53 protein-coding genes and 1 pseudogene (1 of these 54 only partly in view) are annotated in these 55,824 nt (G+C 62.4%); 33 read left to right on the top strand and 21 right to left on the bottom strand.

Annotation, left to right across the window (positions count from 1 at the left end; all coding sequences use genetic code 11):
* Positions 1–298, top strand: a 298-nt coding sequence (locus AC2FMM_RS14035; protein ID WP_496796889.1) for a hypothetical protein, incomplete at its 5' end; no start/stop codon positions are given.
* Here AC2FMM_RS14035 and AC2FMM_RS14040 read toward each other — a convergent pair.
* Positions 295–1,008 (bottom strand): uroporphyrinogen-III synthase, encoded by a 714-nt coding sequence (locus AC2FMM_RS14040; protein ID WP_496796890.1) that lies wholly within the window; start codon positions 1,006–1,008, stop codon positions 295–297. The genes AC2FMM_RS14035 and AC2FMM_RS14040 overlap by 4 nt on opposite strands.
* Positions 1,009–1,105: 97 nt before the next feature.
* Here AC2FMM_RS14040 and tsaD point away from each other — a divergent pair, with 97 nt between their 5' ends.
* From tsaD to AC2FMM_RS14060, 4 genes are read left to right on the top strand one after another with little or no spacing between them, the layout of a single operon-like run.
* Entirely contained in the window at positions 1,106–2,203 is a 1,098-nt protein-coding gene (gene tsaD / locus AC2FMM_RS14045; RefSeq protein ID WP_496796947.1) for a tRNA (adenosine(37)-N6)-threonylcarbamoyltransferase complex transferase subunit TsaD, read from the top strand.
* Positions 2,200–3,162, top strand: coding sequence for an NAD(P)H-dependent glycerol-3-phosphate dehydrogenase (locus AC2FMM_RS14050; RefSeq protein WP_496796891.1), 963 nt, complete (start codon positions 2,200–2,202; stop codon positions 3,160–3,162). Before tsaD ends, AC2FMM_RS14050 begins: the two co-directional genes overlap by 4 nt.
* Position 3,163: 1 nt before the next feature.
* The gene (locus tag AC2FMM_RS14055; protein WP_005979743.1) at positions 3,164–3,433 is read left to right on the top strand and encodes a YciI family protein; all 270 of its coding nucleotides are present in this window, start codon (positions 3,164–3,166) and stop codon (positions 3,431–3,433) included.
* Positions 3,433–3,855: an EVE domain-containing protein gene (locus AC2FMM_RS14060; protein WP_496796892.1), complete on the top strand. Its 423-nt coding sequence runs from the start codon at positions 3,433–3,435 to the stop codon at positions 3,853–3,855. The genes AC2FMM_RS14055 and AC2FMM_RS14060 overlap by 1 nt, the downstream gene beginning before the upstream one ends.
* 217 nt (positions 3,856–4,072) lie before the next feature.
* On the opposite strand, the gene AC2FMM_RS14065 is transcribed toward AC2FMM_RS14060, so the two are convergent.
* Positions 4,073–4,414: a DUF2853 family protein gene (locus AC2FMM_RS14065; RefSeq protein WP_149774134.1), complete on the bottom strand. Its 342-nt coding sequence runs from the start codon at positions 4,412–4,414 to the stop codon at positions 4,073–4,075.
* Between the two features lie 187 nt (positions 4,415–4,601).
* Between AC2FMM_RS14065 and AC2FMM_RS14070 the strand changes: the two genes are divergently transcribed.
* Complete coding sequence (locus AC2FMM_RS14070) at positions 4,602–5,249, top strand: DUF899 family protein (protein WP_496796893.1); 648 nt, start codon at positions 4,602–4,604, stop codon at positions 5,247–5,249.
* 55 nt (positions 5,250–5,304) lie between these two features.
* On the opposite strand, the gene ahcY is transcribed toward AC2FMM_RS14070, so the two are convergent.
* Positions 5,305–6,693: an adenosylhomocysteinase gene (gene ahcY, locus AC2FMM_RS14075; RefSeq protein WP_496796894.1), complete on the bottom strand. Its 1,389-nt coding sequence runs from the start codon at positions 6,691–6,693 to the stop codon at positions 5,305–5,307.
* 96 nt (positions 6,694–6,789) lie between these two features.
* Complete coding sequence (locus AC2FMM_RS14080; RefSeq protein ID WP_496684099.1) at positions 6,790–7,104, bottom strand: hypothetical protein; 315 nt, start codon at positions 7,102–7,104, stop codon at positions 6,790–6,792.
* Positions 7,105–7,310: 206 nt separating this feature from the next.
* Between AC2FMM_RS14080 and AC2FMM_RS14085 the strand changes: the two genes are divergently transcribed.
* Positions 7,311–7,904, top strand: a complete 594-nt coding sequence (locus tag AC2FMM_RS14085) for an HD domain-containing protein (protein WP_496711042.1) — start codon at positions 7,311–7,313, stop codon at positions 7,902–7,904.
* 388 nt (positions 7,905–8,292) lie between these two features.
* Here the strand turns inward: AC2FMM_RS14085 and AC2FMM_RS14090 are convergent, their stop codons facing one another.
* Positions 8,293–10,392 (bottom strand): alkyl/aryl-sulfatase, encoded by a 2,100-nt coding sequence (locus AC2FMM_RS14090; protein WP_496796895.1) that lies wholly within the window; start codon positions 10,390–10,392, stop codon positions 8,293–8,295.
* A 92-nt stretch (positions 10,393–10,484) separates the two neighbouring features.
* Positions 10,485–11,516, bottom strand: a complete 1,032-nt coding sequence (locus tag AC2FMM_RS14095; RefSeq protein WP_496796896.1) for an AraC family transcriptional regulator — start codon at positions 11,514–11,516, stop codon at positions 10,485–10,487.
* 370 nt (positions 11,517–11,886) lie between these two features.
* On the opposite strand from AC2FMM_RS14095, the pseudogene AC2FMM_RS14100 reads away from it, so the two are divergent.
* Both AC2FMM_RS14100 and AC2FMM_RS14105 read left to right on the top strand, forming a co-directional pair.
* Positions 11,887–12,519: pseudogene (locus AC2FMM_RS14100) on the top strand (tyrosine-type recombinase/integrase).
* A 186-nt stretch (positions 12,520–12,705) separates the two neighbouring features.
* Positions 12,706–14,610 (top strand): DUF3604 domain-containing protein, encoded by a 1,905-nt coding sequence (locus tag AC2FMM_RS14105; protein WP_496796897.1) that lies wholly within the window; start codon positions 12,706–12,708, stop codon positions 14,608–14,610.
* Between the two features lie 101 nt (positions 14,611–14,711).
* On the opposite strand, the gene AC2FMM_RS14110 is transcribed toward AC2FMM_RS14105, so the two are convergent.
* A complete protein-coding gene (locus AC2FMM_RS14110; RefSeq protein ID WP_496683628.1) occupies positions 14,712–15,266 on the bottom strand; it encodes an ActR/PrrA/RegA family redox response regulator transcription factor in 555 nt (184 codons plus the stop codon).
* A 79-nt stretch (positions 15,267–15,345) separates the two neighbouring features.
* Positions 15,346–15,969: an SCO family protein gene (locus AC2FMM_RS14115; protein WP_496796898.1), complete on the bottom strand. Its 624-nt coding sequence runs from the start codon at positions 15,967–15,969 to the stop codon at positions 15,346–15,348.
* A 90-nt stretch (positions 15,970–16,059) separates the two neighbouring features.
* Between AC2FMM_RS14115 and regB the strand changes: the two genes are divergently transcribed.
* From regB to trxA, 8 genes are all read left to right on the top strand, one after another.
* Positions 16,060–17,457 (top strand): sensor histidine kinase RegB, encoded by a 1,398-nt coding sequence (gene regB / locus AC2FMM_RS14120; protein ID WP_496687904.1) that lies wholly within the window; start codon positions 16,060–16,062, stop codon positions 17,455–17,457.
* A gap of 66 nt (positions 17,458–17,523) precedes the next feature.
* The gene (locus tag AC2FMM_RS14125) at positions 17,524–19,032 is read left to right on the top strand and encodes a PAS-domain containing protein (RefSeq protein WP_496796899.1); all 1,509 of its coding nucleotides are present in this window, start codon (positions 17,524–17,526) and stop codon (positions 19,030–19,032) included.
* A 41-nt stretch (positions 19,033–19,073) separates the two neighbouring features.
* Positions 19,074–19,544, top strand: coding sequence for a tRNA (adenosine(37)-N6)-threonylcarbamoyltransferase complex ATPase subunit type 1 TsaE (tsaE, locus tag AC2FMM_RS14130; protein WP_496683638.1), 471 nt, complete (start codon positions 19,074–19,076; stop codon positions 19,542–19,544).
* On the top strand, positions 19,541–20,545 hold the full coding sequence (locus AC2FMM_RS14135) for an aminoglycoside phosphotransferase family protein (RefSeq protein WP_496796900.1): 1,005 nt from the start codon (positions 19,541–19,543) through the stop codon (positions 20,543–20,545). The genes tsaE and AC2FMM_RS14135 overlap by 4 nt, the downstream gene beginning before the upstream one ends.
* Positions 20,542–21,228 (top strand): nucleotidyltransferase family protein, encoded by a 687-nt coding sequence (locus AC2FMM_RS14140; protein WP_496796901.1) that lies wholly within the window; start codon positions 20,542–20,544, stop codon positions 21,226–21,228. The genes AC2FMM_RS14135 and AC2FMM_RS14140 overlap by 4 nt, the downstream gene beginning before the upstream one ends.
* Complete coding sequence (gene addB, locus AC2FMM_RS14145) at positions 21,221–24,148, top strand: double-strand break repair protein AddB (RefSeq protein WP_496796902.1); 2,928 nt, start codon at positions 21,221–21,223, stop codon at positions 24,146–24,148. The genes AC2FMM_RS14140 and addB overlap by 8 nt, the downstream gene beginning before the upstream one ends.
* Positions 24,145–27,504: a double-strand break repair helicase AddA gene (gene addA / locus AC2FMM_RS14150; RefSeq protein ID WP_496796903.1), complete on the top strand. Its 3,360-nt coding sequence runs from the start codon at positions 24,145–24,147 to the stop codon at positions 27,502–27,504. Before addB ends, addA begins: the two co-directional genes overlap by 4 nt.
* A 60-nt stretch (positions 27,505–27,564) precedes the next feature.
* Positions 27,565–27,885, top strand: coding sequence for a thioredoxin (gene trxA / locus AC2FMM_RS14155; protein WP_490361043.1), 321 nt, complete (start codon positions 27,565–27,567; stop codon positions 27,883–27,885).
* Between the two features lie 127 nt (positions 27,886–28,012).
* On the opposite strand, the gene AC2FMM_RS14160 is transcribed toward trxA, so the two are convergent.
* On the bottom strand, positions 28,013–28,207 hold the full coding sequence (locus AC2FMM_RS14160; protein ID WP_496687885.1) for a DUF1127 domain-containing protein: 195 nt from the start codon (positions 28,205–28,207) through the stop codon (positions 28,013–28,015).
* 197 nt (positions 28,208–28,404) lie between these two features.
* Here AC2FMM_RS14160 and hslV point away from each other — a divergent pair, with 197 nt between their 5' ends.
* The 4 genes from hslV to AC2FMM_RS14180 all read left to right on the top strand — a co-directional run bounded on the left by hslV (position 28,405) and on the right by AC2FMM_RS14180 (position 33,042).
* A complete protein-coding gene (gene hslV, locus AC2FMM_RS14165) occupies positions 28,405–28,962 on the top strand; it encodes an ATP-dependent protease subunit HslV (protein WP_496796904.1) in 558 nt (185 codons plus the stop codon).
* Between the two features lie 355 nt (positions 28,963–29,317).
* Positions 29,318–30,625, top strand: a complete 1,308-nt coding sequence (gene hslU / locus AC2FMM_RS14170; RefSeq protein ID WP_496796905.1) for an ATP-dependent protease ATPase subunit HslU — start codon at positions 29,318–29,320, stop codon at positions 30,623–30,625.
* A 102-nt stretch (positions 30,626–30,727) separates the two neighbouring features.
* Positions 30,728–31,825: an alpha/beta hydrolase gene (locus AC2FMM_RS14175; protein ID WP_496796906.1), complete on the top strand. Its 1,098-nt coding sequence runs from the start codon at positions 30,728–30,730 to the stop codon at positions 31,823–31,825.
* Positions 31,822–33,042, top strand: a complete 1,221-nt coding sequence (locus tag AC2FMM_RS14180; RefSeq protein WP_496796907.1) for an MFS transporter — start codon at positions 31,822–31,824, stop codon at positions 33,040–33,042. Before AC2FMM_RS14175 ends, AC2FMM_RS14180 begins: the two co-directional genes overlap by 4 nt.
* On the opposite strand, the gene AC2FMM_RS14185 is transcribed toward AC2FMM_RS14180, so the two are convergent.
* From AC2FMM_RS14185 to AC2FMM_RS14195, 3 genes are read right to left on the bottom strand one after another with little or no spacing between them, the layout of a single operon-like run.
* A complete protein-coding gene (locus AC2FMM_RS14185; RefSeq protein ID WP_496796908.1) occupies positions 33,039–33,626 on the bottom strand; it encodes a Smr/MutS family protein in 588 nt (195 codons plus the stop codon). The genes AC2FMM_RS14180 and AC2FMM_RS14185 overlap by 4 nt on opposite strands.
* Positions 33,626–34,666, bottom strand: coding sequence for a murein transglycosylase A (mltA, locus tag AC2FMM_RS14190; RefSeq protein ID WP_496711028.1), 1,041 nt, complete (start codon positions 34,664–34,666; stop codon positions 33,626–33,628). Before mltA ends, AC2FMM_RS14185 begins: the two co-directional genes overlap by 1 nt.
* Positions 34,663–35,322: a Tim44/TimA family putative adaptor protein gene (locus AC2FMM_RS14195; RefSeq protein ID WP_496687874.1), complete on the bottom strand. Its 660-nt coding sequence runs from the start codon at positions 35,320–35,322 to the stop codon at positions 34,663–34,665. The genes mltA and AC2FMM_RS14195 overlap by 4 nt, the downstream gene beginning before the upstream one ends.
* A 108-nt stretch (positions 35,323–35,430) precedes the next feature.
* Here AC2FMM_RS14195 and AC2FMM_RS14200 point away from each other — a divergent pair, with 108 nt between their 5' ends.
* Complete coding sequence (locus AC2FMM_RS14200; protein ID WP_496796909.1) at positions 35,431–35,922, top strand: FxsA family protein; 492 nt, start codon at positions 35,431–35,433, stop codon at positions 35,920–35,922.
* A 54-nt stretch (positions 35,923–35,976) separates the two neighbouring features.
* Complete coding sequence (gene secB, locus AC2FMM_RS14205) at positions 35,977–36,477, top strand: protein-export chaperone SecB (protein WP_496681644.1); 501 nt, start codon at positions 35,977–35,979, stop codon at positions 36,475–36,477.
* A gap of 23 nt (positions 36,478–36,500) precedes the next feature.
* Here secB and dnaQ read toward each other — a convergent pair whose 3' ends face one another.
* From dnaQ to AC2FMM_RS14225, 4 genes are read right to left on the bottom strand one after another with little or no spacing between them, the layout of a single operon-like run.
* A complete protein-coding gene (gene dnaQ, locus AC2FMM_RS14210; RefSeq protein ID WP_496681643.1) occupies positions 36,501–37,223 on the bottom strand; it encodes a DNA polymerase III subunit epsilon in 723 nt (240 codons plus the stop codon).
* Positions 37,216–37,809, bottom strand: coding sequence for a dephospho-CoA kinase (coaE, locus tag AC2FMM_RS14215; RefSeq protein ID WP_496796910.1), 594 nt, complete (start codon positions 37,807–37,809; stop codon positions 37,216–37,218). Before coaE ends, dnaQ begins: the two co-directional genes overlap by 8 nt.
* Positions 37,806–38,639, bottom strand: a complete 834-nt coding sequence (locus AC2FMM_RS14220) for a shikimate dehydrogenase (RefSeq protein ID WP_496681639.1) — start codon at positions 38,637–38,639, stop codon at positions 37,806–37,808. The genes coaE and AC2FMM_RS14220 overlap by 4 nt, the downstream gene beginning before the upstream one ends.
* A complete protein-coding gene (locus tag AC2FMM_RS14225) occupies positions 38,636–39,235 on the bottom strand; it encodes a Maf family protein (RefSeq protein ID WP_496796911.1) in 600 nt (199 codons plus the stop codon). The genes AC2FMM_RS14220 and AC2FMM_RS14225 overlap by 4 nt, the downstream gene beginning before the upstream one ends.
* Before the next feature lie 403 nt (positions 39,236–39,638).
* On the opposite strand from AC2FMM_RS14225, the gene AC2FMM_RS14230 reads away from it, so the two are divergent.
* From AC2FMM_RS14230 to AC2FMM_RS14260, 7 genes are all read left to right on the top strand, one after another.
* On the top strand, positions 39,639–40,088 hold the full coding sequence (locus tag AC2FMM_RS14230) for a CopD family protein (protein WP_170340679.1): 450 nt from the start codon (positions 39,639–39,641) through the stop codon (positions 40,086–40,088).
* A 135-nt stretch (positions 40,089–40,223) separates the two neighbouring features.
* Positions 40,224–41,495, top strand: a complete 1,272-nt coding sequence (gene rho / locus AC2FMM_RS14235) for a transcription termination factor Rho (RefSeq protein ID WP_496681633.1) — start codon at positions 40,224–40,226, stop codon at positions 41,493–41,495.
* Between the two features lie 31 nt (positions 41,496–41,526).
* Complete coding sequence (mnmE, locus tag AC2FMM_RS14240; protein WP_496796912.1) at positions 41,527–42,813, top strand: tRNA uridine-5-carboxymethylaminomethyl(34) synthesis GTPase MnmE; 1,287 nt, start codon at positions 41,527–41,529, stop codon at positions 42,811–42,813.
* A gap of 12 nt (positions 42,814–42,825) precedes the next feature.
* A complete protein-coding gene (mnmG, locus tag AC2FMM_RS14245; protein ID WP_496796913.1) occupies positions 42,826–44,694 on the top strand; it encodes a tRNA uridine-5-carboxymethylaminomethyl(34) synthesis enzyme MnmG in 1,869 nt (622 codons plus the stop codon).
* Entirely contained in the window at positions 44,691–45,314 is a 624-nt protein-coding gene (gene rsmG, locus AC2FMM_RS14250; RefSeq protein ID WP_496796914.1) for a 16S rRNA (guanine(527)-N(7))-methyltransferase RsmG, read from the top strand. The genes mnmG and rsmG overlap by 4 nt, the downstream gene beginning before the upstream one ends.
* Complete coding sequence (locus tag AC2FMM_RS14255) at positions 45,307–46,110, top strand: ParA family protein (protein ID WP_490360036.1); 804 nt, start codon at positions 45,307–45,309, stop codon at positions 46,108–46,110. The genes rsmG and AC2FMM_RS14255 overlap by 8 nt, the downstream gene beginning before the upstream one ends.
* A gap of 20 nt (positions 46,111–46,130) precedes the next feature.
* Positions 46,131–47,027, top strand: coding sequence for a ParB/RepB/Spo0J family partition protein (locus AC2FMM_RS14260; RefSeq protein WP_496681624.1), 897 nt, complete (start codon positions 46,131–46,133; stop codon positions 47,025–47,027).
* Here AC2FMM_RS14260 and AC2FMM_RS14265 read toward each other — a convergent pair.
* The 4 genes from AC2FMM_RS14265 to rph are packed head-to-tail and all read right to left on the bottom strand — an operon-like array spanning position 47,017 to position 49,841.
* Complete coding sequence (locus tag AC2FMM_RS14265; RefSeq protein ID WP_496681622.1) at positions 47,017–47,370, bottom strand: YbaN family protein; 354 nt, start codon at positions 47,368–47,370, stop codon at positions 47,017–47,019. The two genes, AC2FMM_RS14260 and AC2FMM_RS14265, sit on opposite strands and share 11 nt — an antisense overlap.
* Positions 47,371–47,372: 2 nt before the next feature.
* Entirely contained in the window at positions 47,373–48,527 is a 1,155-nt protein-coding gene (gene hemW, locus AC2FMM_RS14270) for a radical SAM family heme chaperone HemW (RefSeq protein WP_496796915.1), read from the bottom strand.
* A complete protein-coding gene (gene rdgB / locus AC2FMM_RS14275) occupies positions 48,517–49,131 on the bottom strand; it encodes an RdgB/HAM1 family non-canonical purine NTP pyrophosphatase (RefSeq protein WP_496681617.1) in 615 nt (204 codons plus the stop codon). The genes hemW and rdgB overlap by 11 nt, the downstream gene beginning before the upstream one ends.
* Entirely contained in the window at positions 49,128–49,841 is a 714-nt protein-coding gene (rph, locus tag AC2FMM_RS14280; RefSeq protein ID WP_496681615.1) for a ribonuclease PH, read from the bottom strand. The genes rdgB and rph overlap by 4 nt, the downstream gene beginning before the upstream one ends.
* Before the next feature lie 113 nt (positions 49,842–49,954).
* Between rph and hrcA the strand changes: the two genes are divergently transcribed.
* The gene (hrcA, locus tag AC2FMM_RS14285; protein ID WP_496681612.1) at positions 49,955–51,019 is read left to right on the top strand and encodes a heat-inducible transcriptional repressor HrcA; all 1,065 of its coding nucleotides are present in this window, start codon (positions 49,955–49,957) and stop codon (positions 51,017–51,019) included.
* Positions 51,020–51,029: 10 nt separating this feature from the next.
* The gene (locus AC2FMM_RS14290; protein WP_496681609.1) at positions 51,030–51,593 is read left to right on the top strand and encodes a nucleotide exchange factor GrpE; all 564 of its coding nucleotides are present in this window, start codon (positions 51,030–51,032) and stop codon (positions 51,591–51,593) included.
* A 58-nt stretch (positions 51,594–51,651) separates the two neighbouring features.
* Here the strand turns inward: AC2FMM_RS14290 and mutS are convergent, their stop codons facing one another.
* Positions 51,652–54,267: a DNA mismatch repair protein MutS gene (mutS, locus tag AC2FMM_RS14295; RefSeq protein WP_496796948.1), complete on the bottom strand. Its 2,616-nt coding sequence runs from the start codon at positions 54,265–54,267 to the stop codon at positions 51,652–51,654.
* A gap of 161 nt (positions 54,268–54,428) precedes the next feature.
* Here mutS and AC2FMM_RS14300 point away from each other — a divergent pair, with 161 nt between their 5' ends.
* Positions 54,429–55,824, top strand: partial view of an NADP-dependent malic enzyme gene (locus AC2FMM_RS14300; protein ID WP_496681606.1) — the 5' portion only. It continues 860 nt past the right edge of the window; 1,396 of the gene's 2,256 nt are visible here — the first part of the coding sequence; the start codon lies at positions 54,429–54,431; its stop codon lies beyond the right edge, outside the window.

The raw sequence follows: 55,824 nt of genomic DNA on the forward strand, positions 1-55,824 counted from the left end.
CGGCTTCGGCTTCGGCTTCGGCTTCGGCTTCGGCTTCGGCTTCGGCTTCGGCTTCGGCTTCGGCTTCGGCTTCGGCTTCGGCTTCGGCTTCGGCTTCGGCTTCGGCTTCGGAAGGAGCCTGCTCAACCCGATCCTCTGGGTCAAGGGCTTCGGCATCGACGTTTTTGTCGACCGCTTCGGTCACCGCGTCGGCCTTGGGGTCGTCCACCGGTTTCTGGTCCGTGTCTTTCTTGGCAGCCACCGTCACTTCCCCCTGTCGATTCCCATAAAACCTAACGCGCAGACGCGTCCAAGTTAATCCGCGCCCATCGCACCCTCAAGCCGGATCGCGTATTTCACGAGTTTTTTCACGGCTTTCCGCATTTTCTTGGGCGTCGGGCGTTTGGCAATCCGCAAACGGGCAATAGCCAAGTTTTCAAGGGGCTCAGCTGTCGGTCCGCTCATCGCAGCGACCAAAAGCGGCGCCGGTCCAGGCCAAAGGTCGGCAAATTGTCGCGCGGTCCGCGGCGAGAACAAGGGCGCAATCACCGGGGCAGATCCAGACGCCGCGTCTTGGGCCTCGGGCGTCAGGGGCAGCAAATACTGGCGATAGACCGCCTGTTCCCGCACGGTCAGGCCCAGTTCGGTCAGCCGGGTCGCGATGTTGCCCCGGCTGTGTTCGCCGCGCAGATGCAGCAGTGGGCTGTCCGGGCGCTCTTTCAGCAGTTTGGCCACCAGTTCCTCGGCGGTTTCGCCGGCCATCCGGGCCCCCCACCCGACTTGGCGGGCCGTTTCGGTGGTGACCGGCCCCACGCAATAGGCGGGCAGATCCCGGCGCACATTCTGCGCCGCGGCGGCCGCCACGCCATTGGCCGAGGTGAAGATCAGGCCCCGGATTCCGGTCGTGTCCACCGCCTGCTCCATCGGTCGGATATCCAGCAGCGGGGAATAAATCACCTGGACCCGCGACCGTATCCGTTCGGGAAGCTGCGCCACGAACCTTTCCGAGGCGGCGCGGGGGCGGGTCATCAACAGGTACACGGGCGAGCGTTCGGGCCTTGAGGATTGTTTGCTGCAGCGTGGGGTGATACCCCGCGACGAGATCATGATGCAATGGTTCAGGCCGATGGTGCAAACACTTACCGTTCTGGGATTGGAAAGCAGCTGCGATGACACGGCGGCGGCCGTGGTGCGGCAGACCGAGGGCGAACTGGCGCAGGTTCTGTCTTCGGTCGTGCATGGCCAGACGGACCTGCACAGTGCCTTCGGCGGCGTGGTGCCCGAGATTGCGGCGCGCGCGCATGCCGAAAAGCTGGATGTCTGCGTGCAGCAGGCGTTGGAGCAGGCGGGCCTGACTTTGCAGGATATGAACGCCGTGGCCGTGACCGCCGGGCCAGGACTGATCGGCGGGGTCATGTCGGGTGTGATGTGCGCCAAGGGGATCAGCGCGGCCACCGGCCTGCCGCTGATCGGCGTCAACCACCTGGCCGGCCACGCGCTGACCCCACGCCTGACGGACGGGATCGCCTTTCCCTACCTGATGCTGCTGGTGTCCGGCGGGCACTGCCAATACCTGATCGCCCACGGCCCCGAGCAGTTCACGCGGCTGGGCGGCACCATCGACGACGCCCCCGGCGAGGCATTCGACAAGACTGCGCGCCTGCTTGGCCTGCCCCAGCCCGGCGGCCCCTCGGTCGAGGCCGAGGGGCGCAATGGCGACCCCAAACGCTTTCGCTTCCCGCGACCGCTTCTGGACCGGCCCGGATGCGATCTGTCCTTTTCCGGGCTCAAGACCGCCTTGATGCGGATGCGCGATCAGATCGTGGCCGAAAAGGGCGGGCTGACGCGTCAGGACCGCGCCGATCTGTGCGCCGGGTTCCAGCAGGCGGTCGTGGATACGCTGGCCGAAAAGACCCGCCGCGCCGTCGCCCTGTATCTTGAAACCAACCCTGCCGAGCCGGTGATCGCCGTGGCCGGGGGCGTTGCCGCCAACACCGCAATTCGGACTGCGTTAGAGTCTGTTTCGGCGGATGCCGGCGCGCGGTTTACCGCCCCGCCGCTACACCTGTGCACCGACAATGCGGCAATGATCGCCTATGCAGGGTTGGAACGGTTCCGGCTGGGCGCGCGCGACGGGCTGGACCTGACCGCCCGACCCCGCTGGCCGCTGGATCAAACCAGCCCGGCCATGCTGGGCGGTGGGCGCAAGGGGGCCAAGGCATGAGTGTCTCGGTCCTTGGGTCGGGCGCCTTCGGCACCGCGCTGGCGATCTCGCTGGCGGGCAAGGGTCCGGTCACCTTGTGGGCCCGGTCGGGCGAACAGGCGCAGACGATGCAGGCGACCCGCCGCAATGACACCCGCCTGCCGGGGGTCGCCCTGCCCGACGCCATCACCGTGACCGCCGAAATCACCCTGGCCTGTCAGAGCGACGTGTTGCTGCTGGCGGTGCCCATGCAAAAGCTGCGCGATGTTCTTTCGGTGCATGGGGCGGACCTGAAGGGTCGTATCCTGGTGGCCTGTTGCAAGGGCATCGAGCTATCCACTGGCTTCGGTCCGATCGCCGTGATCGAACAGGTGCTGCCCAACGCCCGCACTGCCTTGCTGACCGGACCCAGCTTTGCCGATGACATCGCCCGCGGGTTGCCCACGGCGCTGACCCTGGCCTGTGCCGACGCAGACCTGGGCACCCGGTTGCAACAGGCGCTGACCACTGCCAACCTGCGGCTCTACCGGACCACCGACGTGACCGGGGCCGAGCTGGGCGGAGCCTTGAAGAACGTGATGGCCATCGCCTGCGGAGCCTGCATCGGCGCGGGTCTGGGGGACAGCGCCCGCGCGGCCCTGATGACCCGCGGCTTTGCCGAGATGCAGCGCTTTGCCACGATGCGCGGCGCCCGGCCCGAGACCCTGATGGGCCTGTCGGGTTTGGGCGATCTGGTTCTGACCTGCTCGTCCGAACTGTCGCGCAACTTCCGGTTCGGGCTGTCGCTGGGCCGCAACGAGTCCTTTGACGCCGCGACAACCGTCGAAGGCGTGGCCACGGCAAATGCCATGGCCGCCATCGCCGCGACCGAGGGGCTGGACATGCCCATCTGCCAGACGGTGGCGCAACTCAGCCGCGGCGCCTACAGTGTCGCCGAGGCCTTGCAATCCCTGCTCAATCGCCCACTCAAGGAGGAATGATATGCTTATCGCCCTGATCGCGCGCGACAAGGACGGCGCCCTGCAGACCCGGCTGGACAACCGCGCCGCGCACCTGGCCTATATCGAAGAAACAGGCGTAGTCGCACAGGCCGGGCCGCTGCTGGACGGCGATGCCATGATCGGGTCGCTGGTCATCCTGGATGTCGAGGATCTGTCCGCCGCACAGGCCTGGGCCGACAACGACCCCTATGCCAAGGCCGGTCTGTTCAAGTCGGTCGAACTGATCCCGTGGAAGAAGGTCATCGGCTGATGGCGTATTGGCTGTTCAAATCCGAACCCTCGACGTGGAGCTGGGACCAGCAGGTCGCCAAGGGCGACGCGGGCGAGGAATGGGACGGGGTGCGCAATTACCAGGCCCGCAATTTCATGCGGCAGATGAAGCTGGGCGACCGGGGGTTTTTCTATCATTCGCAGAAGGACAAGGCGATCGTCGGCATCGTCGAGGTCTGCGCCGAGGCCCACCCCGACAGCACCACCGACGACGACCGGTGGGAATGCGTGGACATCAAGGCGGTGCGCCCCTTTTTCAAACCGGTCACGCTGGACCAGATCAAGGCCGATCCGCGGCTGACCGACATGGTGCTGGTCAAGAACTCGCGCCTGTCGGTGCAGCCCGTCTCCGAGGCCGAATGGGCGGTGATCTGCGAACTGGGCCAGACCGCGGCGGATTGAGAAAAAGGGAAGGCCCTGACGATGCAGAACCTTCCCTACCCCGCGTGCTCCCTACTCACCACACGCAAAGAAATCTCTGGTTCTGACCGTCCTGGTCACGGGTTGAATATAGCCGAGGGCGCGTCTGTTTTTCAAACGTTGAATCAATAGATTATGATTCAAATGCAAAACGCCCGCCGGTCCGACCGGGCGGGCGTTTCCAAATGTCGCGGCGAACTCAGCCGTAGACGGACTCTTTGCCGAAATGCTTGGTCAGCATGTAATAGACCACCGCGCGGTATTTGTTGCGCTCGGACTTGCCGTAGGTTTCGATGACCTTGTTGATCGCTTCCATCAGCTCGGGGCCATCCGACAGGCCCAGCTTCTTGATCAGAAAGTTGTTCTTGACCGTCTCCAGCTCACCTTCCTGGCTGGCGGCCACGGTTGCGGCATCCGCGTCATAGATCGACGGCCCGCAACCGATCGTCACTTTGGTCAGCAGGTCCATGTCGGGGTCCATCCCGCATTTGTTTTTCAGATCATCCGCATATTTTGCGATCAACTCGTCACGTTTTCCCATTGTCCTCTCCTGTATGGGTTAGGGTACGGCCTTTTTGGCGCTGGCTGAACGGTAGCGGCTGGCAGGAAAAGCACAAAGGGAAAAAACGGGCATGTTCCCCGTAGACCACGCCGTGCAGCCCGCGCCTTGATCTGTTCGGGTTCTTTATTTAACATAAAAGTTAATTAATGATCCAAGGAGACTCGTCATGCCCGTCGCCCTTCCCAACGAAAGCGCCGCGTACCGAACCGCCCGAAATGCCCTGCTGGCCGCCGAAGTCGATCTGCGTGCGCGGGTCGAGGAAGTGGCCGCGCTGCGCCGGACTTTGCCCAAAGGCGGCCAAATCCCACGGGATTACGTCTTTCGGAACCTCAGCGGCAATATTGCCCCGATTTCAAGCCTTTTCGGTGATCATGACACTCTGGTCGTGTATTCGCTGATGTTTGGTCCCAATGCAGAGGACCCCTGCCCCATGTGCTCGGCCTTTCTGGACGGTCTGACCGGGCAGGTCGCGCATCTGACCCGAAAAGCCGCCATTGCGGTCGTGGCGCAGAATACGCCGGATGCCCTGGCCGCGCTGCGCCGGCGCATGGGCTGGCAGGATCTGCCGCTGTATTCCGCGTTGGATACGACGTACCAGCAAGACTATCTGGCCGAGACCGAGGACGGAAACCAGTTGCCGATCCTGAACGTGTTTCAACGCGATGCGCAGGGAATCTATCATTTCTGGAGCTCCGAGCTGTACTTTGAGCCCAGCGACTGGCATCCGCGCCATGTCGATGCGGCCTGGCCCCTGTGGAACATTCTGGACCTGACACCGCAGGGCCGCGGAGATTTCGTGCCGTCGCTCCGCTGACCGCAACAAAAAAAGGCGGCCCAGATGGCCGCCTTTTCCTCGAATTTCTGACAGATCAATACCGGTAATGCTCGGGCTTGAACGGGCCTTCGGGCGTGACACCGATGTAATCGGCCTGGTCCTTGTTCAGCTTGGTCAGCTTGACGCCGATCCGGTCCAAATGCAGGCGCGCGACCTTCTCGTCCAGATGCTTGGGCAGGATATAGACCTTGTTCTCGTACTGGTCGCCGCGGGTCCACAGTTCGATCTGGGCCAGAACCTGGTTGGTGAACGAGGCCGACATCACGAAGGACGGATGCCCGGTGGCATTGCCCAGGTTCAGCAGACGGCCTTCGGACAGCAGGATGATGCGGTTGCCCGAGGGCATCTCGATCATGTCCACCTGGTCCTTGATGTTGGTCCATTTGTGGTTGCGCAGGCTGGCCACCTGAATTTCGTTGTCGAAATGGCCGATATTGCCGACGATGGCCATGTCCTTCATCTCGCGCATGTGCTCGATGCGGATCACGTCCTTGTTTCCGGTGGTGGTGATGAAGATGTCGGCGGTCGAAACCACATCTTCCAGCAGAACCACCTCATACCCGTCCATCGCGGCCTGCAGGGCACAGATCGGGTCGACCTCGGTCACCTTCACGCGGGCGCCGGCGCCACGCAGGGACGCGGCCGAGCCCTTGCCCACGTCGCCATAACCGCAGACCACGGCGACCTTGCCGGCCATCATCGTGTCGGTGGCGCGACGGATGCCGTCGACCAGCGATTCCTTGCAGCCGTACTTGTTGTCGAATTTAGACTTGGTGACGCTGTCGTTCACGTTGATCGCCGGGAACGGCAGATGGCCGTCCTTGACCAACTGATACAGGCGGTTGACGCCGGTGGTGGTTTCCTCGGACACGCCCTTGATCTGATCGCGCACCTTGGTGAACCAGCCCGGGCTTGCGGCCATCCGCTTCTTGATCTGCGCCTTGATGACCTCTTCCTCTTCCGAAGCCGGGACGGGGATGATGTCCTCACCCGCTTCGGCGCGCGCGCCCAGCAGGATGTACAGCGTGGCGTCGCCGCCATCATCCAGGATCATGTTGGGGCCGTCTTCGAACTGAAACGACTTGTCGAGATAGTCCCAATGCTCTTCCAGCGTCTGGCCCTTGATGGCAAAGACCGGAATGCCCGCCTTAGCGATGGCTGCCGCCGCGTGGTCCTGAGTCGAGAAGATGTTGCACGACGCCCAGCGCACGTCCGCGCCCAGCGCGACCAGCGTTTCGATCAGAACGGCGGTCTGGATCGTCATGTGCAACGACCCGACGATGCGCGCCCCTTTCAGCGGCTTGCTGTCGCCGTATTCCGCGCGCAGAGCCATCAGGCCCGGCATTTCGGTTTCCGCGATATCCAGTTCCTTGCGGCCGAACCCGGCCAGTGAAATGTCTTTGACGATGTAGTCGCCGGCCATCAGATGCTCCATTCCGATCAACAACGGTTTGGGCAGGCCCTAACACCGTTGAGGAAAAGTCGCAATGTGGATGGCGATTGGGGCGCGGGCGTTAATTCAACTGGGCGCCCCTTCGGCAGCGGCCCTAGGCGTCACTTCGAAGAAATCGGTGCCAGCGGCGACAATGCAACTGATGCCGTTGGCGTGGGTCATCAACACGGTATAGGTGCCGGTGGCGCGTGAGGCCCATACCTCCATGACCGTCTGACCGCTCCGCGTGTTCTGCAATCCGCCAAAGGCCAGCTCTTCGGAATAGATCTGCTGCAGCTTGGCGATGACATCACCGCGCAGGGCGCAGTTCTGGGCCGATGCGGGCGGCGCGGCCGCAGCCATGCCAAAGACAAGGGCCATTCCCAACAAACGCTTGAACATGACAAGCTCCTTTCGGTTCGGGTTTCGATCCGAGAGGGGCACGCCGGGAGGAACGCGCGCCCCCCTCAGCCTTGATGTCGTGATCCCCACGTGCCGGTTCAAAGCACGATTGCTCAAGAAACTGTTGGCAGCCGGTGATCAGGATGGCTTAAGCATAGCACGAAACCGCGTTTCAGGCACATTCGCTGCAAAGGGGGCATGGCAGAATGGCAACACAACCCAGGGCATGGCAACGGATGCTGTCGGGCCGCAGGCTGGACCTGCTGGACCCGACCCCGGTGGATATCGAGATCGAGGATATCGCCCATGGGCTGGCATTCGTGGCCCGCTGGAACGGCCAGACGGCGGGTGATTTCGCCTATTCCGTGGCCGAGCATTCTCTGCTGGTCGAAGAGCTGTTCGGCCGGATCGCCCCCAAGGCGCAGGTGAAATGGCGGCTGGCGGCGCTTCTGCACGATGCGCCAGAATATGTGATCGGCGACATGATCTCGCCGGTGAAGGCCGCGGTCGGCCCGGGCTATGGCGCGCTGGACGACCGGCTGGCGGCGGCAATCCACATCCGCTTCGGCCTGCCCGCCGCGGTGCCGAAAACGGTAAAACGTCAGATCAAGAAAGCCGACCGGATCAGCGCCTGGATGGAGGCCACCCAGATCGCGGGGTTTTCCGAGGCCGAGGCAACCAAGTTCTTTGGCCGACCGGACGCGGCGGTGATGGAGGGGTTGCAGATCACTCTACGGCCACCGGTTGAGGCTCGGCAGGCGTATACGGCGCGGCATGCGGAGCTGTTGGCGTTATTGTAGCACATGACTTAGGCCGAGATCTGCTTTAGAGCCCTCTGCAAAAGTGAAGAATTTACGCTGTGAGCGCTCGCGGCAAGACTACCCGCTGCATGACAGAAGGAAATGCGGACGTTCAGGCAGAACGCAGCGAGATTGCGATCCGCAATGACCGGGTCGCGGGCCTCAGGGCGAATAGCTCTTTGGAGTGTGACCGACCCTTTCCTGCCGTTCGGCCAATCGGTCCGATGCTGCACAGCAGTTTGTCGAAGCCAAAATTCGCGGGCTTGCGGAACGACGCTGTCCTTGGAGGCCTTCCGCGCGGACGAAGTGGTTACTCAAATCGCACTATTTTAATGAGGGGTGGGTATTGGGGCAAGGTGCCGGTCAGAACCTTGCCCCGCGGTTTCTGTCACTCTGCGATAGTGGCACCCGGAACTGCTTCGTAGGCATTGGATTGCGCAACCTCGTGCTGAATGGCAGTGCCGGGCAGGATCTCGAACAGCGGGTCGAAATCGACCATGGTCGAGGCGAGTTGCGCAAGAACGGTGGGATCACCTTCAATCTTGGCGGTGCCATCGGCGATCTGCTGCTCTAGTTCAATCGCGCCCATCATAGTCATTTCCAGATCCGAACGGTTTATGACCAATGTCAGGTCCGGGTTGTCCGCCTGATATCCCTCGATATTGGTCAGGGTCGCGTTCTCCATTTCGATGATGAACTTCTCGCCATTGTCCGGCGTTACCAGATTGATGGTGAACCGCATGCCTTCGGCTTTGCGGCTGTCCATCTTGATACCGAGGAAGTTCAGGAACAATTCCGTGGACATCGCCCGGATCACATCAGAACTGGTTGAGCTCACCGTTGGAGCGTCGGAAATACCAGAACGCAGTTCGTAGGCACCCGACAAGTAACTATTTCGCAGTCCCGGGTTTTCCTGCTGGTAACCAAGCTGCTCATAACAGTCCGCAAGCAGATCACGTGCTGGCTGGTTGTCGTTCTCAGCGAGAAAGAGTTTGTTTAGGATTTCGACGGCCATCTTATACTCACCAGCCGAGAAAAGCTCTTGTCCTTTGGCCATGATCTTGTCCGACCCGCCCATCATCTCGACGTAGAGGGGCGCCGATGCTTCGGGTGATGGCGGGATCAGGGTTGCTGGATTGGCATCCCAAAAACCAAGGTATCGCTGGATCACTCCTCGACTGTTGTGCTCGGGTGAACCGTGATAGCCCCGGCAGTGCCATTCATTTTGCAGGCTCTTGGGCATTTCATAGACGTTCTGGATCTGGTTGATCGTCACGCCTTGATTGGCGAAGTGCAGAACCTGGTTATTAAAATGCGCATACATGTCACGCTGCGCCCGCATCACCTCTTGAATACGGTCATTGCCCCAGCGCGGCCAGTGGTGCGACTGGAACATCACTTCTGCTTCCTCACCAAAGAGATGCAGCGCCCGCGAGATGTATTTAGACCAGCGCAGAGGATCGCGCACCGGAGCTCCGCGCAGGGTGTAAATATTATGTAATGTGCCGGTAATGTTCTCGGCCATCCACAATGCCTTCATTCCCGGAATGTAAGTGTTCATGTTGGACGGCGCTTCAGTGCCTGGCGTGTTCTGAAACACCATACGCACGCCATCCACATCGAGATATTCGATGTCTTCTTCGATGATCCGGGTGGGGGCAATAAGGCCAACGGAACCAAGAGACACCCGGTGACCCAGCCCCTGCCCAGCAAAACCGTACGGGTTGATCGGAAGCTGTTGGCCATACTGGTAAGACAATCGACGGTTCATGGCGTTGCCAGCATAGACATTCTCGGAAATCGTGAACTCCATGAAATCACGCGGTGCAATGATTTCCACTTTGCCTGAACGCACATCAGCTTCGTCGATTATGCCGCGTACACCACCCCAATGGTCACCATGGGAATGCGAATAGATCACTGCGGTTGCCGGCAGCCCATCACCGACGTGCTCTTGAAATAGCTTCCATGCTGCGCGCGCTGTTTCCGCACTGATCAGTGGATCGATTACGATCCAACCATTTTCGCCGCGCACAAAGGAAACGTCGGACAGATCGAAGCCCCGCACTTGGTAAATTCCGGGAATGACTTCATACAGTCCGTAGTTCTGGTTCAGCCGCGAGACCCTCTGCAAAGACGGATGAATACTTGGCCAGTCCTTGTCTTCGTCGAAGAAGCGGAAACTTGCCATGTCCCAGGCGATGTTGCCTGCATCCGCCATGATCGTATCTTCGGGCATCGGCGCGATAAACCCGCGAGCTTGTTCATCAAAATCACGCGTATCTGAGAACGGCAGCGTTTCCCGCGCTTCGGCAAGAATTTTCAATGTGTGTTCCGAAGGCGCCTTGCCCTTTGGGTGGAAATGCCCTTCGGCTGGCGTTGCACTCTGCGCATACGCCGCCCCCTCCTCTGAAATGAATGTTGGCGCCACTGCGAATGCCGCTCCGAGCGCCGGGGCCGACTTGATGAAATTACGACGTGTGGTCATTTCAATTCCCTCCTGAAAATGACATTACGGAGGGCCGAAAAGTCCGGCTATGGCAGACCCGCGAGTTTGCCGCTCCGTTTCCACTCAAAAGTTTACCGTTGGCAAAATTCCGATCTACTCACGCGACCTGTCATTTCGCGACAATCGCCTAGGTACACAGGATCCTTTTTCTGACTTCGCTGGGCCTTCGCCCGGAATTCAGACGGAGAGACCCCCTGCCACGCGCGGAAAGCGCGTGTGAAATTTTCCGGTGCGTCATAGCACAACTCGGCAGCTATGTTTTTCACAGGCAGATCGGTTTCTAAAAGGAACGCCATCGCACGCCTGCTGCGTGCAATTTCAAGGAGATGTTTGTAGGTGTACCCGAGCTTGCTCAGCTTCCGTTGGACAGTTCTCGGACCCAGATCCGCAGCCCTTGCAAATCCATCGAGGTCGACAGTGCGATCCATCAATCGAAGGTCAATGAGTTTCAGGATATCATCAAGGAACGCGGTTTGCCGCCCGTCGGGTGGTGCTACCAAATCAAGTGACGTAATGGGTCGATCGAACGGAAGCGGCCCAGAGAGCCTCGTACTCAGGTCCGCTTTCCTGACCGCCACACCGTAATTTGGACGGCCGAAACGGATTTCATTTTGAACAAGGGCACTTAATTTTTCCGTTCTCGCCGGCTTTTCGTAGTCGACTTCCACCCAATCGGGTCGCCACCCCTCGCCCAGGAACCCGCGAAAGAAAACGAACATCGTTTCAAAGAGGTGGTCCGAGAAATGACGTGTGTTTTCATAGCCTGCCAGACCTGATTTGTAGCACCAGACAACGTGATGTTCGCGCAAGGACAAGTACATCTCTGTGCCGCTTTCGTGCGCCCACAGTGTCCTGCAAACACGCTGGAGGGCTTGGCCAAGCGTTGGAGCACAATAAGCATATCCGGCCCAATTTCCGTAATCGAGCGCAGTGGTTTTGCTGCCAAGGCTTACACCGAATTCCGCGTCACCGATCGTACGCGCAGCCGCCTCCATTACGCGGATCATCTTGGCCAAAGGGACCCGATGCTCTGGCGCATCGAGAACGCTTAGGGGAAGATCGTGGCGTTTCAGGATGCGGTTAAGCGCGCGATCTCCGGCCATGTCACGAACAAGTTCGGGAAAGGGGCCCCATCCCCGGATTCTTGTCATCGCTAAGGCTTTCAACGCAAACCCCCTCATTTCCCATACAAACGATATCACATTCTTTCCATGACGTTGAGCCTGGAGTGCCACTCGCCTTCAATGGCTTGAAGGCGCCGGAAGACCTGTTCAGAATGACCGGTTTCAGCCCACAGCGACGACTGCTGCGCCTCGGATCAAGGTCGTTAAAGGGCTCGAAACCGCCTTGTGGCGGCGCGGCATCGGTCGCTAGCAACCCGTCATCGAGACCAGTCGTTGACGCTTGGTCTTACAATCAATGGTCAACGCGGTGTTGATGTGTGGGCCGGGAGGGACGGATGGAGGCTAAATTATGCCCAGAATCCAACTTCCCGCCGCAAAACCGAAACGCAAGACCCGGAACAAGGGCTGCCTGATCGGTCAGAAACGCCCGCTGCTCCCGACGCAGGTATGGGCCATTCGTGCCCAGCTCGAACTCGCGGGCAATCTTCGTGATCTTGCGCTCTTCAACCTCGCCATAGACAGCAAGTTGCGCGGCTGTGACCTCGTCGGACTCCAGATTAGCGATCTCGTCGTCGAAGACCGAATCCGTGAGCGCGTCACGATTGTTCGGAGCAAGACCAATCGGCCGATCCAGTTCGAAGTATCTGAGAATACGCGCGAAACGATCGCTGCCTAGCTCGACCAACCCGAGATGCTGGGATGCAGACATCTGTTTCCGAGCCACTTCCACGCGTCACCGCACATCTCGACCGGGCAGTACGCGAGGCTTGTTCGAGACTGGGTATCGGCCATCGGCCTGGAACCGAGCGGCTACGGCACACATTCTTTGCGCCGGACCAAGGCCTCGGAGATCTATCGAAAGACCGGCAATCTCCGGGCTGTACAACTTTTGCTGGGTCACACCAAGGTCTACAGCACGGTACGATACCCGGGCGTCGAGCTTGAAGATGCAGTGAGAATCGCCGAAAGAATCGACATCTGAATCAAAACGGCGAGCGGCACGCGCCGTCCAAGACCTGTTCTTCGCTGATACAAAGGTCAGCGGCGCGAAAGAGCCCACAGCGGCTATTCATTCTGCAGTCAATGATGAGCGGCTGATCCAAATCAAGTCAGCCTTTCGAGCATGCGCTATAATAATTTTGCGTTGTTGACTGATGGGAGGACGGCAATGAAGAAGATATTCATGAGCGTGAGCTTGAGTGCATTGTTCACCGGCGCGGCATTTGCCCAAGGATACTCTGGCGACCTTGCGATAAACCCCGAAGATGTCCGACTTGGTCAGCGCGGCTATTCTCCATTTGTCGATCAGTCTTTTCCAAACAGAGTGTTCTGGGGCGATACCCACCTGCACACCTCCTACTCGACCGACGCCGGGATGGTCGGCAATGTGCTCGGTCCTGACGAAGCTTTCCGTTTCGCGCGTGGCGAGAAGGTGCGGGCCTCCCTCGGTGAGTTCGCGCAGCTTGTGCGTCCGCTCGATTTTCTGGTGGTTGCCGACCACGCCGAGAACCTTGGCCTCGCGCCGATGATCGCGGAATCGAACCCGCAGCTTCTGGCCAATAGCTGGGGTCGCAAGATCCACGATCTTGTGCGCGGTGGCGACCCGCTCGGCGCATTCGTAATGTGGGGCGAGGCGATGGGCGCGGTAACGGACCCGATTGACGACGACGATCTGACCCGTACATTTTGGAGGCGCATCGTCGATGCAGCTGAGCGGTACAATGAACCTGGCGTGTTCACATCTCTGCACGGCTTTGAATGGACTTCAATCAAGGACCTGAACAACCTGCATCGGATCGTCATGTTTCGAGATGGCGCAGACGAAGTCGCGGACCTCGTGCCATTTTCCAACTACGACAGTTCCGATCCGGAGGATCTTTGGGACTGGATGGAAGCGTATGAAACCCGAACAGGCGGTCAGGTCATGGCGTTTGCCCACAACGGCAACCTGTCGAATGGCACGATGTTCGACGATGTCCGCCAGAATGGCGAACCGATAGATCAGGCCTACGCCGAACGCCGGATGCGGTGGGAACCGCTATACGAAGTCACGCAGATTAAAGGCGACGGGGAAACCCACCCGATGCTCTCACCGAATGACGAGTTCGCGGACTATTATCGCTGGGATCGCGGAAATTTCGGCAGTGCACTTAAGACACCGGACATGCTGCCACGCGAATACGCTCGCGAGGCACTGGCGCGCGGTCTGAAATACGAAGAAGACATAGGCACGAACCCCTACAAATTCGGGATGATCGGCGCGACCGACAGCCACACGTCACTGGCAACCGCCCGCGAGGACAACTTCTTTGGCAAGGCTTCCCTGGCAGAACCCGGCGGCGGCGATCACCGCTACGATGAGTTCATCATCCAGCCTGATTATCTGGGTGAAGACGTCGCGATCCGCACGTATGAAACCCTCGCGTCCGGTCTTGCCGCTGCATGGGCGCGGGAGAACACGCGAGAGGCGATCTGGGACGCATTCAAGCGCAAGGAGGTTTATGCCACCACCGGCCCGCGCATGACTGTCCGCGTGTTTGCGGGGTGGGACTTTGAACCCGACGAGGTCCACCGTCCCGATTTCGCCGTCGAGGGTTATGCCCGGGGCGTGCCCATGGGCGCGGACCTCTTCGCCGGGCCAGAGGGAGCAGCCCCCACCTTCATGGTGCGTGCGCTGCGCGACCCGGACGGCGCGAACCTAGATCGCATCCAGATTGTCAAAGGATGGGTCAATGCGAACGGCGAACCCAAGACCAAGGTCTTCGATGCGGCATGGGCCGGGGATCGGGAGCCGGATGCGAATGGAAAGTTGCCCCCGGTCGGCAGCACCGTTAAGGGCGCAGATTATACCAACACGATTGGGTTGGCAGGGCTTGGCGCGCACTGGGTGGACCCAGAGTTCGACCCGGCGCAGCGTGCATACTATTATGTCCGGGTGCTTGAAATCCCGACGCCGACCTGGCTGGCCTATGACGAGGCTTTTTACGGCAACCTCGACCTGCCAGAGGATGCCGTAATGATCCATCAGGAGCGCGCCTACACTTCGCCCATCTGGTACACGCCAGAAAACTAACTTGAAAGCCAGCAGCAATGTCGCGTTTGTCCCGCATTGCGGCCATTCCAGCTCGCTTTAAAATGTATTTGAACTTCGAACAGGCGTAGCGCGACCCGGTATTACCGCGGGCTGCGCTTCGCCAGAATCCGCTGCAAGGTCCGGCGGTGCATGTTCAGCCGTCGCGCGGTTTCCGAGACGTTTCGGTCGCACAGTTCATAGACCCGCTGGATATGCTCCCACCGTACGCGGTCGGCGCTCATGGGGTTTTCGGGGGGCGGGGGCAGTTCGTCGCCCTTGGCCAGAAGCGCGTTGGTGATGTCGGTGGCGTCGGCGGGTTTCGACAGATAGTCTGTGGCGCCGATTTTCACGGCCGCCACGGCAGTCGCGATCGCGCCATAGCCAGTCAGAACCACCACCCGGCTGTCGGGGCGCTTTTCCCGCAACACCTCGACCACGTCCAGCCCGTTGCCATCCTCAAGCCGCAGATCCACGACGGCAAAGGCAGGTGGGCGAGCGGTGGCGATGGCGCGGCCGGCGGCGACCGATCCGGCGGTTTCCACCTCGAACCCGCGCTTTTCCATCGCCTTGGCCAGACGCCTCAGAAACGGCTCGTCATCATCCACCAGAAGCAGGGATTTGTCGGGGCCGATTTCAAGCTGCGCACTGTCTGCCATGTGGGTTCTTTCTGCTATGTCCTGCCGATAGGCTTGGTGTTGAGTAATAGCAGCGCCACACCAAAGGTCAAACCACCCTCTATTTCCCTGCCTGGTCCACGAAACAGGCGACCCGGTCGGCAATCTGATCGGCCGTGTCGTCCCGCTTGAAGAACTCCAGGAATCCGTCCTGCGGCGTGACGAAATAGGTAAAGGTGGAATGATCGACCAAGTAATACTCGTCGCTCTTGTCCTGGGCCTTGTAATAAGTCTTGTAGGCTTGGCTCGCAGCTTTGACCTGTTCGGGCGTTCCGGTCAGCCCGATCATCTTTTCATGCAGGTTGTAGGCAAAATCGCCGACCGCCTCGGGGGTGTCGCGATCGGGGTCGATCGAGATGAAGATCGGCGTCACCGAATAACCGCGCTCGGTCAGGATATCGACGGCCTCGGCATTGCGGGTGGTGTCCAGCGGGCAGACATCGGGGCAGAAGGTATAGCCGAAATAGATCAGCGACGGCTCGGTGATCACATCCTTGTCGGTCACGGTTTCACCCTTGGAGTTGATCAGCTCGAACGGGCCGCCGATGGCCGCGGAACCGCCGGCGATCTGGCTGGTCCGGCATTGGGCGAACTTGTCCTCGGGCCCGCCACGCGTCATCAGCCACATGGCGCCCAGGCCAAGGGCCAGAACGACGGTTGCGAGAATGGCATAAAGACGGGTCATGGCGTATTTCCTGACGCAAGGGGCTGTTGATCGGATCGGCCGCAACACCTATCAAGTTGACCAGCCGCCGCAACAGGACATAATCGCGCGATGACGGATTCCAACACCAGCCTCTGGCGCGGACAGGAACGCAGCAGTTGGATCCGGCTGCGCACGCTGATCCTGCTGCGATGGGTGGCCATCATCGGCCAGCTGACCGCCATCACCGTGGCGCAGCAGGTCTATCACGTTCAGCTGGAACTGGGCCTGTGCTATCTGGCCATCGGCGTGTCGGTGATGGGCAACCTGACGGCTATGCTGCTGTTCCCACAGAACAAGCGCCTGACCGAATTCGAGAACTTCCTGATGGTGCTGTTCGACCTGCTGCAGCTGGCCATTCTGCTGTACCTCACCGGCGGGCTGAACAATCCCTTTTCACTTCTGCTGCTGGGGCCGGTGACCATCGCCGCCAACGTCATGAGCACCCGCTCGACCCTGATCATCGGCGGGGCGGCGATCATCGTGGCGACGCTGCTGGCCCGGTTCCACCTGCCGCTGCGCACCAATCTGGGGCTGGTGCTGGACATCCCCGAGATCCTGCTGTTCGGAAACTGGGCCGCCATCGTGATCGCGATCGTGTTCATCGGCGCCTACTCGCACCGCATCAGCGCCGAGGTCCAGTCGATGTCCGAGGCGCTGGCCGCTACCCAGATGGCACTTGCCCGCGAACAGAAACTGACCGACCTGGGCGGGGTCGTGGCCGCCGCCGCGCATGAGCTGGGCACGCCTCTGGCCACCATCAAGCTGACCAGCGCCGAGCTGATCGAGGAATTGGACGACCGCCCGGACCTGAAGGAAGACGCCGCCCTGATCCGCGAGCAGGCCGACCGCTGCCGCGACATCCTGCGCGACATGGGCCGGGCCGGAAAGGACGACCTGCACCTGCGGCAGGCGCCACTGTCCACCGTGATCCACGAAGCCGCCGAGCCGCATATCCACCGCGGCAAACAGGTGCATTTCGCCGAAGGGCCGGGGCCGGATGGCGACGTTCAGCAGCCCTCGATCCTGCGCAAACCCGAGATCATCCACGGGCTGCGCAACCTGATCCAGAACGCGGTCGATTTCGCCCGCGCGCAGGTCTGGGTCGAGGCCGAATGGACCCCCGACCGCATCACCGTCAGCATCATGGATGACGGACGCGGATATCCGGCCCAGATCATCGGGCGCATCGGCGATCCGTTCATGCGCCGCAAACGCGCCGAAACCGACCTGCGCACGCGGCCCGAATACGAGGGCATGGGCCTGGGTCTGTTCATCGCCAAGACGCTGCTCGAGCGCAGCGGTGCGGAACTCTCCTTCGCCAACGGATCCGATCCGTATCAGGACCTCACTGACGACCCCGAGCGCCGGGGCGCCATCGTTCTGGTGTCCTGGCCGCGGAAACTGATCGACGCCCAGAGCGGTGAGTCGCCGGTTCCCTCGGGTGCCAACAAGCCGTTCCGGGTCTGAGTTAAGACACCGTTAACCATTGGCGCCGATAGTTGGGTCTGGTTTGGGTTTTCGGGTGCACGGAATATGGCAGACTGGATCATTCTGGCCGCGATCAGCCTGGTCTCGTCAAGCCTGGCGCTGCAGTGGCTGTTGCCGCGGCGCCGGCCCCGCGATGACAGCTTTGGCCTGTCGGCGCCCGAATCCCTTTTGGATGCGGTGTTTCTGTTCGATGGCGATCGCCTGATCAGCCATTCCGACATCGCCCTGTCCGGATTCGAGTCGGTGAATGACTGGAACGATCTCAGTCGCCTGTTGCAGAGGGACTTTCCCGCCTTTCCCGAGTCTCCTGAACTGGTGCGCGAGCAGGGCAGCATGGTGGTGTCTGCCATCGACTGCACGGTCGAGCGAGAAGTTCTGTGCGAATGGATCGACGGGATTGTACGGGTGCGCCTGCGCGACCGGGCCGGCGCACCCGAGCCCATTCGCCGCGACCCCAGCGACCCGATCCGCCTGGCCATGGACAAGGCGCCCTATCCGGTATGGCTTCTGAACCGGTCGAACAGGGTCAGCTGGTGCAACGCTGCGTATGTAACGCTGGCCCGCAAGGTACGGGGGCCCGATACCGACCTGACCGACCCCATGTTTCCCGATCTCGCGGGTGAAACCCGGCCCGGACGGAAGACCCGCGTTTCCATTCCGGTCAAAGGCAACGACAACAGGCTGTGGTTCGATCTGACGCAGATCGAACTGGACGAGGGCATGCTGCACTATGCCGTCGACGTAAACGCGATCGTCGAGGCCGAAACCGCCCAGCGCAAATTCGTCCAGACCATGACCAAGACCTTCGCGCAGTTGTCGATCGGGTTGGCGATCTTCGACCGCAACCGGCAGCTGGCGCTGTTCAACCCAGCACTGATCGACCTGACGGCGCTGCCGCCCGACTTTCTCAGCTGCCGCCCCAGCCTTTCCAGCTTTTTCGACAGGCTGCGAGACCAGCACATGATGCCCGAACCCAAGAACTATCGAAGCTGGCGCAGCCAGATGAACGACCTGCTCGAAGCGGCCGAAGGCGGCAACTATCAGGAAACCTGGTCGCTGCCCTCGGGATCGGTCTATTCGGTCAGCGGCCGCCCGCATCCCGACGGCGCCGTTGCTTTTCTGTTCGAGGACATCACCGCCGAGATCACCCTGACCCGGCGCTTCCGGTCGGAGATGGACCTGATGCAGTCGGTCTTCGACAAGTTGGCCGACGCGATCGCCGTTTTCGCCGATGACGGGACTCTGGCCTTCACCAACCATGCTTATCACCAGCTTTGGAACGAGCCGGACGAAGAGGGTTTCCAGCCCGCCACCGTGTTGGACCTCATCCGCAGCTGGCAGGAAAAATGCCAGGCGACTCCGGTTCTGGGCGAAATTCGCGACTTCATCGAAATGCGCAATGACCGGGCTGAGTGGAGCGCGGAAATCCGCAAGTCGGACGGGACGCCCGTATCCTGCACGGTGACCCCGATCCAGAACGGCGCGACCATCGTCCGTTTCTCGGTCGAACCGGCGGAAAACCCGGCCAGAGGAATGATGCAGATCCCGGCCTGAACCGGGTTGCAGCGGGGGTGCGGCGCGTCCATTGTGGCGCCATGAATTCGCCTGTTTCGATAACCCTGGACTCGCCCGAAAAGACGTCGCGCCTGGCGGCGGAACTGGGCCAACGGCTGGCCCCCGGCGACGTGGTGCTGCTGGACGGACCCATAGGCAGCGGCAAGACCCATTTCGCCCGCAGCCTGATTCGGTCGGTCCTGCCGGTCCCCGAGGATGTTCCATCACCGACCTTCACCCTGGTTCAGGTCTATGACGGCGCCACCGGAGAGATATGGCATTCCGACCTGTATCGCCTGACCTCGGCCGACGAGATCGTCGAACTGGGCCTGACCGAGGCGTTCGACACAGCGATCTGTCTGGTCGAATGGCCAGAAAAGCTGGGCGATCTGCGGCCGGAGTCGGCCTTGTTGGTCACGTTTAAAACCGACGCGGCCCACGAGGAAACGCGACATCTGACACTGTCCTGGTCCGATCCGAAATGGGCTGACAAGCTGGAGTTTTCCGTATGACCAACCGTGCAGACCTGATCCAGGCGTTCCTGGGGCGGACCCCGTGGTCCGGAGCACGACGCCAACCGCTGGCTGGCGACGCGTCCAACCGCCGCTACGAGCGGCTGACCGATCCCGACACGGGAAGGACGGTTGTATTGATGGATGCGCCCCCGGACAAGGGCGAGGACGTCCGGCCCTTTGTCAAGGTCGCCCGCTACCTGAATTCCATCGGTCTGAGTGCGCCTGAAATCCTGGCTGAGGATGCCGAGCACGGCTTTCTGCTGCTGGAAGATTTCGGTGATGAGCTGTTCGCCCGGGTGCTGGAACGCGCGCCCGCGAAAGAGCGCGCGTTGTACGACGCCGCCACCGACGTTCTGGTGCATTTGCACGCCGCCTCCTTGCCCGCGCTGGACAGCTATGATCCATCCCTGATGACCGAACTGTCGGCACTGGCCTTCACCAAATATGCGGAAGGAATTCTGGGCAGGCGCGATGCCGACGCCCGGGCGCGGTTCGAACACCGCTTTGCCGACATCCTGCATCAGGAAACTTCGGGCACACGGGTGGTGACGCTCAGGGACTACCACGCCGAGAACCTGATCTGGCTGCAGGATCGCGATGGGGTCCGCCGGGTCGGCCTGCTGGATTTCCAATGCGCGATGCTGTGCCATCCGGCCTATGATCTGGTGTCGCTGCTGCAGGATGTCCGGCGCGCCGTGCCGGCAGGAGTCGAGATGCAGATGATCCAGCGCTACATCGCGTCCACCGGCGTGGACGATCATGACTTCCGCACTGCCTACAGCGTTCTGGGCGTCCAGCGGAACCTGCGCATTCTCGGCGTGTTCGCCCGGCTGGCCATGGATTATGGCAAGCCGCATTACATCGATCTGATCCCGGCCACCTGGGCGCATCTGATGCGCGATCTGGAACATCCCGCGTTGATTTCCCTGGCCGACCTGCTGCGCTCGGCCCTGCCCGAACCCACCCCGGAAAACCTGGCACGTCTGAGGGGCGCATGACCGCAAGACCGCAGGCCGTGATGCTGTTTGCCGCCGGTTTCGGCACCCGGATGGGCGCGTTGACCCGCACCCGACCCAAGCCGCTGATCCCGGTGGCCGGACGGCCGCTGATCGACCATACGCTGGAGTTGACGGATGCGGTGAGGCCGCGCCGTGTGGTCGCGAACCTACACTACATGGCCGATCAACTGACCGATCATTTGGCGCCGCGTGGTGTTCTGCTGTCACACGAACAGCCGGAAATCCTGGAAACTGGCGGCGGGTTGCGGGCAGCCTTGCCACTGCTGGGTCCGGGGCCGGTATTCACGATGAATACCGATGCGATCTGGTCCGGGCCCAACCCTTTGGAGTTGCTGCAGGCGGCCTGGGACCCGGCGCGGATGGACGCGCTGTTGATCTGCGTGCCGATCGCACAGACGATCGGACATGCAGGCCCCGGAGACTTCAAGGTCGACCCCGAAGGCCGGCTTGCACGCGGGCCGGGTCACGTCTATGGCGGCATTCAGATCCTCAAGACCGACGGTCTGGCGGAAATTCCGGAAAAAGCGTTCTCGCTCAATGTTTTGTGGGACCGGATGCAGCGCGATGGACGGCTGTACGGGCTGCAGTATCCCGGGCGCTGGTGCGATGTCGGCCGCCCCGAAGGCATCGCTCTGGCCGAGGAGATGCTGGCCGATGTTTGAACCCGGCGCCACCCCTCGGGTCTTTGCAGTGCCCCCCGGCGCGGATTTTCCGCAGGCACTGGTGCGCGGGCTGCGGGCGCGCTGCGATGGCCACCCGCCCGAGGCACTGGCCCGCGTACAACTGGTGCTGAACACCCGCCGCATGGCCCGCCGCGTGCGCGAGCTGTTCGATCAGGGCCCGCCCTGCCTGTTGCCCCGCATTTCGCTGGTGACTGATCTCGGCGAAAGCGTCGATCTGGATCAGGTGCCGCCCGCCGTGCCGCCCTTGCGGCGACGGCTGGAACTGACGCAACTGGTGTCCCGCTTGCTCGACCAGCAACCGGACCTGGCCGCGCGGTCGTCGCTGTTCGACCTGTCCGACAGCCTCGCCGCCCTGATCGAAGAGATGCAGGGCGAAGGCGTCTCGCCCGAGGCGATCCGGCAGCTGGACGTGACCGACCTGTCGGGCCATTGGGCACGGGCGCAGGCCTTCATCGGCATCGCCGACCAGTTCCTGAAGACCGAGGATGGCAGCCTGGACGTGCAGGCCCGCCAACGCCGCGTGGTCGAAAACCTGATCGCCCGCTGGCAGGACGCGCCGCCGCAACACCCGGTGATCCTGGCCGGGTCCACCGGCTCGCGCGGGGCCACGCTGATGCTGATGCAAGCGGTGGCGCGGCTGCCGCAGGGGGCGCTGATCCTGCCCGGGTACGATTTCGACCAGCCCGCCCATGTCTGGGAGCGGTTGGATTCGACAATGACCTCGGAAGATCACCCGCAATACCGGTTCCGCAAGCTGATGACAGAACTGGGCTTGGAGCCGGATCAGATCGCAGCCTGGACCCCGGACCAGCCCCCCTCGCCCGCGCGCAACCGTCTGGTTTCATTGGCGTTGCGTCCGGCCCCGATTACCGATGCCTGGATGAGCGAAGGCCCGCGGCTGCGCGATCTTGATGCCGCGACGCGCGACATCACCCTTGTCGAGGCGCAATCGCCGCGGGCCGAGGCGCTGGCCATCGCCCTGCGCCTGCGGCAGGCGGCCGAGACCGGACAGACTGCTGCCCTGATCACCCCCGACCGGATGCTGACCCGCCAGGTCAGCGCTGCGCTGGACCGCTGGAACATCCTGCCCGACGACAGTGCCGGCCTGCCGCTGCAACTGTCGCCGCCGGGCCGGTTCCTGCGTCATGTGGCTGGGCTGTTCGCGCGCCGTCTGGATGCCGAGGCGCTGCTGACCCTGCTGAAACACCCCTTGTGCCACAGCGCGGGCGACCGCGGTGCCCATCTGCTGCACAGCCGCGATCTAGAACTGCACCTGCGCCGCAATGGCCCGCCCTTCCCCGACCGCGCCAGCCTGACCGGCTTTGCCGTCGAAAAAGAAGTACCCGATGCGTGGGCCCAGTGGCTGATCCGCAATTTCTGCGACCAGCAGATCAGCGGCACCCTGCCGCTCACCGACTGGGTGCAGCGCCTGCGCGATCTGGCCGAAGCTATTGCTGGCGCCGGAACCGCCGGCGCGGGCGAGCTGTGGGACAAGAATGCAGGCCAAGCGGCTCTGGCGGTGATCTCGGGCCTTGCGGACGAGGCCGAGCACGGCGGCGAGATGACGGCGCTGGATTTCGCCGATCTGTTGGGTGCGCTGCTGGCCGGGCAAGAGGTCCGCGACCGCGACGCCCCCCACCCGCGGATCATGATCTGGGGTACGCTCGAAGCGCGCGTGCAGGGTGCCGACCTGCTGATTCTGGGCGGGCTGAACGAGGGCAGCTGGCCCGAGGCCCCCGCGCCCGACCCGTGGTTGAACCGCCAGATGCGCGACCGTGCCGGCCTGCTGCTGCCGGAACGGCGCATCGGCCTGTCGGCCCATGATTTCCAGCAGGCCATCGGCGCGCCCGAGGTCTGGTTGACCCGCGCGGTGCGCTCGGATGATGCCGAAACCGTGCCGTCACGCTGGCTGAACCGGTTGACCAACCTGTTGCAGGGCCTGCCGGATCAAGGCGGCCGCGCGGCGCTTGAACAGATGCGCGACCGGGGCAAGACATGGCTGCGCTGGTCCGAGATGCTGGAACAGGCGCCCCGGATCGCCGCCGCACCGCGTCCTTCACCGCGCCCGCCGGCGGCCGCGCGCCCGCGCCGCCTGTCGGTGACCGAGATCAAGAAGCTGATCCGCGACCCCTATGCGATTTATGCCAAGCACGTCCTGCGCCTGAAACCGCTGGACCCGCTGGTGCAGGCGCCCGACGCCCTGCTGCGCGGTATCGTGATCCACGAGATCCTGGAACATTTCGTCAAGGACAGCGTGCTGGACGGCGCGCTGCTGACCCGCGACAATTTCCTGAAACGGGCCGAGGCGCTTCTGGATCAGCATGTCGCCTGGCCTACCGCCCGAAAACTGTGGCTGGCGCGGCTGGAGCGGATCGCAGACGACTTTCTGCGCGCCGAGATCAGCCGCCGCAGCGACGGCGGCCCGATCGCGTTCGAGGCCAAGATGCGCCTGACGCTGGAACCGCTTGGGTTCACTCTGAATGGCCGCGCCGACCGAATCGACCGCAACAGCCGCGGCGCCCTGACCATCATCGACTACAAGACCGGCACGCCACCCTCGGAATCGCAGCAGGCCAAGTTCGACAAACAGCTGCTGATCGAGGCCGCGATGGCCGAGCAGGGCGGGATCGACGGCTTTGACCCGATGGCCGTGGCCAGCGCCGTGTTCATCGGTATGGGCGGCACCTACAAAGAGGTCCCGGCACCTTTGGACAAAGAGCCGCCCGACAAGGTTCTGGCCGAGCTGAAAGAGCTGATTTCTGCCTATTTAGAGCCTGATCAGGGGTTTTCTTCGCGCCGGATGATGCACAAGGACAGCGACGTGGGCGACTATGACCACCTGGCGCGGTTCGGCGAATGGGACCGCACCGCCGAAACCAAGCCCGAGGATCTGACATGACCCCGCGCGACGAAGCGACCGAACGGCAGGTTCAGGCGGCGCGGCCCGATGCTTCGACCTGGCTGGCGGCCAATGCGGGCTCGGGCAAGACGCGGGTTCTGACCGATCGCGTGGCGCGGCTGCTGCTGGATGGTGTACAGCCGCAGCACATCCTGTGCCTGACCTACACCAAGGCCGCCGCCAGCGAGATGCAGAACCGCCTGTTCAAACGGCTGGGCGAATGGGCGATGCTGGACGACGCGGCGTTGCTGCGGCAACTGACCGAACTGGGCGTCGAAGGGGTAATCGACCCCGACCGCCTGGCCCGTGCCCGCACCCTGTTCGCGCGTGCCATCGAAACGCCGGGCGGGTTGAAGATCCAGACGATCCACTCGTTCTGCGCCTCGCTGCTGCGGCGGTTCCCGCTGGAGGCCGGGGTCAGCCCGCAGTTTTCCGAGATGGAAGACCGCGCCGCGGCCCTTCTGCGAGAGGAAATCGTCGAGGATTTCGCCGAAGGCCCACAGGCCCGCCTGATCGAGGATGTGGCCCGCCACATCACCGATACCGGCTTTGACAAGCTGACCGCCGCGATCGCCCAGAAGCGCACCCTGTTCAAGCCCGCGCTGCAATGGCCCGACCTGCTGGCCCGTTTTGGCCTGCCCGAGAGGTTCGACGAGGACGCGCTGCTGGCGCAGGTGTTTCTGGGCGGCGAGGTCGAACTGATCCGGTCGATCCTTCCGGCGCTGGCGGGCGGCGGCAAGACCGACGCCAAGGCGGCCGAGAAACTGTCGGGCTTCACCGAACCCGCCTTGGGTCAGTTGCCGGTGCTGGAAGACGTGTTCCTGACCGGAAAATCCGCCAAAGAGCCCTTTACCGCCAAGATCGGCAATTTTCCCACCAAGGCGCTGCGCGAGGGGGTCCTGGCAGGGCATATGGATCCGCTCGAGTCGCTGATGCGGCGGGTCGAGGCCGCGCGGGAAGGGCGTCTGGCGCTGGCAGCCGCGCGCAAATCCATGGTGCTGCACCGCTTCGCGGCGGCGTTCCTGCCGGAATACGAGCGCCGCAAGCAACTGCGCGGCTGGTTGGATTTCGACGACCTGATCCTGCGCGCGCGCCTGTTGCTGAACGACCCGGCGGTGGCCGCTTGGGTGCTGTACCGGCTGGATGGCGGGATCGACCACATCCTTGTGGACGAGGCGCAGGACACCAGCCCTGATCAATGGGATGTGGTCGAGAAACTGGCACAGGAATTCACCAGCGGCGAGGGCGCACGGTCCGGGGTCGAGCGGACGATCTTCGTGGTCGGCGACAAGAAACAATCGATCTATTCCTTTCAGGGGGCCGACCCGCAGGCCTTTGACCGGATGCAAGCCGAGTTTGGGCGGAAATTGCAGGAATCAGGCTCTAAACTGTGGGATTGGACGCTGGAATATTCGTTCCGCTCCTCCAGCGCCATCCTGTCATTGGTCGATATCCTGTTCGAAAACCACGCCGAGGCGGGGTTTCAGAAAGAGTCCCAGCACCGCGCCTTCAAGGCCGATCTGCCGGGCCGGGTCGATCTGTGGCCGGTGGTGGAAAAGGTCGAGGACGCGGACGAGGGCGACTGGACCGACCCGGTCGATCGGCCCGCGGCGCAGCATCACACGGTGATCCTGGCCAACCAGATCGCCGCGCGCATCAAGGCCATGATCGACGCCGGCGAAACCATCCCCGAAGACGGCCCCACGCGCGGTACATTCGTGCGCCGGAAGGTGCGGCCGGGGGATTTTCTGATCCTGGTGCAGCGCCGCTCGGACCTGTTCGCCGAGATCATCCGCGCCTGCAAGGCCCAGGGTCTGCCGATCGCGGGGGCCGACCGGCTGAAGGTGGGCGCGGAACTTGCGGTCAAGGATTTGGCCGCACTGCTGAGTTTCCTTGCCACGCCCGAGGATGACCTGTCGCTGGCCACGGTACTGAAATCGCCGCTGTTCGGCTGGTCCGAGCAGATGCTGTTCGACCTCGCTCATCGCCGGCAGGAAAGGTACCTGTGGGCGGCGCTGCGCCAACGCGCCGGGGATTTTCCCGAAACGCTGGCTGTGTTGAACGATCTGCGCGGGCAGGTGGACTTTCTGCGCCCCTATGACCTGATCGAACGGGTGCTGACCCGCCATGACGGCCGCCGCAAACTGTTGGGCCGTTTGGGCGCCGAGGCCGAGGACGGCATCAACGCGCTGCTGTCGCAGGCGCTGGCTTATGAGCGGTCAGACATTCCCAGCCTTACCGGTTTCCTGGTCTGGATGCAGACCGATGACCTTGAGATCAAGCGCCAGATGACCGGCGTGGGCGACATGATCCGGGTGATGACGGTACATGGCTCGAAAGGATTGGAGGCGCCGGTCGTGATCCTGCCGGACACCGGCAAGCGGCAGCCGCCCCGCGATGCCGAGATCATGGTCGCCGACGGAACGCCGCTGTGGAAGGTGTCCGCCGACCTGTCGCCGAACCTGATTGCCCGTGCCCGCGAAGACGCGCGCCAACGCGAGGAAAACGAGCGGCTGCGTTTGCTGTACGTCGCACTGACACGGGCCGAGAAATGGCTGATCGTGGCGGCTGCCGGCGATCTGGGCAAGGACGGGTCCAGCTGGTACCAGCTCGTCGAAGAGGCGATGGGCCGGGCAGGGGCCACCGAGATCCCGGGCACCGGCATCCGCCGTCTGGCGCATGGCGATTGGGAGGGTCTGCCACTGGACCATCGCCCGACCCCGGAACCGGCGCAGGAGATCCTACCGGACCTGTTCCACCGGCCCGCATCCGAGCCGATACCCGATCCCGAAACGCTCAGCCCGTCCGATCTGGGCGGGGCCAAGGCCCTGCCGGGCGAGACCGGGCTTGAGGAAGAGGCCGCCAAGCTGCGCGGCACCCGCCTGCACCTGCTGCTCGAACATCTGGCCGAGGCGCCGCGCGACCGGTGGGATCAGCTCTGCGCCCGGCTTCTGCCCGATATGCAGGACGGCGACCGCCGCGACCTTCTGGCCGAGGCGTCGGGCGTGCTGACCGCACCGGACTTGGCCCCCGTCTTTGCACCGGCCGCGCTGGCCGAGGTGCCCGTCTCGGCCACTCTGGACGGTCGTCGGATCCACGGGGTGATCGATCGGTTGATCGTGACGGATGACGTGGTGCAAGTCATTGATTTCAAATCAAACGCCACGGTTCCCGATCGGGCCGAGACCTGCCCCGAAGGCTTGCTGCGCCAGATGGGCGCCTATGCCGCCGCGCTGTCGCAGATCTATCCCGGTCGCGAGATCCGCACCGCGATCCTGTGGACCCGGACGGCGCGTCTGATGTGGCTGCCACACGATCTTGTGACGGAGGCCTTGGGGCGTGCCCAGATATCTTGACCTCCCTCTTGGGGACACCTACGTTCTACTCCCAAGCGCATGTCATTCAGGAGACAGAATATGTCGACCGTAGCCGTAACCGACGAAACCTTTGACGCCGAAGTCAAGAACTCGGACGTCCCCGTCGTGGTGGATTTCTGGGCCGAGTGGTGCGGCCCCTGCAAGCAGATCGGCCCCGCCTTGGAAGAGCTGGCGGCCGAATACGGCGACAAGATCAAGATCGCCAAGGTCGACGTGGACAGCAACCCCAACTCGGCCGCGGCCATGGGCGTGCGCGGCATTCCGGCGCTGTTCATCTTCAAGAATGGTCAGGTGGTTTCAAACCGCGCAGGCGCCGCGCCCAAGGCCGCCCTGCAAAGCTGGATCGAAGAATCGATCTGATCGCACCGGATCCCAAGGACATAAGGCGCCCCGCCAAGGGCGCCTTTTTTGCGGCCATACCGGACAAAAGAAAAGACCGCCCGAAATTTCGGACGGCCCTTTCTGGGGAGATAACTTTGCGTGCCGCTCAGATCTTGGCGATGTCGGCGCGGGTCAGGCCGATGTCGTCCAGCTGTTCGTCGCTCAGGCGCGACAACAGTTTGCGGGTCTTGCGGCTGGTGTTCCATTCAACAACCGAGTCATAGACGCGGATGAAAGCGTCCACTACGTGCAGGATGGTAGCTGCTCCGAGCGGCGCATGGATGTTTGCGGTGGTTGCCATTTTGCGCATTCCTTCAACTGAAGCAGCCGATCCAATGTCGGTTGCAGGCCCCATCTAGTCCTGCCGGGGGCGACTCACAATTGCTGGTCCGACAACCCCGTGTTGCGCAGATTGCATATCTTTTGGGCAGTTTGAGAACGGGTTGCGCGGATCGCCCGCCCGGCCCATATAGGTCGGCAACGGATACGGAGGCTTGGATGGCTGAGAACGACTTTCCCGGATGGCATGGCACCACGATCATCGGCGTCAAGAAGGGCGGCGAGGTCGTCATTGCGGGTGACGGGCAGGTCAGCCTGGGCCAGACCGTGATCAAGGGCACCGCCCGCAAGGTGCGCCGCCTGTCGCCCGGCGGGTTCGAGATCGTCGCCGGCTTCGCCGGATCGACGGCGGATGCCTTCACCCTGCTGGAACGGCTCGAGGCCAAGCTTGAGGCGACACCGGGCCAGTTGGCCCGCGCCTCGGTCGAGCTGGCCAAGGACTGGCGTACCGACAAGTATCTGCAAAAGCTCGAGGCGATGCTGATCGTCACCGACGGGGCGGACATGTTCGTGATCACTGGGGCGGGCGACGTGCTGGAGCCCGAACATGACGTGGCCGCGATCGGGTCGGGCGGCAATTTCGCGCTGGCGGCGGCGCGGGCGATGATGGACAGCGACAAGAGCGCCGAACAGGTGGCCCGCGACGCAATGGCGATCGCCGCCGATATTTGCGTCTACACCAACGGCAACCTCACCGTGGAGACTATTAAGAAGTGACCCGCTCAAGCGACGAGGCCGACAAGGCTTTCAGAATAGCTTCGCAAATCCAGACAGGAATCGACAAGGAGCTCGGCCGGACGAGGCCCGCTATTCAACGTGCCTCGATTCTGGCTCAAAATGTTCTGCGAGAAGATTTAGGATATTTTGGCGAGCCGGACACACAGTATTCACTGAGCGAGGCAGAGAAAAACCGATTGCTTGCACATGCGAGGCAAGATTCGGCACTAGCAGCAGCCACGGCATCCGAACTTGAAGCTGAGCTTGTTTCCCTAAGAAAGACTGTTCGGCATCTATGGTGGGCTGTCTTACTGGTTGCCGCCCTCCTTTTCTTGGCCCTAGTAGGAATCTATTCATGACCGACCTGACCCCGCGCGAGATCGTCAGCGAACTGGACCGTTTCATCATCGGCCAGAAAGAAGCCAAACGTGCCGTCGCCGTGGCGCTGCGCAGCCGCTGGCGCCGCAAGCAGTTGCCCGATGACCTGCGCGAAGAGGTGTTTCCCAAGAATATCCTGATGATCGGCCCCACCGGCGTCGGCAAGACCGAGATCAGCCGCCGCCTGGCCAAGCTGGCCCGCGCCCCCTTCATCAAGGTCGAGGCGACCAAGTTCACCGAAGTCGGCTATGTCGGCCGCGACGTCGAACAGATCATCCGCGATCTGGCCGATGCCGCGATCATCCAGACCCGCGAATTCATGCGCGAAGAGGTCAAGGCCAAGGCGCACCAGGCCGCCGAGGACCGGGTGATCGAGGCCATCGCCGGCTCGGACGCCCGCGAGGCGACCCGCGAGATGTTCCGCAAGAAGCTGAAGTCGGGCGAGCTGGACGATACGGTGATCGAGCTCGAGATCGCCGATCATTCCAACCCCATGCCGATGTTCGACATTCCCGGCCAGCCCGGCAGCCAGATGGGCATGATGAATCTGGGCGACATCTTCGGCAAGGCCTTCGGTGGGCGGACGGTAAAGCGCCGGATGACCGTGGCCGAAAGCTATGACATCCTGATCGGGGAAGAGGCCGACAAGCTGCTGGACGACGAAACCGTCACGCGGACCGCACTGGAAGCGGTCGAGCAGAACGGCATCGTCTTCCTTGACGAGATCGACAAGGTCTGTGCCCGGGCCGATGCGCGCGGTGCCGATGTCAGCCGCGAAGGCGTGCAGCGCGACCTGCTGCCGCTGATCGAGGGCACGACCGTGTCCACCAAGCACGGCCCGGTCAAGACCGACCATATCCTGTTCATCGCGTCGGGTGCCTTCCACATCGCCAAGCCCTCGGACCTGCTGCCCGAACTTCAGGGCCGGCTACCGATCCGGGTCGAGCTGCGCGCGCTGACCGAAGAGGATTTCGTGCGTATCCTGACCGAGACCGACAACGCCCTGACCCGCCAGTACACCGCGCTGATGGGCACCGAGGACGTGACCGTATCGTTCACCGATGACGGCATCGCGGCGCTGGCCCGGATCGCGGCCGAGGTGAACCGCAGCGTCGAGAATATCGGCGCCCGGCGTCTGTACACGGTGATGGAGCGCGTGTTCGAAGACCTGTCTTTTGCCGCCCCCGACAAGGCCGGCGCCGAGATCGTGGTGGACGCGCAATTCGTGGATGACAATTTGGGCGAATTGACCAAATCCGCCGATCTCAGCCGTTACGTTCTGTAACAGGTCCCACCGAAGATCGGCGGTCTGTCGCCACCCAAGTCTCTGGACCCTGCCGCTGGTTCCGTTATGCGTAGGCCGTTCATTTGTTCCGAGGCCCGTTCCGTGCTGCGCATTCTGATCCTTCTTGTCTGGGTCTCCACATTGGGTGCCTGTGTCGACAGGTCCGTTTCGGTAATCCTGCCGCAGGCGCTCGAGGTTGGCACTGCGCAGACCGTCTTTGTCGCGACCACGCGTGCGCGCGAACCGGACGGCAGCTATGGCTATGGGCGGGCCGAGGATCTGAGGTTTCTGGAACTGACCGTGTCGATTCCGCCGAGCCACCGGCCGGGAACGCTTGATTTTTCCTATTCCGACCCTGATCCCGCAAAACAGTTCGTGCTGGCCGGGCTGAAAGAATTTGACGGGCCGCGGGACCTAAAGGCGCGGCTGAATGGCGCGCAGGAGGTCACGATTTTTGTGCACGGCTTCAACGCCACCCAGACCGAAACCGCGTTTCGTGCGGCCCAGCTGGCCCATGACATCGGGCTGCCGGGGCGGACCCTGATCTATTCCTGGCCCAGCCGGGGCAGCGGCACGGGTTATGCCTATGATCTGGACAGCATGCTGTTTGCGCACAACGGGCTGCAGCAAACGGTGGCAAAGCTTAAATCCATCGGCGTTCCGCGCATACTGATCGTGGCGCATTCGATGGGGGCCGCGCTGACCATGGAGATGATGCGCCAGGCCGAGCTGCGCGAGCCCGGCTGGTCACGGCGCAACCTGGAAGGTGTTCTGCTGATCTCGCCCGACCTGGATGTCGATGTGTTTCGGTCGCAGATGGCCAGCATCCAGGACCCGCCCGATCCGTTCTTGGTGATGGTGTCAAAGAAAGACCGGATTCTAGGCATCTCGGCCCGGCTGCGCGGCACCGCCAAGAGTGAACGGCTGGGCAATATCCGGTCGACCGACCGGATCGCCGAATACCCGATCAGCATCATCGACACGACCGTGTTCAACCGCGATGCCGAATCCTCGCATTTCGTGGCCGCGACCTCGCCGGCGTTGCTGTCAATTCTGGGCGCGCTCCGCCGCGTCAGCCGGACCTTCGGCAAGGACAACGGAGGGATCGACCTGCTGGTTCCTCCGGCCGTTCGAAACGGAACCGGCGCGACCGAAGTGATTCTGACGGAAACCGGGCAGGTCCGGGTCAGTTCTCCGTGACCGGGCGGGGGCTGCGCCATTTTCTGGCCGGGAATGCGCCATGGCTGGGTGCCGGGGTGCTGCTGACCTTTCTGTCCAGTTTCGGGCAGACGTTTTTCATCTCGATCTTCGCGGGCCAGATCCGGGCCGAGTTCGGCCTGAGCCACGGCGCCTGGGGCAGCCTCTATGCGCTGGGTACTCTGGTTTCGGCCGGGGTCATGATCTGGGCCGGAGGGCTGACCGACCGCTACCGCGTGCGCGCGCTGGGGGCTGCGGTGCTGGGAGGCCTGGCCGTGGCGGCGATGGCGATGGCGGTCAACCACTGGGTGGTCCTGCTGCCGGTTGTGATCTTTTTGTTGCGGCTGTTCGGCCAGGGCATGTGCAGCCACATCGCAATGGTGGCGATGACCCGATGGTTCACCGCCTCGCGCGGGAAGGCGCTGTCGATCGCGACGCTGGGCTTTGCCGTGGGCGAGGCGGTTTTGCCGATGCTGTTCGTGGCCGCGATGGCGCTGATTGACTGGCGCTTGCTGTGGGTCGCCTCGGCCGCCGTGACGCTGTTGGGCGTACCCGCCTTGATGCGGATGCTCAGGAACGAACGCACCCCCCAAAGCCTTGCGCAGCAGCATTCGGCCACCGGGATGGCGGGCCGTCACTGGACCCGATCCGAAACCCTGCGGACCCCGCTGTTCTGGTTCATGGCGCCGGCGCTTCTGGGGCCGTCGGCCTTCATCACCGCCTTTTTCTTTCACCAGGTTCATATGGCGCAGATCAAGGGTTGGGCGCATCTGCAGCTTGTGGCGCTGTTTCCGATCTATACCGGGGTGTCGATTTTGGCGATGTTCGCCTCGGGCTGGGCGCTGGACAGGTGGGGTACCGCCCGGATGATGCCGTTCTATCAACTGCCGCTGGCGATCGGGTTTGGCCTATTTTCCGTCGTACACACAATCCCCGGCGCGGTGGTGGCACTGGCGTGTCTGGCGCTGTCGGTTGGGGCCAACAGCACGCTGCCCGCGGCCTTCTGGGCCGAGTTCTACGGCACCCGCCACATCGGCGCGATCAAGGCCATGGCTGCTGCGGTCATGGTGCTGGGATCGGCCATCGGACCGGGCCTGACCGGGGCACTGATCGACAAGGGCGTTTCGTTGACCACCCAGTTTCAATGGATCGCCGGGTTTTTCATGCTGGCCAGCGCGCTGGTTTGGGCCGGGATCCACCGGGCGCAGCGGCTGTTCTAGCGGATCCGGCGCAGGTAGACGTAATAGGCCCCTTCGCCGCCATGGCTGACATGGGCCGGCGCCACCTGCAGCACCGCCTGCGCCAGCGGCGGCAACGCGAGCCATTGAGGCACCTGATTGCGCAGCACCCCGCGCGGAGTCGGAATCGGGCCGGGCTCGTCGCGGTGTTTGCCCTTGCCCGTCACGATCAGAACCAGCCGCTTTCCCGAGGCCTGAGCCGACAGGATGAACCTGATCAGCGCCGGGTGCGCCGTGTCGACCCGCATGCCGTGCAGGTCCAGCTTGCCCTCGGGTTTCAGCTTGCCGCGCTTCATCCGGGCGAAGGCCTTGCTGTCCATCTGCACGGGCGCAGCCCGCAGCCCCTCGGCCACCGAAGGCTTCAGACGATGGTCCGGCGCGGGCCCAGGTCGGTTCTGACCCAGCTGGAACGGCTCGATCCGCGGTTTGGGCGGTTTCTTGGGCGTGGGCTTGGGCAGGGTGGTCGGATGCACCGACTGCGGCAGTTCCGGGTGCAGCCGTTCGGTCTGGCGGGCCACCTTGCGCCACAGTTCGATCTCGTCAGCGGTCAGTTTGCGCCGGGTCATCAGAATTCGTCCGGCAACATGGCATAGGCGCGCTGGATCGGCAGCAGCACCACCATGCGGCCCGGATCCTTCAGCCGTCCGGCCGCCTGGCCCGCGGCGTCCCCCGTGCCGAAAAAGATGTCGGCCCGCTGTGCGCCCTTGATCGCGGCACCGGTGTCCTGCGCAATCATCAGGCGGCGCAGGGGCACGGCCCCGTCTTTCTCGACCCAGACCGGCGCACCCAGCGGCACAAAGGCCGGATCCACCGCCACGCTGCGCATCGCGGTGATCGACCGGTTCATTGCTCCCAGCGGGCCCCGGTCGGGCGCCACGCGCGAAACCTCGCGGAAGAACACGTAGGACGGGTTGTGCATCAGCAGTTCGGCCCCGGCTTCGGGGTTCTTGCGGACCCAGGCGCGGATCATCCGGGCGCTGACCTCATGCGCACCCAGCAGGCCCCGCCGCACCATCTCGACCCCGATCGAGCGATAGGGGTGGCCGTTCGCGCCGCCATACCCCACCCGTAACGCGGTCCCGTCGGGCAGGCGGATCCGGCCTGAGCCCTGGATCTGCAGAAAGAACAGCTCGACCGGGTCATCGACCCAGGCGATCTCGAGTCCGCGGCCCTGCATGACATCGCCTGTCAGCAGCTCTTGCCGGGTCAACCAGGGGCCGTCACCGCGGGCCTCGGGCGGCATCCGGTAGACCGGAAAGCGGAACCGGTCGGTGCGCTGGCGCGCGCCATCGAGTTCGGGTTCGAAATAGCCGGTGAACAGGGGCGGCTTGCCGTCCTTGATCAGAACCGGGCGGAAGAACAATTCGAAGAAGGCCCGCGCGGCCTCGGGCTTGTGGCTGCGCGCGGTGGCGCACAGCGCCCGCCAGTCGGGGTCGTCCAGATCGCCGCAGGTCTCGAGGAATACCGACAGGGCCGCGGCATGATCGTCTTCGGCCCAGCCGTGCAGGTCATCGAAGGTCAGGATCGACCGCGTGGTCTCGGCCCCGGCGGCGGGAGCGGCGGCCAGAATCGCCGCCACAATCAGCGACCGGAGTCGTCCCGTCATGCGTCGGTGGCGACAAGCAGCCAGTTCGGATCGTCCGCGCCCATGACGCGGGCAAATGTCCAGCTGTCCTTCTGGCGCTTGATCGTGTTGGGGTTGCCCTCGACGATGTTGCCGTCGCGGTCGCGCACGACCGAGGTCAGTTCACCGACAAAGCGCACGGTGATCTCGGCCCGGTTGGTGTCCTTGTCAAACTGCGCGTCCACCAGCGCGATCTCGCGCACGCCGATGAACTCGGCCTCGATGGTCAGGCCCTTGTCTTCGCGATCGGCCACGACGGACACGAAGGTTTCAAAAACATCTTCGGCCAGGAAGGGCTGAATTTCGTCCAGGTTGCCGCGCTCGAATCCCATCACGATCATTTCGTAGGCGCCGCGTGCGCCCTGCAGGAACTCGCTAACCGAGAAGCTGGGTTCGACCCGCTTCATCGCGGCCAGGGTCTGGGCGATTTCGCTGTCTTCGGGGACATGATCGGTGATGTCGCGATCGGGGCCGCCTTCGATCACCTCGAAATCCCGGCGCGACTTGCTGGGGGCAGGTTGCTGCGGCACGGGCGGTTTCTCGAAACCTTCCCGCGTGCCCAACACGCTTTTCAGGCGCAGGATCAGGAAGATGGCAATGCCAGCCAGCACCAGAAGCTGGATCAGGGGTGAATTCATTTCGTCCTCTTTTCAGCACCGAGACTTTGTGCACGCGGCCTCTGGTCACTATGTAGGTGACTGTTGGTGGCAAGTCCACAGCCCGGCCTATGGGAAAGGATAGCGCAAATGTACCTGTTCGTGGCATTTTTGTTGGTGCCGATCGTCGAAATCGCTCTGTTCATCCAGGTTGGCGGGCTGATCGGCCTGTGGCCAACGCTAGCGATCGTGGTGCTGACGGCGGTTCTGGGCACCGTGATGGTGCGCAACCAGGGCCGGATGGCGCTGGAGAAACTGCAGCGCAGCTTTGCCGAACTGGACGACCCGACCGAGCCGCTGGCCAGCGGGGCGATGATCCTTGTCTCGGGTGTGCTGCTGCTGACGCCGGGGTTCTTCACCGATGCGGTGGGATTTGCGCTGCTGATCCCGGCGGTCAGGGCCGGCGTGTTCCGCTGGCTGAAATCGCGCGTCACAGTCACGCAGTTTCAGATGGGCGGCGCCACGCGGCACGAGGGCCCGTTCGCGCCGGGCGACATCATCGACGGCGAATTCACCGAGGTCCGCCCCCGTTCGAACCCGCCGCGTCCTTCGAAATGGGTAGAAGGCCCCCACCGGCATTGAGGTGCCGCGCCCAACTTGCTAAGCAGTGGCGAATTTCATTTTTGGAGCCGTTCCATGACCGAAGACACCGCCGCAGGCAACACCGAAGCCCCCGCCAACCCGCAAGTCAAAATGCGGGTCCTGGGCCAGTTCATCCGGGACATGTCGTTTGAAAACGTGATGGCGCAGAAAGGCGTTTCGGGCGACGTGCAGCCCGAAATCTCGGTTCAGGTGAACCTGGATGCGAAAAAACGCCCGGTCGAAAACCAGTACGAAGTGTCGATCAAGCTCAAGCTGACCTCGAAGGCCAAGGGCATGGAGGACGTCCTGTTCCTGTGCGAAATCGACTATTGCGGCCTGTTCCACGTGGAGGGCGTGCCGGAGGACCAACTGCACCCGTTCCTGCTGATCGAATGCCCGCGCATGCTGTTCCCGTTCCTGCGCCGGATCGTCAGCGACATCACCCGCGATGGCGGCTTCCCGCCGGTGAACCTGGACAATATCGATTTCGTCGCGCTGTATCGCAACGAACTGATGCGCCGTCAGGCCGAGCAGGCCAACAAGACTGAAGCCTGATACGGACCCCGCGCCTGACCGGGTCAGGCGCGGGTCCACAGGGCGTTGTCGCCCAGTTTCTTCACGAAAGCTTCATGCGCGGTGCGCTCCTCCGCGGTGATCCGCGGGGGCAGGGGCGTCGGCCGCGGGCCCGGGCGCCAGGTCTCGCCGCCACCGCTGGTTTCCGAGCGGGCTGCGGACAGGCCGAAATCGGGCTGTCGTCCGCCGATCAGCTCAAGATAGACCTCGGCCAGGATTTCCGAGTCGAGCAACGCGCCGTGCAGAACGCGGTTCGAGTTGTCGATGTTGAACCGTCGGCACAGCGCATCCAGCGAGGCGGGCGAGCCGGGAAACCGCTTGCGCGCAATCGCCAGTGTATCCAGCGCCTGATCCATTGGGATCGGGGGCAGGCCCATCCATCCCAGCTCGGCATTGAGGAATTTCATGTCGAAGGCGGCGTTGTGGATCACCAGCCGCGCATCACCCACGAAATCGCGGAAGGCCTGCCCAATTTGGGCAAAAACGGGTTTGTCCTTCAGGGTGATCTGGCCCGGTTCAGGTTTTTGCGGCGGCTCCAGCAGGTCGGGGCCGATACCGTGCACACCGAAGGCCTCGGCCGGCATCGAACGTTCTGGGTTGATATAGACGTGATAGGTCTCGCCCGTGGCGACGTGGTTCCACAGCTCGATGGCGCCGATCTCGACGATCCGGTCGCCGCTTTCGGGATCGAATCCGGTGGTTTCCGTATCCAATACGATTTCACGCATCTGCCAATCCTGCCCTGATCTGCCTGACCACATCCTGCACCTGTGCGCGGGCATGGTCCAGAGTGTCGGTGACGATCACGAAATCCGACCGCGCGCATTTCTCGTCATTCGGCATCTGTTTGGCGCGGATCTGCTCGAACTGCGCCTCGGTCATCGTGCCACGCGCCATGACGCGGTGCTTCTGCTCGTCTGGGGAGATTGAAACGCAGGCCACCGCATCCATCTGCGCGTCGCCGCCGGTTTCGAACAGCAGCGGGATGTCAAAGACAAGGATGTCTGACTTGGCCGCCTGACGAAACATTTCCCGATCCCGGGCAACCAGTGGGTGGACGATGGATTCGATCCGTTTCAATGCGGTCGGATCGGCGCCGATGATCCGTTTCAGGACGTCGCGGCTGACGGCTCCATCCTCGATCGCGTCGGGAAATGCCTCGCGGATCGGCGCGACCGCCGCGCCGCCTGCCGCATACAACCGATGCACCGCGGCGTCGGCATCCCACACGGCGCAACCTTCCTGCGCGAACAGGTCGGCGGTAGTGCTTTTGCCCATGCCGATCGATCCGGTCAGACCCAACGCAAAGCTCATGCCAGAACCGCTGCGCGGGTTTCTTCCGTGACCTCGGGGCGGAGGCCGAACCATCGCTCGAACCCCGGCACCGCCTGATGCAGCAACATGCCCAGCCCATCGACGATGCTACAGCCCGCAGCCTCGGCCTGTTCCAGAAGGCGGGTCTTCAGCGGTGCATAGACCAGATCGGTCACCACCGTTCCCGGCTGCAACCCGTCCAGCGGGACGCGCAATTCGGGTTGGCCCTGCATGCCCAGTGACGTGGTGTTCACCACCAGCTCGGCGTTTTCGATCACGTTTCCGGCCTTGACCCAATCAATCACGGTGATGCGCTGGCCGAATTCCTCTTTCAGGTGATCAGCGCGCGACCGCGTGCGGTTGGTCAGCAGGATCTCGGGCACGCCGGCCTCGGCCAGCGCCTGCAGCACCGCCCGCGCAGCTCCACCTGCGCCGAACACCACAGCCGGGCCATCCTGCGGCACCCAATCCGGCGCACCCGCGCGCAGGTTCTGCATGAACCCGTACCCATCGGTATTGTCTGCGTGGATCGAGCCATCGGCCCGGAACACCAGCGTATTCGCCGCCCCGATCACCGAGGCACGGTCCGACACATGATCCGCCAGGCGCAACGCGGCCTCTTTGTGCGGAACGGTGACATTGGCCCCGACGAACCCGGCCTTGGGCAAGCTGCGCAGGACCGTTTCAAGATCGGCAGGCGCAACATCCATCGGCACATAATGGCCCGGCAAACCATAGGTCTTCAGCCAATAGCCATGCAGGGCGGGCGATCGGGAATGGGCAATCGGGTGTCCGATGACTCCGGCCAGTGGAATGCGGTTGTCGGTCATTGTTCGATCACCCCTCGGACCGCAAGAAAATTGAGCAGCTCCAGCAGGGGCATACCCAAGACGTTAAAATAGTCGCCGTCAATGCTGCTGAACAGGCGCACGCCTTCTTCTTCCAGCTTGTAGGCCCCGACTGCATGGCGAATGCTGTCCCAGTTGCGCGCGACATAGCCCTTCAGATAGGCATCCGAACTGGCGCGCATCCGCAACCGTACCTGTCCGACATGGCGCCAGACCGGTTCGCCGTCCTGATAGATCACCGCCGCCGACAGCAGCATGTGACGCTTGCCGCGCATCGCCTTCAACTGCGCCAGCGCGTCTTCGGGCGTTTCGGGCTTGGACAGCAAACGTCCATCGAAATCCAGAACCTGGTCACAGCCCAGAACCATCGCGCCGGGCGTCTTGTCACTGATCTTGCGCGCCTTAAGCTCGGCCAGAGCATCGGCGATGTCGCGGGGTGTCGCGCCCTCGGCCACAAGCGCGCGTTTCGCGGTATCTTCGTCCACGCGGGCAACTTGGACGGAAAACGGCACCCCGGCGTTCCGCAGCAGCTGCGCGCGGATCTCGGACCCCGAGGCAAGTATGATGGGGACGGTCATGTGGAAAACCCCGTGGGCAAGTGGATCATTGGTCTTGAACGGTTTGTATGGTTTTCCGGTTGACACGCAAGCCCGCGATTTCGGCCCGAAACTTCCCTGAGTCGCCCGAAGTCTGTCCGGTCGGGACAAGGATAACTCGGGACCTTGGGATTTCCTGTTTATCAAAAGATGTCCCTTGAGTTATCCCCAGAAAAGGTTAGGCGGATTCATTTCAAATCATTGAGTTTGCTTGTGAAAACTTTGTTTCAACAGAATCACGGATAATCGGGATACAGTCATCCACCTGGGGAAAACCAGCGGACAAAACAATAATCCACGGATTTTGCCCACTCTACAAAACCATCATCCTTTCTCTCTTCTATTTTTTTTATTAGGGAGGGTCCGACCAGTGCCGGGAAACCCGATGACCGATCTTCTCTTCACGCTGTACCCTTGGGTGAAATCGCTGCACATCATGGCGGTGATCTCCTGGATGGCGGGTTTGTTCTATCTGCCGCGCCTGTTCGTCTATCACGTCGAAAAGGCGCAGACCGTCGACGGCGCGCCCGAGATCTTCTTTGAAATGGAAGAAAAGCTGCTGCGCGTGATCATGCGGCCGGCGATGATCGTGGCCTGGGTCTGCGGCCTTATTATGGTGTTCACTCCCGGCATCGTCGGGTGGGACTGGTCCTGGCCCTGGGTCAAGGGCGCGGCGGTGATCGGTATGACCTGGTTCCATCACTGGCTGATGGCTCGGCGCAAGGATTTCGTCGAGGGCCGCAATACGCTCACAGGGCGCCAGTACCGCATGATGAACGAAGTTCCGACCGTTTTGATGGTCATCATCGTTCTGGCGGTCATTCTGAAGTTCTGAGGGCCATTCCCGCACGGGTTTGACTCGGGTGGCAGCTGGCCTTATGTAAGAGGTAACCCATCCGACCGGGTGGCGCATCTTCCTGTTTGAAATTCAATGCTGTGCCGCACCTTTGTGGCCGAGGTCCGTATAGTCATGACAACCGAATCCCTGAATCTGTCCGATCTGAAGGCGAAAAGCCCCAAAGACCTTCTGGCCATGGCCGAAGAGCTCGAGATCGAAAACGCCTCGACCATGCGCAAGGGCGAGATGATGTTCCAAATCCTGCGCGAACGCGCGGACGAGGGTTGGACCGTGGGCGGTGACGGCGTGCTTGAGGTGCTGCAGGACGGCTTCGGCTTTCTGCGCTCGCCCGAGGCGAACTATCTGCCCGGCCCGGACGACATCTATGTCTCGCCTGACATGATCCGCCAGCATTCGCTGCGCACTGGTGACACGGTTGAGGGCGAGATAAAGGCTCCGGACGAGAATGAGCGCTATTTCGCGCTGACGAAGGTGACCAAGATCAACTTCGAAGACCCGGAAAAGGCCAAGCACAAGATCCTGTTCGACAACCTGACGCCGCTCTATCCGGATGAGCGATTGAAGATGGAGATCGAAGATCCGACCATCAAGGACAAATCCGCCCGTGTGATCGACCTGGTCGCGCCGATCGGCAAGGGCCAGCGGTCGCTGATCGTGGCGCCGCCGCGGACCGGTAAGACGGTGATCCTGCAGAACATCGCGCACTCGATCGAAAAGAACCACCCGGAATGCTATCTGATCGTCCTGTTGATCGACGAACGCCCGGAAGAGGTGACCGACATGCAGCGCTCGGTGAAGGGCGAGGTGGTGTCGTCGACCTTTGACGAACCCGCATCGCGCCACGTCGCCGTGTCGGAAATGGTGATCGAAAAAGCCAAGCGCTTGGTCGAACATAAACGAGATGTTGTTATCCTTCTCGACTCGATTACAAGACTTGGTAGGGCCTTCAACACCGTTGTGCCGTCCTCGGGTAAGGTGCTGACCGGCGGCGTCGATGCCAACGCGCTGCAGCGGCCCAAGCGGTTCTTCGGCGCGGCGCGCAACATCGAAGAGGGCGGATCGCTGACCATCATCGCCACCGCGCTGATCGACACCGGCAGCCGCATGGACGAAGTCATCTTCGAAGAATTCAAGGGCACCGGTAACTCGGAAATCGTTCTGGACCGCAAGATCGCCGACAAACGCGTGTTCCCGGCAATCGACATCCTGAAATCCGGCACCCGGAAAGAGGATCTGCTGGTCGACAAGGCGGATCTGCAGAAGACCTTCGTTCTGCGTCGGATCCTCAACCCGATGGGCACCACCGACGCGATCGAGTTCCTGCTGTCCAAGCTGAAACAGACCAAGACCAATGCCGAGTTCTTCGACTCGATGAATACCTGATACGGTCTTGTCACCGACGCGGGGCCTTTGAATGGATACGATATTCGCCTTGGCCAGCGCGCAGGGCAAAGCAGGTGTGGCGGTCATCCGTCTGTCCGGGCCATTGGCGCATCGGGCCGCGGCGGATCTGTCGGGCGGTGACTTGCCGGCGCGCGGAATGCGGGTGCGCGAGTTTCGCGCGCCTGACGGCTCGCGCCTGGACGATGGCCTGGTGCTGACCTTTCAAGAGCCGGCCAGTTTCACCGGCGAAGACGTGGCCGAACTTCAGATCCACGGCAGTACGGCCGCGGTCAACGCCGTGTTGCGCACACTGGTCGACATGGATGGGTTGCGGATGGCCGAGCCCGGAGAGTTCACCCGGCGTGCGCTCGAAAACGGCAAACTGGATCTGGCCCAGGTGGAGGGCCTGGCCGATTTGATCGATGCGGAAACCGAGGCGCAGCGCAAACAGGCCCAGACAATCCTGGCCGGAGAGTTGGGGAACCTGGCTGAAAGGTGGCGGCGTGACCTGATCCGGGCGGCCTCGCTGCTTGAGGCGGTGATCGATTTTGCCGACGAGGAGGTTCCCACAGATGTGACGCCCGAGGTGCGGCAGTTGATTGCCGGGGTGATGGTGGATCTGGACCGCGAGTCGCGTGGGGTGAGAATTGCCGAGCGCATTCGGACCGGTTTCGAGGTGGCGATCGTGGGGCCGCCGAATGCCGGTAAATCAACGCTCTTGAATGCCTTGGCCGGACGCGATGCTGCGATCACCTCGGAATATGCCGGCACCACGCGCGACGTGATCGAGGTTCGGATGGATCTGGCCGGCTTGCCGGTGACTTTGCTGGACACGGCCGGCTTGCGAGAAACCCGGGATCATGTCGAAAGTCTGGGCATTGCTTTGGCGCGGGACAGGGCGGACAAGGCCGATCTGCGGGTTTTTCTGACGGAAGATCCCGATCAGCTGGGAATCGCTTTTCAGCCCGGAGATATCCATGTTCTGCCGAAATCCGATCTGCGCGGCGAATCCGAGTCCGGTGTTTCAGGCAAGACCGGGCAGGGCGTCGATCGGTTGATAGACCAGATATCGCGTGTTCTGCGCGAACGAACCGCAACATCTGGCATCGCGACAAGAGAACGCCATCGAAGCGCCATGCAGCGCGCTTCTGCGGCTTTGACAGAATCGTTGAAGGTTCTGGAATCGGGTCCCGACCTATATGATATTTCAGCGGAAGAATTGCGCACTGCCATCCGCGCGCTGGAGTCCCTTGTGGGCCGGGTCGATGTCGAAAACCTGCTGGACGAGATTTTCGCCAGCTTCTGTCTTGGGAAATAGGGAGTGTTTCACGTGAAACATTCACAGTTTGATGTCGTGGTAATCGGGGCCGGCCACGCCGGTGCCGAGGCCGCTCATGCCGCCGCGAGAATGGGCGCGAATACAGCGCTGGTCACGCTGTCCGAGACGGATATCGGTGTAATGTCTTGCAACCCGGCCATTGGAGGGTTGGGCAAGGGTCATCTGGTCCGCGAAATCGATGCCTTGGATGGAGTCATGGGCCGCGTCGCGGACCGGGCTGGCATCCAGTTTCGCCTGCTCAACCGCCGCAAGGGGCCTGCCGTTCAGGGGCCACGCGCTCAGGCAGACCGGGCATTGTATCGGGCGGCCATGCAGGCGGAAACACTGAAGCGCGAAAACCTGACCGTCGTGACCGGCGAAGTCGTTGATTTCCGGATGGATGGACCGCGTGTAGCCGGGGTTGTTCTGGGCGATGGTTCGGAGATTCCGGCGAAAGCTGTGATCCTGACGTCTGGCACGTTCCTTCGGGGGGTGATTCATATCGGCGATGTCCAGCGCCCTGGCGGACGCATGGGCGACCGGCCCTCGGTCAGGTTGGCCGAACGTCTTGACAGCTATGACCTTCCGATGGGCCGTTTGAAGACCGGAACCCCGCCGCGCCTGGATGGGCGTACAATTGACTGGAGCGGGCTGGAGCGCCAGGAAGGGGATCCCGACCCAACCTTGTTTTCTTTCCTGTCGAAGGCGGTAGAAGCACCGCAGATCGCGTGCGGGATCACCCATACCAACAGCCGCACCCATGACATCATCGAGAAAAACCTGAAGCGCTCGGCCATGTATGGTGGTCATATCGAAGGCGTTGGCCCGCGCTACTGCCCGTCGATCGAGGACAAAATCGTGCGTTTTGCGGAAAAGGACTCGCATCAGATTTTTCTCGAGCCCGAAGGCGTCAACGACCACACGATCTACCCCAATGGAATTTCGACGTCGCTTCCTCAGGATGTACAGGTTGAATACGTCCGGACGATCAAAGGATTGGAAAGCGCCGAGATCCTTCAGCCCGGCTATGCGATCGAATATGATTATGTCGACCCGCGCGTATTGACGGCATCTTTGTCGCTGCCGGATATCCCAGGCCTATATCTTGCGGGTCAGATCAATGGTACCACAGGATATGAGGAGGCGGCGGCGCAAGGACTGGTTGCCGGTCTGAACGCCGCGTTGGCCGTCAAAGGGCGAGAGCCGGTCCATTTCACCCGTTCCAACAGTTATATCGGCGTGATGATCGATGATTTGACCACCCGCGGTGTTGCAGAGCCCTATCGGATGTTCACGTCCCGGGCCGAGTTCCGCCTGTCGCTGCGCGCGGACAACGCCGATCAACGGTTGACACCTGTTGGTCTGGAGATCGGGTGCGTGAGCGAGACGCGCCGGGCGGCATTTGAAAATAGGATGGAAAAACTGGACACGGTAAAGCAGAAGCTTTCCGGCCAAACCTTCACACCAAAGCAAATTCAATCCGTGGGAATTGACGTCAACCAGGATGGAAATCGGCGTGACGGTATGGCGATCCTTGCTTTCCCATCGGTATGTTTCGAAGACCTGATGCCTTTGGTCGATGGGCTGGAGGATGTTGAACATGATATCAGGCGGCAGATTGAGCGTGACGCGCTGTATGCGAACTACATTGCGCGTCAGCAGAAGGATGTTGAAGCATTGAAGCGGGATGAAGCCTATGAAATCCCAATGGATTTCGACTACTTCGCGCTAGACGGGCTATCTTCTGAGATGAAGCAGAAGCTGACTCAAGCGCGTCCAGCCAACATTGCGCAGGCCAGTCGGATCGAAGGTGTGACGCCTGCTGCTCTGACTTTGGTTCTCGCAAAGCTCCGCCGGGATCAAAAAGCGCGGCACGCATGACCTCCACTTTCATACCGACGCCGGACAGCTTGAGTGTTTCACGTGAAACATTCGATCGGCTGCGCCTATATGTCGATCTGTTGAAAAAATGGAATTCCAGAATTAACTTGGTGTCTCGCAGCACACTGGCCGAGTCATGGTCGCGTCACATTCTGGATTCGGTTCAAGTCTTTCGTCAGGTGGACAAATTTGACCACTGGGTGGACCTTGGAAGCGGCGGGGGCTTTCCGGGCCTCGTTTGCGCTGTCATGGCCATTGAGACTCAGCCCCAGGCACGGTTTACCCTTGTCGAAAGCGATCAACGAAAATCGGCCTTTCTGCGGACGGTCATACGCGAGACAGGTGCAAACTGTTCGGTCATCATCAGGCGAATCGAATTGGCGGACCCGCTGAATGCCGACGTCCTGTCGGCCCGAGCCTTGGCCGATCTGACGACGCTTTTGTCTTTTTGTGACAGGCATTTGCAAAAAAACGGCGTTGCACTGTTCCCGAAAGGTGCCATCTGGAAAAAAGAGCTGGAGGATGCGCAGCGGGAATGGAAATTCGACGCCGAGCCGATTAAAAGTTTGACTGAAGCTCAGGCTGTCATCCTCAAGATCAAAGGAGTCACTCGTGGTTGATCTGTCGCGCCCGGCCGGACCTCGGATTATCGCCGTGGCCAACCAAAAAGGCGGGGTGGGAAAGACGACGACGGCAATCAATCTGGCAGCCGGCTTGGCCGAAGCGGGTTGCAAGGTGCTTGTGGTCGATCTTGACCCGCAAGGCAACGCTTCCACGGGGCTGGGGGTCGAGGATCGGGATTGGACGACCTATGACCTGATTCTCGATGAGGCGCCGCTGGAAGCGGTTGTGCAGGAAACCGAGCTGGAAAACCTGTACATCATTCCGGCGACCGTCGATCTGAGCTCGGCTGATATCGAACTGATTTCGAATGAAAAACGCAGCTATCTTCTGCACGATGCTCTGCGCCAGCCGGCCATTGATGCCTTTGGGCTGGATTTCATCCTGATCGACTGCCCGCCGTCGCTGAACCTTCTGACGGTTAACGCGATGGTCGCGGCGCATTCTGTTCTGGTCCCATTGCAGAGCGAGTTCTTTGCGTTGGAAGGTCTGTCGCAACTTATGCTGACGATCCGCGAGGTTCGTCAGACCGCGAATCCCGATCTCAGAATCGAAGGTGTTGTGTTGACCATGTATGACAACCGCAACAACTTGTCCCGGCAAGTCGAAAAGGACGCGCGTGACAATCTGGGCGAGATGGTATTTAAAACCAAGATACCCAGAAACGTCCGGGTCAGCGAGGCACCGTCTTTTGCGATGCCGGTGTTGCAGTATGACTCGGGGTCATTGGGCGCCATGGCCTATCGACACCTGGCGCGCGAGATCATGCAGAAGAACAAGAAAATGGCTGTCTGAACGGCTGTCAGGAGGGCGAAGTGAGCGCCAAAAAGGCAAAACCCAGGGGGCTGGGGCGCGGGTTGTCCGCTTTGATGGCGGATGTCACGCAGGATCCGCAGGGGCAGGTATCTGCCGCGCCGCGTCGACCGGACATGAAAGTTCCGATCGAAAAGCTGCGGGCCAACCCCAACCAGCCGCGCCGCACTTTTTCGCAAGAGCAGTTGGACGAGCTGGCCGCCTCGGTCAAGGAAAAGGGCATCATCCAGCCCCTGATCGTGCGTCCCGTCGAGGGCGGCCAATACGAGATCGTCGCCGGTGAACGCCGGTGGCGCGCCGCGCAGATGGCGCAACTGCATGACATTCCGGTCATCGTGCGCGAGTTCGACGACACCGAGGTGCTGGAAGTCGCCATCATTGAAAACATCCAGCGCGCCGATCTGAATGCCGTGGAAGAGGCCGCAGGCTACAAACAGTTGATGGATCGGTTTGGACACACGCAAGAGAAACTGGCCGAAGCCCTGGGAAAGAGCCGTAGCCACATTGCCAACCTGTTGCGACTGCTGTCACTGCCCGGAGACGTTCAAGCCCTTGTCGTTGAAGGAAAATTGTCGGCCGGACATGCCCGCGCGCTGATTACGTCGGAAAACCCGTCCGAGTTGGCGAAGACCGTGGTCAAAGAGGGGTTGTCGGTTCGGGCGACCGAAGCCCTAGTCAAAAAGCAACAGCAGAGCAACACGGACAAGCCCGCGCCGCGCTCCCGCAACCTGTACGCGGGCAAGGATGCCGACACGCGGGCGCTGGAAAAGGACCTGTCCGCGATCCTGGCGATGAAGGTGGTCATCAACCACAAGCCGGGAACCGAGACGGGGCAGGTCGTGCTGACCTATGAAAACCTGGACCAGCTGGATGATCTCTGTGCCAAGCTCAGCCGCTAGGGCGTGACCAGATAAAGATCATGACCGCGCCCAGGGTCACGGCCTGAATGATCAGGACATGGACCGGAACCGAAACCAGAACAGACAGGCCAAAGACGGCGGCGACCGACAGGGTAGCCGCCTTTTTTGCCGCCGGCCGGATCGCACCCGAGCTCTGCCAGTCGACGATCAGCGGGCCGAAGGTGCGATGCGTCAGCAGCCAGGTGTGCAGCCGGCTTGAGGACCGCGCGAAGAAAAACGCCGCCAGCAGCAGGAACGGAACCGTGGGCACCAGGGGAAGGACGACCCCGACCATCGCAAGCGCGACGCAGAGCAATCCCAATGTGGCCCACAGATAGTGCATCTTTACTCCAGCAATTCTCGGATCACCGCATTCAGAACGGCGCGGCCGTCCGCGGTGGCAGCCAGACGGTTTTCCTGTTGGGTGATCATTCCGATCTCCTGCAGATAGTCCAGTTTGGTCTGCGGCAAAGAGCGCCCGGCTAAACGGCTAAAACGGTCCATATCTAGACCTTCCGTCAATCGAAGACACATCATGAGGTATTCGTTCGCTTGTTCTTCAGCGGTCAGTGGGGTCCGCAGCTTCTCGCCACTTCCCTGTTCGGCGGCATTCAGCCACGCGGTCGGTGCCAGATGCGTTTCGGTTGCGATCCGTTGGCCGTTCACCGTGATCCGCCCATGGGCGCCCGGTCCGATGCCGACATAATCGCCATAGCGCCAATAGATCAGGTTGTGCCGCGACTCGGCCCCGGGGGCGGCGTGGTTCGACACCTCGTAGGCGGGCATGCCGTGGGCCTCGCAGATCTCTTGCGTGGCCAGATACATGTCGGCGGCGTTATCGTCCTCGGGCAGGCCACGCAGCTTGCCGACCGAATAGCGGTCGCCGAATGCGGTGCCTGCCTCGATGGTCAGTTGGTACAGCGACAGATGGTCGATCGCCATCGACAGTGCCTCGGTCAGCTCGGCGCGCCAGGCTTCAAGCGTCTGGTACTGGCGGGCATAGATCAGGTCAAAGCTGACCCGGTCGAAACAGGTGCGGGCGATGTCGAAGGCGGCACGTGCCTCGGCCACGCTGTGGATGCGGCCCAGCCGCCTCAGATCTTCGTCATTCATCGCCTGAATGCCCATAGAGATCCGGTTCACACCGGCATCGCGATAGGCGGCGAACCGTCCGGCCTCGACCGAGCCGGGATTGGCCTCGAGCGTGATTTCCATGTCATTGGCGGGCCGCCAAAGGCTGCGGGCGGTGTCGATCACGGCGGCGACGGTTTCGGGCGCCATCAGCGACGGGGTGCCACCGCCAAAGAAGATCGTATTCAGAACCCGGTCGGGGGTTTCGGCCGCAGATCGCTTCAGTTCGGACAGGTATGCGTCAAGCCATTGTTTTTGATCTATATTTCTGGAAACATGGCTGTTGAAATCGCAATAGGGGCACTTGGCCTCGCAAAAGGGCCAGTGCACGTACAGGCCAAAGCCCCCGTTGCGCCAATCATCCGCCAAAGCAGCCTTTCACGAACAGCTCGACCGCGCGGGCGCGGTGGCTGATCTTGTTCTTTTCCCACCGATCCATCTCGGCAAAGGTCTGGTCATATCCTTCAGGAACGAACATCGGGTCATAGCCGAACCCGTCCTTGCCGCGGATCGGCCAGACCAGATGACCGGGTGCTACGCCCTCGAACACCTCGTCATGGCCGTCGGGCCAGGCCAGAACCAGCGTACAGCGGAATTGGGCCGTGCGTGGATGCGGGGCGTTTCGCGCCTCAAGCTCGTTATGGGCGCGGGTCATGGCCATCAGGAAATCGCGGCCATTTCCAGTTTCGGCCCAGTCGGCAGTGTACACGCCCGGCGCGCCGTCCAGCGCATCGATGGTGATACCGGAATCGTCGGACAGGGCGGGCAAGCCGGTGGCCCGGGCGGCGGCGTGGGCCTTGATGCGCGCGTTGCCGACGAACGTGTCCTCGGTCTCTTCGGGTTCGGGCAGGTTCATCTCAGCCGCGCCCACGACCGTCACGCCAAAGGGCTCGAGCAGATGGGCCATCTCCTCGAGCTTGCCTTTGTTGTGCGTGGCCACCAGCAGCCGATCGCCTTCAAACCGGCGGGTCATGCGGTGGCAGCCCGTTGCGCGGCCACCAGCTCGGACACGCCTTTTTCGGCCAATTCCATCAGATGGTCCATCTGCGTGCGGCTGAAGACGGAACCTTCGGCGCTCATCTGCACCTCGATCAGCTTGCCGGAGCCGGTCATGATGAAGTTGCCGTCGACGCCAGCCTCGCTGTCCTCTGGATAATCCAGATCCAGAACCGGCTGGCCGGCATAGATTCCGCAGGATACGGCCGCCACCGGATCGACCAGCGGGTCCGTGATCACGTCGCCGGCCTTCATCAGCTTGTTGACCGCCAGCCGCAGCGCGACCCAACCGCCGGTGATCGAGGCGCAGCGGGTCCCACCATCGGCCTGCAGCACGTCACAGTCGACGGTGATCTGGCGTTCGCCCAGGGCGACGCGATCCACCCCGGCGCGCAGGGCACGGCCGATCAGGCGCTGGATCTCGACGGTCCGGCCACCCTGTTTGCCGCTGGCGGCCTCGCGCCGCATCCGGGTGTTGGTCGCGCGGGGCAGCATACCGTATTCGGCGGTGACCCAGCCCAAGCCCGACCCCTTGATGAAGGGCGGCACGCGATCTTCGATCGTGGCGGTGCACAAAACATGGGTGTCGCCGATCTTGATCAGGCAGGAACCTTCGGCATGTTTGGTAAACCCGGTCTCGATTGAAACCGGGCGCATTTCGCTTAAATCTCGTCCAGAGGGTCGCATGAGATATCCTTTGTCTGCTGGCTTGGGGATACCGCCCGGCGCGGCAGCGATGCAACCCCGATTGACCTTTCTGTTGGCAGCTATTTAATGACCATCCAGCAAAAGGATCGCCGATGAGTGAAGCGAGCAAAATTCTGGACGAGATGAACGACCGGTCGCGCGAGGTGTTCCGGCTGATCGTCGAGAACTATCTCGAAAGCGGCGAGCCGGTCGGAAGCCGGACGTTGACCCGGTCGCTGAGCGAGAAGGTCAGCGCCGCGACTGTGCGCAACGTGATGCAGGATCTGGAATTTCTGGGCCTGTTGGACAGCCCCCATGTCAGCGCCGGGCGGGTGCCGACCCAGATGGGGCTGCGCATGTTCGTGGACGGGCTGCTGGAAGTCAGCGACCTGGGCGAGGAAGACCGGCAGAAGCTGGACGAAACCCTGGGCAGCAACGCCGGCGACGTCAGCGGCATGCTCGACCGGGTCGGCGCGGCGCTGTCGAACGTGACGCGCGGAGCGTCTTTGGTTCTGACGCCCAAGCACGAGGCCGAGATCAAGCATATCGAATTCGTGTCTTTGGGCCATGACCGGGCGCTTGTGGTTCTGGTGTTCTCGGACGGGCACGTGGAAAACCGTCTGTTCACGCCGCCGCCTGGGCAGACGCCCAGCTCGATGCGCGAGGCGGCCAATTTCCTCAACGCCCTGATCGAGGGCCGCACGCTGTCCGATGTGCGCCGCATGATCCAGACCGAGATTGCCGCGCGCCGCCAGGAGATCGACGTGCTGGCGCGCGAGCTGGTCGAAAGCGGCCTTGCGGCCTGGGAGGGCGACGAGACGGACTCGGCGCGGCTGATCGTGCGCGGGCGGGCGAATCTGCTGGGCGACACCGGTCAGGAGGAAGAGCTGGAGCGGATTCGGGTCCTATTCGACGATCTTGAGCGCAAGCGCGATATCGCCGAATTCCTGGAATTGACCGAAGAAGGTGAAGGCGTGCGCATTTTTATAGGTTCCGAGAACAAACTTTTCTCACTTTCGGGTTCCTCTTTGGTGGTGTCTCCTTATATGAACGCTGATCGAAAGATAATCGGCGCCGTTGGCGTGATCGGGCCGACCCGTCTGAACTATGGGCGGATCGTGCCGATCGTGGACTATACGGCGCAGCTGGTCGGCAAGCTGATTTCCGACCGGAGCTAGAGGATAAAAGATGGCAGAGCCGAAGAACGAAGAATTTCTGGACGACATTGCAACTGCCGAGGCGGAAGAACTGGCCGAGGAATTGGCCGAGATCAGCGAGGAAGCGCTGGAACTGGATGCCCTGAAGGCCGAGCGCGACGAGCTGCGCGACAAGTTCATGCGCGCCTTGGCGGATGCGGAAAACGCACGCAAGCGCGGCGACAAGGCCCGCCGTGAGGCGGAACAGTATGGCGGGTCCAAGCTGGCGCGTGACATGCTGCCGGTCTATGACAGCATGAAGCGCGCGCTCGAGGCCGCGAGCGACGAGCAGCGCGAAGTTGCCGCCGGTCTGATCGAAGGCGTCGAGCTGACGATGCGCATGCTCAAGGACGTGTTCAAGAAACACGGGATCGAGGTAATCGCGCCCGAGGTTGGCGACAAGTTCGATCCGAACGTGCACGAAGCCATGTTCGAAGCCCCGGTGCCGGGCACCAAGGCGGGCGAGATCATCCAGGTTTCGGCCGAAGGGTTCATGTTGCATGACCGCCTGCTGCGTCCGGCGCAGGTTGGCGTGTCTTCCACGCCGGCAAGCTGAAACGCGCCCTAGGGCGCATGCCTTCGGCGAGAGTATTTGGGAAAAGATGAAGGGGCGCTCAGGATCTGGCCGCCTCTTTCAGTTTGTAGATCAGGTCCAGCGCCTCGCGGGGGGTTAGGTCGTCCGGCAGGATCTGGTCCAGCATATCGGTGACCGGTGAGGCCTTCGCAGCCGGTGGCGGCGGCGGCGGTGCGGCGGAAAACAGCGGCAGATCGTCGATCAGGGCTTTTTGTCTTTCCCCCTCCCGTTCGCTCTTTTCCAATTGCTCAAGCACAACGCGCGCGCGCTCGACGACCGAGGCGGGAAGGCCGGCCAGCTGCGCCACCTGCACGCCATAGGAGCGGTCGGCCGCGCCCTTGTGAACCTCGTGCAGGAAGATCACTTCGCCCTCCCATTCCTTGACCGCGACGGTGGCGTTTTCGACGCCCTCCAGCTTGCCGGCCAGCGCGGTCAGCTCGTGGTAATGCGTGGCGAACAACGCGCGGCAGCGGTTGGCGGCGTGCAGATGTTCCAGCGTGGCCCAGGCGATGGACAGGCCGTCATAGGTGGCGGTGCCCCGCCCGATCTCATCGAGGATCACCAGCGCCCGGTCGTCGGCCTGGTTCAGGATGACCGCGGTTTCCACCATCTCGACCATGAAGGTCGATCGCCCCCGCGCCAGATCGTCGGAGGCGCCCACGCGGCTGAACAGCTGGCTGACCAGCCCGATATGCGCGCGCTCGGCCGGAACGAAACTGCCCATTTGTGCCAGCAGGGCAATCAGCGCATTCTGGCGCAGGAAGGTCGACTTACCGGCCATGTTGGGGCCGGTCAGCAGCCAGATGGCCGCGCCGTCCTCGGCGCTGAGGTCGCAGTCATTGGCGATGAAGGCATCACCGGATTGCTGGCGCAGCGCGTGCTCCACCACCGGGTGGCGGCCCGCGACGATATCAAAGGCGCGCGAGCCGTCCACCTGTGGGCGGCACCAGTTCTCGCCCCGCGCCAGATCGGCCAGCGCGGTGGTCAGGTCCAGCTCGGCCAGCCCCTTCGCGGCCTGGTTGATGCGGGCCGCCTGCGCCAGAATCTCGTCAGAAAGCCTTTGATAGAGCCGCTTTTCGATCTCCAATGCCAAATTGCCGGCGTTCAGGATGCGGGTTTCGATCTCGTTGAGCTCAACCGTGGTGAACCGCACCTGGTTGGCGGTGGTCTGGCGGTGGATATAGGTCTCGCTGAACGGCGGGTTCAGCATCTTTTCGGCATGGGTGGCCGTGGTCTCGATGAAATAGCCCAGCACGTTGTTGTGCTTGATCTTCAGCGAGGCGATGCCGGTGTGTTCGGCGTATTTCTGTTGAAACCCGGCAATGACCGAGCGCCCCTCGTCGCGCAGGGTGCGGGCTTCGTCCAGTTCGGCGTCGAAACCCGGCGCGATGAAGCCGCCATCGCGCGCCAGCAACGGCGGGTCGGCGACCAGCGCCTGATCCAGCAGGTTGAGCAGATCGTCGAAACCTACGAGGTTCTGCACCGCGGTCGCCAGCAGCACCGGCAGATCCTGACCGGCGCAGATCTCGGCAATCGCCTGCGCCTGCGCCAACCCGTTGCGGACGGCGGCCAGATCGCGCGGGCCGCCGCGCTCCAGCGACAGGCGCGACAGGGCGCGGTCTAGATCGGGGGTCTTGCGCAAGGCTTCGCGCAGATCGGCGGCGATCAGGCTGTCCTGGGCGGCAAAATCGACCGCATCCAGCCGCGCGTGGATCACGTCCAGATTGCGCGAGGGGCTGGACAGGCGTTGCTCCAGCAGCCGTGCGCCGCTTGGGGTCACCGTGCGATCCACCACCGACAGCAGCGATCCGGCCCGTCCGCCCGACAAGGACCGTGTCAGTTCAAGGTTCCGGCGGGTGGCCGCGTCGATCTGCACGACGCGATCCTCGGTTTCTTTCATCGGGGTCTGCAGCAGCGGCAGTTTGCCCTTCTGCGTGATTTCCAAATAGTCGATCAGCGCGCCCATAGCCGAGATCTCGGCCCGGCCAAAGTTGCCGAACGCGTCCAGCGTGCCCACGTGAAACAACCCGCAGATGCGTTTTTCTGCCGCAGTGCTGTCGAAACTGGCCCGCCCGATGGGGGTCAGCGCGATGCCAAGATCTTCGACCGTGTCGCGCAGATTAAACTCGGCGCCATCGGCCACGATCAGCTCGGACGGGGCCAGCCGGGCCAGCTCGGGGCTCAGCCGGACCGAGGTCAGCGGCATCACGTGAAACGCCCCGGTCGAGATGTCGGCCCAGGCCAGCGCGGCCTCGTCGCGCACCTCGGCATAGGCGGCCAGAAAGTTGTGGCGGCGCGCCTCCAGCAGGGCGTCCTCGGTCAGGGTGCCGGGGGTGACAAGGCGCACCACATCGCGCTTTACCACTGACTTAGAGCCTCTTTTCTTGGCCTCGGCCGGGCTTTCCATCTGCTCGCAGACGGCGACGCGAAAGCCCTTGCGGATCAATGTCAGCAGATAGCCCTCGGCCGAATGCACCGGCACGCCGCACATGGGGATGTCTTCGCCATTATGCTTGCCGCGCTTGGTCAGGGCGATGTCCAGCGCCTCGGCGGCGTTCACGGCGTCTTCAAAGAACATCTCGTAGAAATCGCCCATGCGATAGAACAGCAGGGCGTCTTTGTGGGCCTCTTTGATTTCCAGGTATTGCGCCATCATCGGCGTGACGTTGGACAAGGCTGCTCCCCTCTGGCGTATTCCGGGCGCGACCTTACAAATCCCCCAACCGCGACGAAAGGTGAAATCGCATAGTCGTTGAGGCGCGCCCCCGGCTGCGGTATGAGGCGAAAAGCCCCGAAGCCATGGAACCGACCGTCAAAATGCCCAAAGCGAAGATCACCAAAGAAGAGGCGCTGGCCTTTCACCTGGAACCCACCCCCGGCAAGTGGGAGGTGCAGGCCACCGTTCCCATGACCACGCAGCGCGATCTGTCGCTGGCCTACAGCCCCGGCGTGGCGGTTCCGTGTGAAGCCATCGCCGAGAACCCCGAAACCGCCTATGACTATACCAACAAGGGCAACCTCGTGGCCGTTATTTCGAACGGAACGGCGGTTCTGGGGCTGGGCAACCTGGGCGCGCTGGGGTCCAAGCCGGTGATGGAGGGTAAATCCGTCCTGTTCAAGCGCTTCGCCGACGTGAACTCGATCGATATCGAGCTGGACACCGAAGACCCCGACGAATTCTGCCGCGCGGTCAAGCTGATGGGGCCGACCTTTGGCGGCATCAATTTGGAAGACATCAAGGCGCCCGAGTGCTTCATCATCGAACAGCGCCTGAAGGAAGAGATGGACATCCCCGTCTTTCACGACGATCAACACGGCACGGCGGTGATCTGTGCGGCGGGGCTGATCAACGCGCTGCACATCTCGGGCAAGAAGATCGAGGATGTGAAGATCGTCCTCAATGGGGCCGGGGCAGCGGGGATCGCCTGTATCGAACTGCTCAAGGCGATGGGTGCCCGGCATGAAAACTGCATCGTTTGCGACACCAAGGGTGTGATCTATCAGGGCCGAACCGAGGGCATGAACCAGTGGAAGTCGGCCCACGCGATTGCGACCGAGCTGCGCACGCTGGAAGAGGCCATGAAGGGCGCCGACGTGTTCCTGGGCGTATCTGTCAAAGGCGCGGTCACGCAAGAGATGGTCGCCAGCATGGCCGACAATCCGGTGATCTTCGCCATGGCCAATCCCGATCCGGAAATCACCCCGGAAGAGGCGCACGAGGTGCGCGTTGACGCCATCGTGGCCACCGGGCGCAGCGATTACCCCAACCAGGTCAACAACGTTCTGGGCTTTCCCTACCTGTTCCGCGGGGCGCTGGACATCCACGCCCGCGCCATCAATGACGAGATGAAGATCGCCTGCGCCCACGCGCTGGCCCGTCTGGCGCGCGAGGATGTGCCCGACGAGGTGGCGCTGGCTTATGGCAAATCGCTGACCTTCGGGCGCGACTACATCATTCCCACGCCGTTTGACCCGCGCCTGATCTACCGCATTCCGCCCGCCGTCGCGAAGGCGGGGATGGACACCGGCGCGGCCCGGCGGCCGATCATCGACATGGAGGCCTATGAGCTGAGCCTCAAGTCGCGCATGGACCCGACCGCCAGCATCCTGCGCGGCCTGAACGCCCGGGCCCGCGCGGCGCAAAGCCGGATGATCTTTGCCGAGGGCGACGATCCGCGGGTTCTGCGGGCGGCGGTGATGTATCAGCGGTCGG

The organism is Ruegeria sp. BHSC043 (assembly GCF_059612985.1).

What these genes read in the sequence shown, in the direction of transcription:
- AC2FMM_RS14040 (WP_496796890.1), bottom strand. Translation starts at nt 1,008, where the DNA reads ATGACCCGCCCCCGCGCCGCCTCGGAAAGGTTCGTGGCGCAGCTTCCC.
- tsaD (WP_496796947.1), top strand. Translation starts at nt 1,106, where the DNA reads ATGGTGCAAACACTTACCGTTCTGGGATTGGAAAGCAGCTGCGATGAC.
- AC2FMM_RS14050 (WP_496796891.1), top strand. Translation starts at nt 2,200, where the DNA reads ATGAGTGTCTCGGTCCTTGGGTCGGGCGCCTTCGGCACCGCGCTGGCG.
- AC2FMM_RS14055 (WP_005979743.1), top strand. Translation starts at nt 3,164, where the DNA reads ATGCTTATCGCCCTGATCGCGCGCGACAAGGACGGCGCCCTGCAGACC.
- AC2FMM_RS14060 (WP_496796892.1), top strand. Translation starts at nt 3,433, where the DNA reads ATGGCGTATTGGCTGTTCAAATCCGAACCCTCGACGTGGAGCTGGGAC.
- AC2FMM_RS14065 (WP_149774134.1), bottom strand. Translation starts at nt 4,414, where the DNA reads ATGGGAAAACGTGACGAGTTGATCGCAAAATATGCGGATGATCTGAAA.
- AC2FMM_RS14070 (WP_496796893.1), top strand. Translation starts at nt 4,602, where the DNA reads ATGCCCGTCGCCCTTCCCAACGAAAGCGCCGCGTACCGAACCGCCCGA.
- ahcY (WP_496796894.1), bottom strand. Translation starts at nt 6,693, where the DNA reads ATGGCCGGCGACTACATCGTCAAAGACATTTCACTGGCCGGGTTCGGC.
- AC2FMM_RS14080 (WP_496684099.1), bottom strand. Translation starts at nt 7,104, where the DNA reads ATGTTCAAGCGTTTGTTGGGAATGGCCCTTGTCTTTGGCATGGCTGCG.
- AC2FMM_RS14085 (WP_496711042.1), top strand. Translation starts at nt 7,311, where the DNA reads ATGGCAACACAACCCAGGGCATGGCAACGGATGCTGTCGGGCCGCAGG.
- AC2FMM_RS14090 (WP_496796895.1), bottom strand. Translation starts at nt 10,392, where the DNA reads ATGACCACACGTCGTAATTTCATCAAGTCGGCCCCGGCGCTCGGAGCG.
- AC2FMM_RS14095 (WP_496796896.1), bottom strand. Translation starts at nt 11,516, where the DNA reads ATGGCCGGAGATCGCGCGCTTAACCGCATCCTGAAACGCCACGATCTT.
- AC2FMM_RS14105 (WP_496796897.1), top strand. Translation starts at nt 12,706, where the DNA reads ATGAAGAAGATATTCATGAGCGTGAGCTTGAGTGCATTGTTCACCGGC.
- AC2FMM_RS14110 (WP_496683628.1), bottom strand. Translation starts at nt 15,266, where the DNA reads ATGGCAGACAGTGCGCAGCTTGAAATCGGCCCCGACAAATCCCTGCTT.
- AC2FMM_RS14115 (WP_496796898.1), bottom strand. Translation starts at nt 15,969, where the DNA reads ATGACCCGTCTTTATGCCATTCTCGCAACCGTCGTTCTGGCCCTTGGC.
- regB (WP_496687904.1), top strand. Translation starts at nt 16,060, where the DNA reads ATGACGGATTCCAACACCAGCCTCTGGCGCGGACAGGAACGCAGCAGT.
- AC2FMM_RS14125 (WP_496796899.1), top strand. Translation starts at nt 17,524, where the DNA reads ATGGCAGACTGGATCATTCTGGCCGCGATCAGCCTGGTCTCGTCAAGC.
- tsaE (WP_496683638.1), top strand. Translation starts at nt 19,074, where the DNA reads ATGAATTCGCCTGTTTCGATAACCCTGGACTCGCCCGAAAAGACGTCG.
- AC2FMM_RS14135 (WP_496796900.1), top strand. Translation starts at nt 19,541, where the DNA reads ATGACCAACCGTGCAGACCTGATCCAGGCGTTCCTGGGGCGGACCCCG.
- AC2FMM_RS14140 (WP_496796901.1), top strand. Translation starts at nt 20,542, where the DNA reads ATGACCGCAAGACCGCAGGCCGTGATGCTGTTTGCCGCCGGTTTCGGC.
- addB (WP_496796902.1), top strand. Translation starts at nt 21,221, where the DNA reads ATGTTTGAACCCGGCGCCACCCCTCGGGTCTTTGCAGTGCCCCCCGGC.
- addA (WP_496796903.1), top strand. Translation starts at nt 24,145, where the DNA reads ATGACCCCGCGCGACGAAGCGACCGAACGGCAGGTTCAGGCGGCGCGG.
- trxA (WP_490361043.1), top strand. Translation starts at nt 27,565, where the DNA reads ATGTCGACCGTAGCCGTAACCGACGAAACCTTTGACGCCGAAGTCAAG.
- AC2FMM_RS14160 (WP_496687885.1), bottom strand. Translation starts at nt 28,207, where the DNA reads ATGGCAACCACCGCAAACATCCATGCGCCGCTCGGAGCAGCTACCATC.
- hslV (WP_496796904.1), top strand. Translation starts at nt 28,405, where the DNA reads ATGGCTGAGAACGACTTTCCCGGATGGCATGGCACCACGATCATCGGC.
- hslU (WP_496796905.1), top strand. Translation starts at nt 29,318, where the DNA reads ATGACCGACCTGACCCCGCGCGAGATCGTCAGCGAACTGGACCGTTTC.
- AC2FMM_RS14185 (WP_496796908.1), bottom strand. Translation starts at nt 33,626, where the DNA reads ATGACCCGGCGCAAACTGACCGCTGACGAGATCGAACTGTGGCGCAAG.
- mltA (WP_496711028.1), bottom strand. Translation starts at nt 34,666, where the DNA reads ATGACGGGACGACTCCGGTCGCTGATTGTGGCGGCGATTCTGGCCGCC.
- AC2FMM_RS14195 (WP_496687874.1), bottom strand. Translation starts at nt 35,322, where the DNA reads ATGAATTCACCCCTGATCCAGCTTCTGGTGCTGGCTGGCATTGCCATC.
- AC2FMM_RS14200 (WP_496796909.1), top strand. Translation starts at nt 35,431, where the DNA reads ATGTACCTGTTCGTGGCATTTTTGTTGGTGCCGATCGTCGAAATCGCT.
- secB (WP_496681644.1), top strand. Translation starts at nt 35,977, where the DNA reads ATGACCGAAGACACCGCCGCAGGCAACACCGAAGCCCCCGCCAACCCG.
- dnaQ (WP_496681643.1), bottom strand. Translation starts at nt 37,223, where the DNA reads ATGCGTGAAATCGTATTGGATACGGAAACCACCGGATTCGATCCCGAA.
- coaE (WP_496796910.1), bottom strand. Translation starts at nt 37,809, where the DNA reads ATGAGCTTTGCGTTGGGTCTGACCGGATCGATCGGCATGGGCAAAAGC.
- AC2FMM_RS14220 (WP_496681639.1), bottom strand. Translation starts at nt 38,639, where the DNA reads ATGACCGACAACCGCATTCCACTGGCCGGAGTCATCGGACACCCGATT.
- AC2FMM_RS14225 (WP_496796911.1), bottom strand. Translation starts at nt 39,235, where the DNA reads ATGACCGTCCCCATCATACTTGCCTCGGGGTCCGAGATCCGCGCGCAG.
- AC2FMM_RS14230 (WP_170340679.1), top strand. Translation starts at nt 39,639, where the DNA reads ATGACCGATCTTCTCTTCACGCTGTACCCTTGGGTGAAATCGCTGCAC.
- rho (WP_496681633.1), top strand. Translation starts at nt 40,224, where the DNA reads ATGACAACCGAATCCCTGAATCTGTCCGATCTGAAGGCGAAAAGCCCC.
- mnmE (WP_496796912.1), top strand. Translation starts at nt 41,527, where the DNA reads ATGGATACGATATTCGCCTTGGCCAGCGCGCAGGGCAAAGCAGGTGTG.
- rsmG (WP_496796914.1), top strand. Translation starts at nt 44,691, where the DNA reads ATGACCTCCACTTTCATACCGACGCCGGACAGCTTGAGTGTTTCACGT.
- AC2FMM_RS14265 (WP_496681622.1), bottom strand. Translation starts at nt 47,370, where the DNA reads ATGCACTATCTGTGGGCCACATTGGGATTGCTCTGCGTCGCGCTTGCG.
- rdgB (WP_496681617.1), bottom strand. Translation starts at nt 49,131, where the DNA reads ATGACCCGCCGGTTTGAAGGCGATCGGCTGCTGGTGGCCACGCACAAC.
- rph (WP_496681615.1), bottom strand. Translation starts at nt 49,841, where the DNA reads ATGCGACCCTCTGGACGAGATTTAAGCGAAATGCGCCCGGTTTCAATC.
- hrcA (WP_496681612.1), top strand. Translation starts at nt 49,955, where the DNA reads ATGAGTGAAGCGAGCAAAATTCTGGACGAGATGAACGACCGGTCGCGC.
- AC2FMM_RS14290 (WP_496681609.1), top strand. Translation starts at nt 51,030, where the DNA reads ATGGCAGAGCCGAAGAACGAAGAATTTCTGGACGACATTGCAACTGCC.
- mutS (WP_496796948.1), bottom strand. Translation starts at nt 54,267, where the DNA reads ATGATGGCGCAATACCTGGAAATCAAAGAGGCCCACAAAGACGCCCTG.